The sequence below is a fragment of the Luteibacter flocculans genome (assembly GCF_023612255.1).
Lineage (GTDB): Bacteria > Pseudomonadota > Gammaproteobacteria > Xanthomonadales > Rhodanobacteraceae > Luteibacter > Luteibacter flocculans.
Genome location: NZ_CP063231.1, coordinates 1,200,139 through 1,257,809 on the forward strand (window position 1 = coordinate 1,200,139; position 57,671 = coordinate 1,257,809).

A 57,671-nucleotide genomic window follows, 5' to 3' on the forward strand; every position below is an offset into this window, starting at 1 on the left:
CACCAGGTGACCCACACGGGAAGCGTCGTCGGTTCCACCGATGGACAGGTGACGTTGACGGCGGGTGGTGACCTCCACCTGACGGGCACGGACGTCATCAGCAAGACCGGCACGACGATCGTCGGCAAGAACGTCACGATCGACGCTGGGCTGGACACGCTGGATACGACGCAGTCGCAGAAGCATAGCGAGGGGGGCATCACCGGAGGATTGGGCGGTGGTCTATACGACCTGGCGATGGACGTTCGTAACTCAGCCACCCGCGCAAACGACACCGACGACGACCGTTTGAAAGCGCTGTATGCCGCCAAGGCAGCATACGAAATCAAGGATGGTGTTCAGGCGATTCAGGGTATCAGTGGCGTGACCGATGCCCAGAGTGCGGCGGGCGCGACGGGCATCAACATTCAGGTCGGGATTGGTGGAAGCAGCGCAAGCAGCAAGACAACGACACACGACAGCACCTCCTTCGGCGGTCATATCACCAGTGGCGGGAACGTCACCATTGGCGCAACCGGTGGCGACCTGACCATCATCGGCGGCGAGGTGACCGGCAAGAACGTTGCCCTAGCTGCGACGCACGACATCAACCTGCTCAGCCAGTCCGAGGAACACAGCCTAAAGAACGACTCGAAGAATTCCGCGGGGAGTATTGGCGTCAGCTTCGGCTCCGATGGTTTCGGCATCTATGCATCGGCTAGCGTCGGCAGTGGCAAGGCCCACGGCAACGGCAGCACTCATGCCGAAACCACGATCAACGCCGACGACAAGCTGACCATCGTCAGTGGTAACGACACGACCATCGAAGGCGCCCAGCTGAAGGGCAATCAGGTTGTCGCCGACATCGGCAACAACCTGACCATCCGCAGCGAGCAGGACACCGACGACTACGCCAGCAAGACCATGCAGGCTGGCGACAAGCTCATGGTCGGTATTACCCAGAGTGGATTTGTCAGCGGTAGTGCGTACTACGCCGCAAGCAAGGTCGACAGCCACTACACCAGCGTCAACGAAGTCAGCGGCATCAAGGCCGGCGACGGCGGCTTCCAGATCGACGTTGGCGGCACGACTCATCTGGTGGGTGGGCAGATCGCCAGCTCGACCGATGCCTCCAAGAACGTGCTCATCACGGGCGATCTGGTCTGGGAGGATCTGCACAACGAGTCGAAGTACAACGCCAGCCAGGTGAGCATTAGCGGGGGCAGCACTGTATCGAGCAATGTCGTGGGCGCGATCGGTGCGGCGATTTCCATGGCAATGCCACAGCGTGGAAACAGCAGCAGCGAAACCCGATCAGGGGTGGCTAATGGGACGATCACAATACGCAACGATCCAGCCAAGGATCTGACTGGACTCGACCGAAATCCAACTCTTGACAACGCCTCGCTGAAGAATTCCTTCGACCCCGAGATGATTGCCGACAGGCAAGAGCTTTCCGAGGTCGCGGCGCACGTAGGCTTTCGTGCTGCTGGTGATATCGCCAACAAGATGAAATGGGCCGAAGGAAGCCCGCAACGCGCTGCGCTTCACGGCGCGGTGGCCGCCGCTGTGGCATCTTTGGGTGGCGGGGACGTTGGCAAGGCAGTCACGGGTGCGGTAGCCAACCAGGTCGTCATGACCACGATGTCTGACTACCTTCTAAGTCACGGTTATGAGGCCAAGGATCCCGAATACAGCGCCCTTATGCAGGCAGGGAGCGCTGCGGTTGGTGCAGTTGTGGGTGGAGGTTCTGGCGCGGTGGCAGCTCTGGATGCGACCAAGTACAACCATCTCACACATAAGCAGATTGATGATCTAAACCAAGCGCTGGGGAGCTGTGCGACAGAACAATGTCGCTCGGATGCGATCAGTTCGGCTAAACAGCAATCTCAGTTGAATGACGTGGCCTTGGCCATTGTTTGCAATGCCGGAGCATCAACGGCTTGCTACCAGGGTCTCGGCGCGCTGGAATCGTATTACGACAGCCCCGTCGTGCCGCTCGGCTTGCAGGGCGATCAAGTACGTGATCGGCAGTTGGAGCAATCTCAATACTTTGGAGATATAGGATTCTTCGGTGGCCTTGCTGCATCGTACTACGCCAACACCCCTCAGGAGGGTGAGCTAGGCAGGTTCCTGTCCGGGGCCGGCGCCGCCTACGGGAACAGAATTCTCCCGTTTATCGGTAACGACGAGGGGCAAAATCGCGACAACCCATTTATTCCCGCGCAATCAGGGGGTGCGGCACCGCAATTTACGGATGGAATGTCCGCGAGTGCAGCACAGGGGGTGTGGCTTGGTCGGGTCGCAGGTGATGCCACCTGGGCGCTCGTTGGAAACGAAGGAAATGCCGGTTCAAGTGCTAGACCGTCAAACACCGTTCCAAACACAGAAGTGCCATTTAGCCCCATAGTTGACGGTGGTGGACTGCAAGCTCACGAAGATGCCGGTGGACATCTCTTGAAGAAACACGTTGGGCAGTCGGAGCAGGACCTTGTGGATCGGTTGGCTGCAGAACCAAACATCAGCGGCTCTTCGTCCTTCTATAATCGGGCTGCGGCAGAAAATGCCGTTTCGCAAACCATTGACGCGAACCAGAAGGCAGTGACAAATTGGTTGAATAATGGATCTTCAGGTCGCTTGCGTCTTGACTATTCCTTGTCTGATCCCGTCGGCATTTCCGTCTCTCGCGGTGCAACGAGCGCGCTCGACGTCAATTCCGTTCGTATGATTTTGGTGAGAGATGCATCCATGCCAACCGGGTACAAAATCCTTACTGGGTTTCCGACAAAACCATGACCTACGAAAAACTCGACGCACTAGGACAATTGTTAGGCTGCTATTTTCATCAAGATTGGCCCGACGAGTTTGAGAGTGACGAGGCCGCCTTGCGGGCGATCGTTGAAGCTGAGCCAAAGGAGCAAATTTCCATGGCGGTAAGCGAGATTGATGAAATCTTGGCTAGGCCGCCTTCTGAAAGTGCTTTGAGGGAAATTCTTGTTGATAAGGTTGGATGCTATTTTGATCCAAGCTCGCAGGGATTGAGCTATGAGCGATGGCTGCGACATGTCCGCGATGTGTTTTCTAAGGCATGATTGCTTCTATCGAGAAGCGCCCGACCTGAGCGGGCATTTCTCTTTATGATGGTCATTGCTTATCGACCAGTGGCGGTGTGGCGGTCGTTGATGATCTACGCGTTAGACGGGTCCTGCAGGCCGCCGAGGCGATATCGGGTGATCGCGGTAAAGCGGTTGTCTGGCTGCAGGAGCCGATTGCCACGTTTGGCGGCAAGACTGCACTAGAGCTTGTCGCCGCAGGTGCACCGATGACTTGTTGGGTTACCTTGCCTCGATCGAATCCGGTTACGTCGGTTGATCTGCCGGCCCTCGACGAGCACGTGACATCGGTAGCGCGATGATCCGCTACCGATGTCACGCACGGAGAAGTTGATGAGCTATGGCCACTGACCTGCTCCCACTGAGCCGTACCACATGACGCTGTAAAGTCCGTCAACCACGAGGACGGATATGAAGAAAAGTCGTTTCACCACCGCGCAGATCATTGGCTTCATCAAGCAAGCCGACGCAGGGATGGCGGTTGCGGAGCTAGCCCGGCAACATGGCTTCAGCCCCGCGAGCTTCTACGCCTGGCGGGCCAAGTTCGGTGGCATGGAGGCCAAAGACGCCAAGCTGCTGAAGGACTTGGAGTCCGAGAACAGTCGGCTCAAACGCTTGTTGGCGGAGGCGCATCTGGACATCGAGGCGCTGAAGGTCGGATTCGGGATAAAACGCTAGCCCCGCAACGCAAGCGTGAGGCAATCCGGCGCATGTGCGAACTGACAGTGATCAGTGAGCGCCGGGCTTGCCGCCTTGCGGGGGTATCCCGCGATGCGTTCCGTCATGAACCGGTACCCACGCCTGCCACGCAGGCGCTGTCGCTGCGGCTGGTCGAGTTGGCGCAGGTACGCCACCGCTTCGGTTACCGCCGCCTGCATGACCTGTTGAAGCCGGAATTCCCGGTGGTGAACTACAAGAAAGTCTATCGCCTGTATCGGGAGGCCAAACTGGCCGTGCGTCGCCCGCGCAAGGCGAAGCGCTCGGTCGGCGAGCGTCAAAAGCTGCGGGCGTCGTCCCGACCGAACGATACCTGGAGCATGGACTTTGTTTTCGATGCGCTGGCCAACGGGCGTCGGATCAAATGCTTGACCATGGTCGATGACTTCACGCGCGAGAGAGTGGATATCGCAGTGGATCACGGTATCAGCGGTGCGTACGTCGTGCGGCTTCGCGATCAGGCCGCCTGCTTCCGTGGCTATCCACGCGCCGTCCGCACCGACAATGGGCCCGAGGTCACCAGCCGCGCCTTCATCGCCTGGACGCGGCAGCACGGTGTCGAGCACATCCTGATCGAGCCGGGCTGCCCCACGCAGAACGGTTACATCGAAAGTTTCAACGGCAAGTTCCGCGACGAATGCCTCAACGAGTACTGGTTCACCTCACTGACCCAAGCGCGTGACGTTATCGGAAGCTGGCGTCGTGACTACAACGAGGTTCGACCCCATAGCAGCTGTGGTCGCATCGCACCGTCGCAATTCGCTGCCCACCATCGCGCACAACAGGACAACAACGCAGTAACCTTCAACCCCGGACTTTCGCAGTAATCATCGGTAGGGCAGTTGGGGGCAGGTCAGAACTCTAAAGGCTCAAAAAAATGAAACTAAGTAGACCGGTACGTATTCTAATGGTGGGCGGCTTCTTTGCGATTGTTTTTTTTTATGCTTATCGTAGCCGTCGTATTCGTCCGCTGCCTCATTGCGGGAATTGCTTTCAATTTTGAAGCCATCTGACTTACCGCGTTTAAGAACAGCATTTTTATCGGAATCGTAGCAATACTTCTGACGGCGGTGGGGGGGCTAGGCCACGGCAGAAGCATTGAAATTTTGTTTGCTACATCGACACGTCATCACCACGTGGCGGGTGAGCGGCGAGTGCAACTAGTATGCAGAACGATACGCACAACCTGCATCACGACCCATCTGCCGCCACGTACTAGGAAACGGCACGACACGGCTCCCCGCAAATTGCTCCGCAAGAGCACGACGAAGAAAGCGGATAACGCGATCGCCTCTGCCCGCAAACAGCAAGTCGCAAGCGGTTTGCTCGCCTGTACCGGGTAGCGGTGTGCTCATGAACCACTGCCATGTCGCCGAGGGATCGGGCTCGATGAGGCTCGCCAGGGCGAAGATGCGGCGGGTGACGGTGCTCATGCTCAGAAGCGGTACGAGAGCGCGACGAGGTAGCTGCGGGTGCTGCTGCCCGTCACCATGGGGCTGTCTTTCACGGCGTCGGGAAGGCGGCTGAGGCGTAGCGTGGTGAGCAGGTTCCATCGCGTGCCGAGCTTCGCGTTCGCCGTCACGCCCGCGTACGGCGCGGTGCCGGAGCCCGCCCGGTAGGCTGGCAGGCCGCTTTTGAGCGCCTCTTTGTCGGTAATGCCGTAGTAGTAATCGTTGAGCGCGTCGCTGGTATACGTGGCGCCGACCATCGGTATCAGTACCAGCCCGCCCCCGAACGGCAACGGGTAGCCGTAGTTTGCATCGAAGACATGACCGCCGCCGTGTCCGGTCACTTCCTTCTGCGCCGCGAACTGCACCACGCCCTACGTGCCTCTCGATCGCCATTGCACGCCCAATTGCCCTGAGATATCGCGGTCGGACAGGCGGCGTAGGCGGGTGTCGTCGGTGTCGTCGTGGCGGAATCGGTTGCCGATCGGCGAAACGACCAGCGACAGTTCGTTACCTTCATCGCGCCACAGACGCATGCCCACGCCGACGCCACGGATGAAGAAACGCTCGCCTTCGTAGTTCGCCACGGGCAGTGGCCATGCCTTGTTGTCGTACGAGCGATAAGGGCTGGGGCTCCATGCGAACCCGACGCCGAGGCTGAATTGAGATGTCGATGGGGCTGCCATCGGCACACTGGGTATCAGCAAGGCGCCTGCCAGAGCGAGGCAGGGGAAGGTCATCTTTGCCATCGGGACATCCGTTCAAGATCCGGTCCCGTCATGCTGCGCCAGCGAAGTTGTCTGAACATTGCGCCGCGTGCATCCAGTGCGGCGATCTGTGAGCTTGTTCCGTTAATCGAGCTCCTTCAGCAGATAACCCACGCCGCGGATGACACTGATCTCCACGCCGGCACCGGCTTCATCCAGCGCGCGGCGCAGCTTGGAAATGTGCGCGTCCAGCGCATTCGATTGGATGGCATCGTCGAATCCGTAGACGGCTTCGCGCAGGGCTTCGCGACGCACCGTGCGCCCTTGCCGATAGATCAGGGTTTCCAGGATGAGCAACTGGCGACGCGGCAGCCGCAGCATGCGCCCGCCGACGGCGGCCTCCCGGGCGCCGAAGTCGTACGTCAGCGCGCCCATCGCCGCCTGGGGCAGCGCGATGGTGGCGGGGCGGCGTGCCACGGCACGGATGCGCGCGAGCAACTCGTCCGTGGCGACGGGTTTCACCAGGTAATCGTCGGCCCCTTCGTCCAGGCCCTCGATACGCTCGGGCAGTTCGCCCCGCGCCGTCAGCACGATGATGGGTAAGCCCGGCAGCATCCTGCGTGCCTGTGCGATCAGATCCACGCCATCGCCGTCGGGTAGCGAGCGGTCCAGTACCAGCAGGTCGTGAACACCGGAGCGCAAGGCCGCCGCGGCGACAGACAGCGATCCGGCGATGTCTACCAGGAGACCATGGCGCTGCAGTGCGCTCCGCATCAACAGCGCCAGTGGTTCGTCGTCTTCGACCAGCAATAGGCGCACGTGTGTCGGCTCCGTCCTGCAAAGGGCAGCATGCTAGCCGATCGATCCGGAGTCACCGGCAACGTTCCGGCAATGTTGCCGGTGGGGCCGGGCAGGGTAGACGTCAGGCTGGCTCGGGAGCGGGGAGCTGGGGCTGCGACAGCGCTTCGAACGTGACGGCGAAGCACGCACCGCCTTCCGCCAGGTTCTCCACCGTGATGTGCCCGTTTTGCCTGCGCACCAGTTCCAAGGCGAGATGGAGACCGAGGCCGTGCCCCGGGTCGCCCGTCTGCGCGCGGTAGAACGGCTCGAAGATGCGCTCGCGGTCCTGTTCGGCCACGCCGGGCCCCTGATCGCAGACCCGCAACGTGTTTGGCGCGACCACGCGCAGGCTGATGGTGCCTGCACCGCCGCCATGGACCACCGCGTTCTGCACAAGATTGGTCACCACGCGGCCGAGCGAGAGGGGTTCCGCGGATACCCACACGGGATCGTCCGGCGCATCTACTTCCAGGCAGTAACCCTGCGCGGACGCCAATGGCGCCACGTCAGACGCCACGTCTCTCGCCACTTCACACAGGTTTACCGGCGTCCGTTGGACGCCTTGCGCCTGGATGCGTTGAAGATCGAGCAACTGTTCCGCGAGCGTGGCGAGCCTGCTGACGTCAGCCCGCAGCAGGGCCTTGTCGGGCCCCTTGGGCATGGTGTCGATGCGCGCCATCAGCACGGCGATGGGCAGACGCAGTTCGTGCGCGGCGTCGCGCAGGAACTGGTCGCGGGCCACGTAGGTCGTGCGAAGGCGATCGATCGCTTCGTTGAACGCCGCCACCAGGGGGTGGATCTCGCGTGGCACCGTGTCCAATTCCAGTTGCACGGCCCGGTGCGACAGGTCGATGGCCGCCGCCGACTGTGCGAGCTTGCGCACCCCCGCCATGCTGCGCCAGATCAGCAGGGGCGCAATCACGAGCGTCGAGAGGATCAGCGGCACCGACACGATGGGGCTGACGACACCACTGACCACGGCCACCCAGCGTCCGAGGTCGTCGCGAGACGCGCCGCCGGTCATGATGTGGATGCGCCGGCCATCGACCTTTTTCACGTCGATGCGTACGCCGTAGGGCGCGCGCTCTTCATAGGCGTGGATCTCGGAGGGCCCGATCCAGGCGAGCTGCTGCGACAGCTCCGTGTAATAGGAGGGCGGGTTGCCATAACGCGCGGAGTGCCCATCGGCGTCCGCCACCATGAGCCAGAACGACGGATATTGGCGGCGCAAGTCTTCCAGCCGTTCCGTGTGCTCGATCGAAAGGCCTGCCGGGCTGGTGCGGACTGCCTGCGCGGCCGTCTTGATCACGCCGTCCGAAATATAGGTATTGCGGCCGTCCAGCAGCAGATAGAGCAGGCCGCCGAAGGCGAAGAACAGCACCACGGTCTGCACCACGGAAAGCGACACGAACAACTGCCACAGGAGCGATTTACGTTTCACCGGAGGTCTCGGAGGGCTGCGGACGGCGCGGTACGCTGAACCGAAGCGTGACCAGAGCGACGTCGCTGCACGAAGCGGGTAGGGAGGCTGACCGGCTCGCATGGTGGCACAGCTCGTATCGCCGTCGCCTTCCCTCGGTGGAGCGCCACCTCCCCTAAAGCTTTCCCCGACAGGGCCGATAAGCCCATCGAACGACCCCAAGGCGATGTGCGCCAAGGGTCCCAACGGTACGGACGATGGCGAAGAAATCCTCCAAAGACGCCCCTCGCGCCCCGCTGGCGCTGGATGCCGACCTGCGCATCGGCGCTGCGCCCGCGCTGCGCGAAGCCCTGCTGGGTGCGCTGGCCGCGGGCGAGGCCATTCAGCTGGACGGCAAGGCGGTGACCCAGATCGATACGGCCGGGTTGCAGGTGCTCGCGGCGTTTTCGCGCGATGCCCGTGCCGCCGGTCTGCCGGTCGCCTGGACCGGTGTCAGCGATCCCCTCCGGCGCGGCGTGTCCGTGCTGGGTCTTCATGCTTTGATCGAACTGCCGGCCGAAGCCGGCGTGAACTGAAGGTGCTCCCATGGCAAAGATTCTTGCGGTAGACGATTCGGCTTCCATGCGCAGCATGGTCGCCTTCACCTTGCGTGGCGCGGGCCACGACGTGGAAGAGGCCGAGAACGGCCAGGCCGCGCTCGATACCGCCGGTAACCACAAGTTCGACCTGATCCTCGCCGACGTGAACATGCCGGTGATGGACGGTATCTCGATGGTTCGCGAGATTCGCACGCGTCCGGGTTACAGCGGCGTGCCGATCCTCATGCTGACGACCGAGTCGAACCCCGAGAAGAAGATGGAAGGCAAGGCGGCCGGTGCGACCGGCTGGCTGGTGAAGCCGTTCGATCCCGACCAGCTGCTGGCCACCGTCGCCCGCGTGCTCGGTTAATTCCCTTCGCAAGACGTTCCGGTAATCCAGGGTCCACCATGTCCAAAGTCGATCTGGCGCAATTCCACAAGGCGTTCCATGAAGAGAGCCTCGACGGTCTCGACGCCATGGAGCAGGCCCTCCTCGCGCTGGACGAGGGCTCCGACGATCCGGAACTGATCAACGTCGTGTTCCGCGCTGCCCATTCGATCAAGGGCGGCGCGGCCACGTTCGGTTTCACCGACGTTGCCGCGTTCACCCACGTGGCCGAGAACCTGATGGACGAGGTCCGCAGCGGCCGCCGTCCGATGGAAAAGGCCGTGGTGGAACTGCTGCTCCGCTCGGGCGACACCGTGCGCGACATGCTGTCCCTGTCCATGGCAGGCCAGCCGGCCGCCACGGCAGAGAGCCAGGCCTTGCTCGCCGAACTGTCGGCGATGGTGTCCGGCGGCTCTGCCGCGCCGGTCGCCGCCGCGAAGGCGGCCGCTCCCGCAGAAACCGTCGAGGGCTGGGACATCACGTTCCGTCCGTTCGATTACTTGCTCAAGACGGGCAACGATCCGGCGCGCATGTTCCGCGAGCTTGGTGCCCTCGGCCCGCTGCGTGTCGAATGCGACCCCAGCAAGCTTCCCTCGCTGGCCGACATGGACGCCTCGTCGTCCTACCTCGGCTGGTCGCTTCATCTGGACGCCGGCGCCAAGCGCGCCGCCGTCGAAGGCGTGTTCGACTGGGTGGACGGCGATTGCGAGCTGAATCTCGCTCCTCGTATCGCTGCCCCGGCACCCGCATCGGCCCCTGTCGCCGCGCCCGCGGCACCGGCCGCGCCGCGTGCCGTGCGCGATCCGGCTGCCAACAGCGAGGCCAGTTCGGTCCGCGTCGGCATCGAAAAGATCGACACGCTGATCAACCTCGTGGGCGAGCTGGTCATTACCCAGTCCATGCTCAGCCAGTTCCAGGACGGCGTGGACGAGTCGCAGCTGGAAATGCTGCGCGATGGTCTGGCCCAGCTCGGTCGCCACACGCGCGAGCTGCAGGAAAGCGTGATGAGCATCCGCATGCTGCCCATCAGCACGGTGTTCAACCGCTTCCCGCGCCTCGTGCGCGACCTGGCGCAGAAGCTCGACAAGAAAGTGGTGCTCGACCTGCGCGGCGAGACCACCGAACTCGACAAGACCGTGCTCGAGAAGATCGGCGATCCGCTGGTCCATCTCGTCCGCAACGCCATCGATCATGGCCTGGAAGTACCGGCCAAGCGCCTTGCCGCCGGCAAGGGCGACACCGGCACGCTGCGCATGGAAGCCTTCCATCGTGGCGGTGCCATCGTGGTTGAAGTGGCGGACGACGGCGCTGGCCTGAATCGCGAGGCCATCGTCGCCAAGGCCGTGCAGCGCGGCATCATCGCCTCGGGCGACGGTATGTCCGACGACGCTGTGGCGGAACTGATCTTCGAGGCCGGCTTCTCCACGGCCGCCGCCACCACCGATCTTTCGGGGCGTGGTGTGGGCATGGACGTGGTCCGGCGGAACGTGATGGATCTGGGCGGCACCGTCGCCATCCGCAGCACGCATGGCAGCGGCACCACCTTCACCATCACGCTGCCACTCACTCTCGCCATCATCGACGGCCTTACGGCGGCGGTGGCGGAAGAAACCTACATCGTGCCGCTGGTTTCCATCGTGGAATCGGTGCAGGTGCAGCCCGACAGCGTGCGCAGCGTGGTCGGCGGCGGCGAACTGTTCCGCTTCCGTGACCAGTGGTTGCCGATCGTCCGCCTGTTCGACGTGTTCGGCTGCGAGGGCAAGCGTCCTCCGGTGGACGAGGGCATCGTCATCGTGGTGGAGGGTGAGGGCACGCGCATCGGCCTGTTCGTGGACGAGTTGATCGGCCAGCAGCAGGCGGTGGTGAAGTCCCTGGAGGCCAACTATCGACGTGTGGCGGGCGTGTCCGGGGCGACGATTCTCGCCGACGGCTCCGTGGCGCTCATCGTCGACGTGGCCGGCCTCGTACGCATGCAGGCGCGTCGCAAGGCCGCCTGACGAACGATGTAAGGAAGCGCCGCAAGGCGCTTCATATTCCCCCTCAAGTCCCCACGGCCACGGCCGATACCCCTTGAGAAGGGGTCCCGGACCGCCACTGATCCGACGTGGGAACGACATGAACCAGCCATCCAGCACCAATACCGCCACGCCCGAAGAGGCTGCGCAGTACCTCACCATCAACCTCGGCAACGAGGAATACGGCATCGATATCCTTGCCGTTCGCGAGATCCGTGGTTGGACCGCGGTCACGCGCATCCCGCAGGCGCCGACTTACGTGCTCGGCGTGCTGAATCTCCGCGGCGCCATCGTCCCCGTCCTCGACCTGCGCCTGCGCTTCGGTCTGCCGCGCGAGGAATACACCGTCACCACCGTCTGCGTCATCGTCATGGTCGCCGGCCGCCAGTTCGGCGTGGTGGTCGATGCGGTGTCCGACGTGGTCGATGTCCTGCCTGGCGCGGTGCGTCCGGTGCCCGACATGGGTACCACGGTCGACACCGAGTATCTGAAGGGCCTGACCTCCGTGGGCGAGCGCATGGTGCTGCTCCTCGACGTGGATCGCCTCCTGCAGCCGCAGGACGCTCAGATGCTCGAAGCCGCCCTGGCCTCGTCGGATGTGAAGGCCGTCGCCTGAGCTGTCGAACGCCGATAGCCGCCAAACCCTCACTGGCTTGCCCTTGTCGCCCTTGCCGATTGGAATCGTGATGAAGAAGTTCAAGTTCAAGATCCCCGCCTTGACTGTCCGTGGCCGCCTGTACGGCGTCGTCGGCATGCTCTCCTTGATGCTCATTGGCGGCGCCGCCATCGGCCTGGGCGCGCTGCACTTCCAGAACGAAGGCATGCGCCGTATCTACGAGGAAGAAGTCGTCCCGGCGGAGATGCTCGCACGCATCAATCAGATGTCGCTGATGTCGTTCGTGGTGCTCGGCGAGGCTGCCGCCAAGGTGGGCAGCCCCGACCAGGTGAAGCAGAAGGTCGCCGAATTCCAGAAGTTCCAGGACGAGACGAACAAGGCCAAGGCCGAGTTCGTGAAGGTGCCGATGTCGGCCGACGTGAAGAAGCTCTACGACAAATGGCAGGCCACCAATAGCGACTATGATCAGGCCAAGTCGGACATGGTCGATGCGCTGAACGAGGGCGACCAGGGCGCATCCGACGTGCTCGAACTGCAGGTTCGTCCGTTGTTGATGGACCGCCAGTCTCATCTTGGTGCGTTGATCAAGATGAAGGGCGACGAGGCATCCAGCATCTATGCCGCGGAGTCCTCGCAGTACAAGATGGTCCGCGCGATCTGCGTCGCTGCGTTGTCGATCGGCCTCGCGCTGTCGCTGCTGATCGCGGTGCTGGTCGTTCGCTCGATTCTGCGCACGCTGGCTCAGACCGTCGCCGTCGCCCACCTGATTGCCGAGGGCAAGCTCGGTCACGACATCCAGGTCACGCGCAACGACGAACTCGGCCAGTTGCAGGGGGCGTTCCGCGCGATGGACGAGCGCCTCAGCGCCATCGTGTCCGAAGTGCGCCACGGCGCAGGCTCGGTCAGCACGGCCGCGCAGCAGATTTCCCGCGGTAACGACGATCTGTCGCAGCGTACGCAGGAACAGGCGTCGAGCCTCGAGGAAACGGCCTCGTCGATGGAGGAAATGACCTCCACGGTGAAGCAGAACGCCGAGAATGCCAGCCACGCGAACCAGCTGGCGCGCGGTGCCCGCGAGCAGGCAGAGCAAGGTGGCGCGGTGGTCGCGCAGACGGTCGTCGCCATGCGCGAGATCAACACCTCCAGCAAGAAGATTTCCGACATCGTCAGCCTGATCGACGAGATCGCCTTCCAGACCAATCTGCTGGCGCTGAACGCGGCGGTGGAAGCGGCGCGTGCGGGCGAGCAGGGTCGCGGCTTTGCGGTGGTCGCGACCGAGGTGCGCAACCTCGCGCAGCGTTCGGCGAATGCGGCCAAGGAGATCAAGGGTCTCATCAACGACAGCGCGAGCAAGGTCAAGACGGGCTCGGAGCTGGTCGACCAGTCGGGCAAGGCGCTCGCCGAAATCGTGGAGAGCGTGAAGAAGGTGACCGACATCGTCGCCGAGATCGCTGCTGCCAGTTCGGAACAGTCGGCCGGTATCGATCAGGTCAACCACGCCGTGCTGCAGATGGACGAGATGACACAGCAGAACGCGGCGCTGGTGGAAGAATCCGCCGCCGCGGCGCGCGCCATGCACGAGCAGGCGACCGAGCTGAGCCGTCAGGTCGCGTTCTTCCAGATCTCGGGCCATGCGTCCCAGGCGCCGGCTGCCAAGGCCGCGCGCAAGGATGCCGCCAAGGAAGAAATGGAAACCGTCTTCGCTGCCGTGCGCAGCGCCCCGGCGCCTCGTGCGTCGCGCCAGGCGGAACCGGCCGACGCCGGCGCCTGGAAGGAGTTCTGATCGATGAATGCGCTCGTCAACCACGGCGAAGCCGCCGGAATGGCGGGCGCCGGAGGGCCTAACCTCGGCGAAGCCGAGTTCGCCTTCCTTCGTGAATTCGTACTGCAACACTGCGGCATCGCGCTCGGCGATCACAAGCGGCAATTGGTCCAGGGGCGTCTGCTACGCCGCCTGCGCGCGCTGGGTCTTCCCGGTTTCGGCGCGTACTGCGACCTCCTGCGCCGCGATCCGGCATCGGAGCTGGGCGAGTTGGCGAGCTGCATCAGCACGAACGTCACCTCGTTCTTCCGCGAGATGCATCACTACGACATGCTCGTGGACGAACTGCTGCCGCGTTGGCTCGAAGAGAAGCGCGGCGGTGGCCGGCTGCGCATCTGGTCCGCCGGTTGCTCCACGGGCGAGGAACCGTACGCCATCGCGATGGTGCTCGCCGAAGCGATCGAGCGAACAGGCAGCAGCGTGGATGCGAAGATCCTCGCCACCGATCTGTCGCCGCAGGCACTGGAAGCCGCGCGCAAGGGCGTCTATCCGGTGGATCGCCTCGGCGGTGTGAGCGATGCGCGTCGCAAGCGCTGGTTCCTGCGTGGCGAAGGCTCGTTCGACGGGTATGCGCAGGTGCATCCACGTCTGCGCGAGCTGGTCACCATCCAGCCGCTGAACCTTCTGCACGAGTGGCCGATGCAGGGTCGCTTCGATGCGATCTTCTGCCGCAACGTCGTTATCTATTTCGACAAGCCCACCAAACAGCGTCTGTTCTCGCGCTATGCGGGCATGCTGGAAAGTCGCGGTTACCTGTTCCTCGGGCATTCGGAGTCGATGTACGGCCTGTCCGACGACTTCGACCTCATCGGCCGCACCGTCTACCGGAAACGCACATGAGCGATGCGTACGCGATTCAGCCTCGTACCTTCGCCGGATTCGATCCGAAGAGCGTGCTGCCGGGCTTCGAACACGTGCGCCGTTTCTGGGATCCGGCGCAGGAAGTGGTCACGGTCAAGATCCTGCCGGGCGAGTACTACGTCAGCGTGCAGGAGGAAATGATCTCCACCGTGCTGGGCTCGTGTGTCTCTGCCTGCGTGCGCGATGCGCGCCGCCGCATCGGTGGCATGAATCACTTCATGCTGCCCGAGCCGGCAGGCGAGCGGGACGGCTGGAGTTCCACCGTGGGTCGTGCCGCACGCTACGGCAACGACGCCATGGAGCAATTGATCAACGCGATCCTCAAGGCCGGCGGCAAGCGCGACGACCTCGAGGTAAAGATCTTCGGCGGCGGGCGTGTGCTCGCCACCATGACGGACATCGGCCAGCGCAACATCGCTTTCGTGCAGCGCTACATCGCCACGGAAAAGCTGAAGCTCTGCGCGGCCGACGTGGGCGACATCTACCCGCGCCAGGTCCAGTTTTTTCCGGTGAGCGGCAAGGTGCGCGTGCGCCAGCTTCGCTCCATGCACGACCACAGTCTGGCCGATCGCGAGAAGCGATACCTCAAGCGATTGGCTGACGATCCGATAACGGGAGAGGTGGAACTGTTTTGACGCGTCGCGTCGGCAGACCACCTTGTCATTGTCATCCTGTCGGTTCGCCGACGTGACCGTCCTTCCACCGAGTTGCTAGAACCCATGCAGAAAGTACGCGTTCTCATCGTCGACGATTCGGCCCTGGTGCGTAAGGTGCTGTCGACCATGCTCGAGTCCGATCCGGGCATCGAGGTGGTGGGCACGGCCGCGGACCCGCTGATCGCGCGGGAGAAGATCAAGCAGCTCAATCCCGACGTGCTCACGCTGGACGTCGAGATGCCGCGCATGGACGGTCTCACCTTCCTAGAAAACCTGATGCGCCTGCGCCCGATGCCGGTGGTGATGGTGTCCACGCTCACCGAGCGCGGCGCCGACGTCACGCTGCGCGCGCTGGAACTCGGTGCGGTCGATTTCTTCACCAAGCCGTCGGCCGACCTCGCCAACACGTTCATGGAGCACGCGCCGGAGATCTGCGCGAAGGTGCGCCTGGCCGCCGGTGCGAAGCCGCGCGAGCGCAGCTCCGTTGCCAAGCTGGACGTGGCGCCGCGCCTTTCGGCCGACGCCGTGTTGCCGCGTGCTCAGACCGCAGGCAGTCGCGGTGGTACGCGCATCATCGCGATCGGTGCATCCACCGGCGGTACCGAGGCCATCCGTGTCGTGCTGGAGGCCATGCCGCCGACCGCACCGCCGATCGTCATCACCCAGCACATTCCCGCCGCCTTCAGTGGCCCGTTCGCGGCACGCATGGACACCTGCTCCGCGATGCGCGTCTGCGAAGCACGCGACGGCCAGCCCATTCAGCCCGGCCACGCGTACATCGCCCCCGGCAGCCAGCATCTGCTGGTGATGTGGGACGGTGCGCGTCACGTGTGCCGTCTCCATGACGGCCCGCCCGTGAACCGGCACAAGCCGGCCGTGGACGTGCTGTTCCGCTCCATGGCCGCCAGTGTCGGCGCCGCCACCATCGCCTGCCTGCTGACCGGCATGGGCGACGATGGCGCGCGCGGCCTCGGTGAGCTGAAAGAGATCGGCGCGCCGACCCTCGTCCAGGACGAAGCCAGTTCCGTGGTGTGGGGCATGCCCGGCGCCGCCTGGAAGGCCGGTGCCGCGAGCGAGATGTTGCCGCTGGACGCCATTGCCGCGCGCCTTCTCGCGCTTGCCCAAACCCCCGTGTCCGCCGCCGCCCGCGTCGGCACCTGATCACCGAGACGTCATCATGCAGATACCAAAAAACGAACGAACCATCGGCTTCGCCGCCAGCGCCGTGGCGCTCGTGCTGGTGCTGGTGTTCCACTCGCCCTGGGTTGCCCCGGTCGTGGTGGCCCTGCTGACGGCGACCTGGATCGCGATCAGCCTGATTCCCGCGCCGTTGCCGGCGGTGGAAGTGGTGCTCAATTCCACGTCCAGCGACGAAGCGTCGGTGCGCGAAGCGATGGAAGACGTGCGCAGCGCGATTGTCGATGAACTGGGTCACGCGAGCCGTGAACTCAACCAGGCACTTGATCTGTTGCGCGACGCCGTCGCGGAATTGGGCGGCGGCTTCAACGGCCTGTCGCACAAGACCGGCAAGCAGCAGAAGCTGCTCAGCGAAATCATCGAGGGTGGCGGCAAGGGCATTTCGGTGCAGGACTTCGCCGACCGTACCGCTGGCCTGCTCGAACACTTCGTCGGCCTGATTGTGCAGCTCTCGCGTGAAAGCCTCCGCATTGTCTACCGCATCGATGGCATGGCGAAGGAAATGGACGCCGTGTTCGCGCTGCTGAAGAACGTGAACACCATCGCTGAAGAAACCAACCTCCTGGCGCTGAACGCAGCCATCGAAGCGGCCCGTGCAGGCGAGTCCGGTCGTGGCTTCGCGGTGGTGGCCGGCGAGATCCGCAACCTTGCGCAGCACAGCAACCAGTTCAACGAGAAGATCGGTACCCACGTCGAGCGTTCGCGCACGGCCATGGAGCAACTCCGCGAGCTGGTCGGCAACATGGCGTCGCAGGACATGAACGTGGCGCTGTCGGCCAAGGGCGGCATCGACGAGATGATGGCCACCATCACCGAGTCCAATGCGCGCACCAGCGCGGCGGCGGACGAAGCGGCCTCCATCAACCGCGGTCTGGGCAACGACGTCTCGACCACGATCCGTTCGCTGCAGTTCGAGGACATCCTGAGCCAGTTGCTACATCAAACCCGTTCGCGCCTGGTGGAACTGCAGGAGATCACCGCCGACTGCACGCGCGATATCGAGGAACTGGCTTGCGTGCCCGCCGACGCCGCCGATCTCGGTGCGCGTGCCCAGCGCGTCCGCTCCCGCCTTGCCGAGCAGCGCGAGCGCGCCCGGCTCCGTGCGCGTGGCCCCGCCTTGCAGCAGTCGATGGCTGCTGGCGACATCGACCTGTTCTAAAGGAAAGCTCTCATGGCCATCAACGTCCACCACGATTCCGAACAGGGCTGCCTCACCCTCCACCTGGGCGAGCGTTTCGATTTCTCTATCCACCGCGCTTTCCACGATGCCTGCCTGGGCGACATCGCGCCGGTACGCAGCTATGTGCTCGACCTGGAGCAGGTCACCGGCATGGACAGCTCGGCGCTCGGCATGCTCATGCTGCTCCGCGAACACGCGGGCGGCGACCGCGCCGAGATCCGCATCGTCAACGCGAGCGCGGACCTTCGCAACACGCTGCGCATCGCAGGCTTCGATAAGCTTTTCACCGTGCACTGAAACGGCATTTCGACCGCCAAGGTTTCACGGAAACGCCCCGAGTGATCGGGGCGTTTTTTTGTGGTGGTGGGAGCCACCTGGTGGCGACGGGATCAGCCTCACCGCTACACCGCTTCGTTGGTTTTTCGCCATCAGGATGGCTCCCACCGTTGAGCCCACCTCGCCGCCATGGCGGCGCCTACAACCGCATCGGGCACAGGTTGAATCTTTCATGCGATCTCGCCGTGGGCGTCACATGGCTTCGACAATTGGCCGAAATCACAGGCATCTCATGATTCAACTTGCCGCTTTTGCCTAACACGAAACGGCAGTGTCGCGTCTCATGACACCGTGGATGTGACCGACGTCACATCCAGCCGTTCGGCTCCCTTGGCAGGGGGCTTTGCCCTTCGGGGCATCGTCGGAGGAGTGTTCATCATGAGCGAACAGCAGTTCGGAAGCGTCCTTACTCGTACGTTGCTGGCAACGTGCATCGCTGCGGCGGCCATCTCGGTCACCGCGTGCAGCGGCCACGGGTCAACCCGTTCGGGTGGCAGTTCGGGCGGCACGGTCCAGCCAGGCGGCGCCGGAGACACGGGCGGCGGTGGTGGTAGTGGCGACGGCGGCGGAGGCAGTACGGGTGGGACGGGCACCGGATCGGGTGGCACAGGCGGCTCAGGCACTGGCACAGGCGGCACCGGTGGCGGTACTGGCGGCACCGGTGGCGGTACTGGCGGGACGGGCGGCGGTGGCACGGGCGGCGATGGCGGCACTGGTGGTGGTACCGGTGGCGGTACGGCCGCGCCGAGCAACGCTGTCGGCGCCGTGGCAACAGGCGCCGGGAACATCATCGCCGCTGTCGGCGGTACGGTGTCCGGCGTCGGTGCACAGTTGCCGGCGACCACCGTGCTCGGTGGCACGAGCGGTCTCGCCGAAGGGACGGGCAGCGCGGTCGATGGCCTGGGCAACGCGATCACGACGCTGGGCAACGGCATCAGCGATGGACTCGGGCAGACGGGCAACATCGCCAATCCGGTAGGCACGACCACGGATAGCCTCGGCAACGTCGTAACGCAGGTGGGCGGCGCGGTGAACGATCTTGGCGGCGGCGTCAGTACCGTTGGTGCCGGAACGCCGATCACACCGATCACCGCCGCCGTCGGCACCACGGTAGCGCTTGTCGGAACCGGCGTGGAACAGGTCGGCACGCGCCTGGACGGTGCACTGGAATCGTCGACGGCCCACAGCCTGACCCAAGCCGTCAGTGACGTCGTTTCGCCCTTGGCCGGGGTGCTCGGTGACAGTGCCTCGCCGATCGCGTCCGGCAACCTCGTGGCTGCGGTGGGCAACGCCGCGGGTGGTCTCGTGGGTGGAGGCAGTGGGGCCGTCGCTGGACTGGGTGCAAATATCGCCAACGCGCCGATACCGGGAGCAGGAGGCGACCTGACCGCATCGCTCGGTACCACGGTGCAGAACGCAGGCAATGCGCTTGCGCCGCTGAGCACGGGGTTGCACAGCGGTCTCGGCACGGCTGCCCCGGGTGCGGGAGATACCGTCGGGACCACGCTCTCGGGCGCGACGACCACGGTGTCGGCGCTCGGCAGCACGGTGACGGCGGCGGCTTCAGGCCCGCTGGCCCCGCTCTCGCCGCTGACGTCAGCGGTCGGGAACACGGTTAGCGGTATCGGTAACGGCGCAACAGCGGCCGTCGGCTCGGGCGGTGCACTCTCGGGCGTGACCGGTACGGTAAGCACCGTGGTCAACGGCGTGGCCGGCGCTACCGGGACGGGTGGCACCGGCAGTGGTGCCGGCGCGAGCGTGGGTGGTGTCGTCGCAGGCGTGACCAACACGGTGGGCGGCGTCGTCGGCGGGCTCGTGGGTGGCGTCACGGGCGGTACGGCAGAGGCAGACAACCGGCCGCTCAAGGGGCTGCTAGGTTCGCGCCGCTAAGTCGTGATGGGCGGGGGCGGCGCATGTGCGTCGCCCCCGCGAGATCCGTGCCACCCAAGGAGTGTTCATGAATCGATGGCTCGGTTGCCTCCTGGGCATGACCGTCGTGTGTTCCACCCAGGCGCAGGTTCGCGCGCCAGCTAACCCATTGCAAACCCTCCCACGCACCGAAACGCCTAAGCAGGCACCGTCGGTGAAGGTGAGCGTGCAGGCGCCGAACCCGGCACTGGAAGCCTTGCTTGCCACGCACCTCACGCCATCGCGCTTCGACGTCGTCGGCGTAAAGTCCATCCCCTTTGCGGATGTCGCGGCGATCTTTGCGCCCATGCGCGGAAAGGACTGCACCGTGCGCGATCTCGTGGCGGCGTCCGACCGTGTGACGGCGCTTTACAAGGGGCGCGGTTACGCACTGTCGTTCGCGTTCGTGCCCAACCAGACGCTGGCGGGCGGTGTCGTGACGATCCAGGTGGTGGAAGGCTATGTCGCTGACGTGGCGATCCGCGGCGATGCCGGAAACCTCGAGCCGCGCATCAAGGCGATGGCAGCTCACATCGTTGGCGAACGTCCGTTACGACAGGACACGTTCGAACGCTACACCCAATTGCTGGGGCAACTGCCCGGCCTGAAGGTGGCGGCGAACGTACCTCCGCCCACGACGACGGACGGCGCCACCCGGTTGGAACTCGACGTCTCGCGGCAGCGTTACGACATGAGTTACGGCCTCGATTTCAACCACCCGGGAACGCAGGGCGTGATGTCGCTGATCGAAAACGGCGCCACGCCGTTGGGCGAACAGTTGAGCGTTTCCACGCTGTACCCCAATGGCGGTGGTCAGCGCCTTTACTCCGCGGCGTACGTGCAACCGATCGGGTCGCGGGGTTGGCAGGGCAAGGTGGACGCCAGCCGCTACTGGGGGCGACCGGATACGGACGACCCGTTGCCGTCGTACCTCGATCATCGGCTGACACAGGACCGCCTCGCATTGACCGCGACCTATCCGCTGGTGCTTGCCAACCAACGCCGCGTCAACCTGTCGATGGGCGTCTATGCATCCCGCCAGGACGACCGCTACAGGAACGTCGATACCGGCGCGATGATCGCGTTGCAATCCAGCGTGCGCGTGCTCAACGCCGAGCTCTCGTCGCTGAGCGTGGAGAAGGCGCGCACGCTTCAGTTCGCCTTTGCCGTGGCGCACGGCTTCGATGGCATGGGCGCTTACTCGCGTGCCGTAAGCAATCTCGGGGTACTCGGCATCGCGATGCCGGACGTGGCATTCACACGCTACACCGCGAACGCCATGTGGTCGCAGCAGTGGGCGCACAAGTTCGGAACGGTCATGCGAGCCACTGGCCAATACAGCCACGATGCCTTGCCGTCGACCGAGCAGATCAACTTTGGCGGGCAGAATTTCGCGCTCGCCTATGACCCCGGCGACGCGGCAGGCGACAGTGGCTGGGCGGCGTCGGCGGAACTGAATCGGGCGTTCTCACCGGGGGCTAAATGGATCGCTTCGGTCACGCCTTACGTTGCCTACCAGGCAGCACGCGTCTATCTCAACGGAGCCCGGCCGCTTATCGATCGGCTCGATTCCGCCGCTGTTGGCGTGCGTGCCTCCGACAACAAGCACTATGCGATCGACTTCGCTCTCGCCTGGCCGACGGGCGACAAACCGCCCGAAAGCAAGGATCGAGACATGCGGTGGAATCTCACGTTCAGCTACAAGCTCATGTGACCGGGTCTTCACAAGTTCGGCGGCAAGATCGTGCGTCCGCACGTATCGAGTCTTGTCATGCCCCTGTCGCTGGTTCCCCCACCCATACGCTTCGACCAATCCCTTGAGCGCGTGGAGGCGGACGAAGCCGAGACGGTAGAGCAGTTGATCGAAACGTTGACGCGAATCAACGAGACGACGCTCGCGCACGAGAAGCACGCGCATCGGTCCGTGCATGCAAAGAGCCACGCGTTGCTGACAGGCGAACTCATCGTTCCCGATGATCTTCCACGTGAGCTTGCCCAGGGCATCTTCGGCAGGGCGGGACGCTACCCGCTGGTCATGCGCCTGTCGACCGTGCCGGGTGACCTTTTGGATGACTCTGTGTCCACACCGCGCGGCATGGCGGTCAAGATCATTGGTGTGGAAGGCGAGCGTCTGCCCGGCAGCGAAGGTGACGTGACCCAGGACTTCGTACTGGTGAACGGCCCGGTATTCGCTGCCCCAAATGCGAAACGATTTGCGGCGTCGCTCAAGCTGGTGGCGGCGACGACGGACCGCGCCGAGGGCGCGAAGAAGGCTTTGTCCGCTGTATTGCGTGGTACGGAGCGGGTGATCGAGGCACTCGGTGGAAAGAGCACCACGTTGTTGAGCCTCGGTGGTCAGCCCGAGACGCATCCGCTCGGCGACACGTATTACTCGCAGGTGCCGCTGCGCTTCGGCGATTACGTGGTGAAGTTTTCCATTGCGCCGCATTCGCCGAACCTCACCGCGTTGACGGATGCCGAACTCAACGTCAACGGCAAGCCGAACGGTCTGCGCGAGGCGATGGTCGAGCACTTCGCGATGCAGGGCGGTGAATGGGACGTACGCGTGCAGTTCTGTACCGATCCCGAGAGCATGCCCATCGAGGATGCCTCAGTGGCATGGCCCGAAGAGAAAAGCCCGTACATCGACGTGGCACGCATCGTGGTGCCGCCGCAACCGGCATGGAATGCGACGCGGCGTGAAGCGATCGAGGATGGCCTCGCCTTCAGTCCGTGGCACGGCGTCGCCGCGCATCGCCCGCTAGGTTCGGTGATGCGCGCACGTCGGGTTGTGTACAAGGTGATGGCGAAGTTTCGCGCGCACCACAATGGTGTGGACATCCGCGAGCCGCGGTCGATGTTGGAGCTTGGCCTGTAGCCGGTATCGCTCAGGCGGAGCCGGCTGATTACCAGCCCATGTAGTGGCCGCCATTGATCGCCAGGTTGGAGCCTGTGATCCAGCTGGATTCCTCGGCGGTGAGGAAGGCGACGGCATGGGCGATTTCCTCGGGGCGACCGAGGCGACCGACCGGAATCTGCGCGACGATCTTCGCGCGGACATCTTCGGGCACGGCCATCACCAGATCGGTGCCGACATAGCCGGGCGACACCGTGTTCACGGTGATGCCGAAGCGCGCGTTTTCCTGCGCGAGCGAAATCGTGAAGCCATGGACGCCGGCCTTGCTTGCCGCGTAGTTGGCCTGACCGTACTGGCCCTTCTGCCCGTTGATCGAGCTGATCTGCACGATGCGGCCCCACTGCCGCGAGCGCATGCCTTCGATCACCGGGCGGGTGACATTGAAGCAGGCATTGAGGTTGGTGTTCACCACCTCGATCCACTGCTGGTAGTCCATCTTGTGGAACGTGGTATCGCGGGTGATGCCGGCGTTGTTGATGAGGATCTCGATCGGGCCGGCCAGTTCCTCGACGCTGCGGATCATGGCTTCGGCCGAGACCGGGTCCGCGACGTCGCCGGGGACCATCACGACGTCGATGCCGTCACGGATCATGTCCTCGCGCCAGGCGGCTGCCCGCGCATCGTCGCGGTAATTGGTCGCCACACGGTGACCCTGGCGGGCGAGGTAGCGGACGATCGCCGTACCGATGCCGCCGGTGCCACCGGTCACCAGTGCCGTGCGTTGCGTCATGCCTTGCTTCATCCTCACCAGCTTCCGATAGGGGCCCGGGCGCCGGGCAAACGATTCTTATAACGTCGGGCTGGCGCCAAGACTACTGCGGCGAAGCGCCGCAGGGGCGAATCCCCGCAGCGCCTCATCCAGCAAGGCGGCGGGCGTGCCTCCGCGGGACGGCACAGCGAGCCCCAAGCGGTCGAGTGCAAGGCGCAAGGCGGGCATCGGATCGGCAGCGTCCACGGGCAGGGCGGCGGCGGACTTGGAGAGCTTTCGCCCCTCGGCGTCCAGGACCAGCGGTAGATGCAGATAGCCGGGCGTGGGAAGCCCGAGTAGGTGCTGGAGATGGATTTGCCGGGCCGTGGAATCGAGCAGGTCCGCGCCGCGAACGACGTGGCTGATGCCTTGCTCGGCGTCGTCCACCACGCAGGCCAACTGATACGCCCAGAGGCCTTCGACCCGGCGGATTACGAAATCCCCCGCTACGTCTCGGAGATTCTCGGACTGGGGGCCTTGGAGGTCGTCCTCCCAGCGCACCGTGAGGTCGGGTGTACGCAGGCGCCAGGCGGGCGGACGCGTCGGGTCGGGCGGCGCCACGCAGTGGCCGTCGCGGTGCAGCCCTCCGTGCGCCGCCAGTTCGGTGCGGCTGCACCAGCAGGGGAAGACCTGGTCGGCGTCGCGCAGCTGCGCGAAGGCGGTTTCATACAGGGGCTGACGTGTCGACTGGTAGACCGGCGGTCGATCCGGCGACAGGCCGAAGGCATCGAGCGTGGCGAGGATCGATGCCGCCGAACCGGGAACCTCGCGCGGAGGATCGATGTCTTCGATGCGCACCAGCCACTCCCCACCAGCGTGGCGCGCCGCCAGCCAGCTACCCAGCGCGGCGACCAGCGAGCCGAAGTGCAGGGCACCGGTTGGGGAGGGCGCGAATCGTCCTCGGTAGCGTGGCGTAGAGACCATGAGGCGTGGTTTGAGAGGTTTCTCAATCAGTCTGACGTGTGAGCTTGTCAGTGTAGGCGAAGGCCATGCCAGCAGAGCCGCGCGCGCCAAGCGTTCCGCCCCGGGTGTCGGCGGTTGCCATTGAATCGTTCAGCCTTCGCCCCGAAAACTTGCAGCACGGCGGCACTCCGATGCCGGCCGGTATGACAGAGAGAATCGACCATGTTCAAACGCATTGCCTTGTTCGTTGCCACCAACCTTGCGGTCATCGTCCTGTTGACCTGCGTGTGCCGCGTGCTGGGTATCGACCAGTGGGCAGCGCAACGCGGCATGGGCCTCGGTGGCCTGATCGTCTTCGCCTCCGTGTTCGGCATGGGCGGTGCCTTCATTTCGCTGGCCATTTCCAAGTGGACCGCGAAGATGTCCACCGGTGCCAAGGTCATCACCGAGCCGCGTAACGAGTCCGAGCGCTGGCTGCTCGACACCGTGCGCCGCCATGCGGAAAAGGCCGGTATCGGCATGCCCGAGGTGGCGGTCTACGACGCGCCGGAAATGAATGCCTTCGCCACGGGTATGTCGCGCAACAACGCGCTCGTGGCGGTCAGTACCGGTCTGCTCCAGCAGATGGACCGGGAGCAGGTTTCGGCGGTTCTGGGACATGAAATCGGTCACGTCGCCAATGGCGACATGGTGACCCTCACCCTCATCCAGGGCGTGCTCAATACGCTGGTGATCGTGCTGGCCCGCATCGTGGGTCGGGTGGTGGATAGCTGGATGAGCGGCGGCCGCGAGCGCGACGGGGAAGGCGGCATCGGCTACTTCGTGGTCGTGATGATCCTGCAGGTCGTATTCGGCCTGTTCGCCTCGCTGATCGTGATGTGGTTCTCCCGCTGGCGCGAATTCCGTGCGGACGCGGCGGGCGCCCAGCTTGCCGGCCGGGCCTCGATGATTTCCGCCCTGCAGCGCCTGTCGGCCAACCACGGCGACAACACGCTCCCGCAGACTATCCAGGCGTTCGGTATCTCCGGCCATCTGGCGACCGGCGTGAAGCGCCTGTTCATGAGCCATCCGCCGATCGAAGAGCGCATTGCCGCCCTCCAGGGGGCCCGCTGAAACCGGGGGCGGCGCCTTTTTTCCCCTTGACGCCGCCCCCATAATCCGGTGCCTGTCCCAACCTGAAGGAACGGCACCGTGAGCCAGGAAACCCGAAAGTTCGAAGCCGAGGTCGCCCAGGTCCTGCACCTGGTGACCCATTCCCTCTACTCGCACAAGGAAATCTTCCTCCGCGAGCTCATTTCCAACGCCTCCGACGCCTGCGACAAGCTGCGTTTCGAAGCGCTGGCCGACCCCAGCCTCACCGACGGCGATGCCGATCTGCGCATCCAAGTGAGCTGGGATCCGGAGGCGCGTACGATCAGCGTTCGCGACAACGGCATCGGCATGAGCCGCGACGAGGTCGTGGCCAACATCGGTACCATCGCCAGCTCCGGCACTCGCCGCTATCTGGAAGCGCTTTCGGGCGAACAGAAGGCGGATGCACGCCTGATCGGCCAGTTCGGCGTGGGCTTCTATTCCGCCTTCGTCGTGGCAGACAAGGTCACGGTCATCACCCGCCGCGCCGGCCAGCCCGCCACTGCGGGCGTGCGCTGGGAAAGCGACGGCAAGGGTGAGTACTCCCTCGAAGACACCAACGTCACCGAGCGCGGCACGACCGTGGTGTTGCACCTCAAGGCGGACGAGGACGAGTTCCTCAAGGCGTGGGCGCTGCGCAGCGCCATCACGAAGTACTCCGACCACGTGGCGTTCCCCATCCGCATGCCGGCCGAGAAGGACGGCAAGCCCGATCCGACCGAATGGACCACGATCAACTCCGCTTCGGCGCTGTGGTCGCGGCCGAAGAGCGAGATCACCGACGAGGAATACCAGAACTTCTACAAGGCGCTGGGCCACGACTTCAACGATGCGCTCGCCTGGACGCACAACCGCGTCGAAGGCAGCCAAAGCTTCACGACGCTGCTCTACGTGCCGTCGCAACCGCCGTTCGATCTGATGATGGGCGGCCGCGACGAGCGGAAGGGACTGAAGCTCTACATCAAGCGCGTCTTCATCATGGACGCCGCGGAAGAACTGCTGCCTAACTACCTGCGCTTCGTGCGCGGCGTGGTCGACGCCGACGACCTGCCGCTCAACGTCAGCCGCGAAATTCTGCAGCAGAATCGCCAGCTCGAGCAGATCAAGGCGCGCTGCGTGAAGGGCGTGCTGGATCTGCTGGAACGCGTTGCGCGCGACGAGCCCGAAAAGTTCGCCACCTTCCTGGCGGGTTTCGGCAATACGTTGAAGGAAGGCATCGTCGAAGACACCGCCAACCGCGAGCGCATCGCCAAGCTGCTGCGCTTTGCCTCCACCAAGGGCGATGGCGCCAACAAGACCGTGTCCTTCGACGACTACATCGGCCGTATGGCCGTGGGTCAGGACACGATCTGGTACGTCACCGCGGACAGCTACGCTGCGGCCGCGGGCAGCCCGCAGCTCGAAGCGTTGAAGGCGAAGGACATCGAGGTGCTGCTGATGTCCGACCGCGTCGACGAATGGATGCTCGGCTATCTCACCGAGTACGGTGGCAAGCGCCTGCGTAACGTCGCCAAGGGTGAGTTCCCGCTCGACGAGGCGGACAAGGCGAAGCAGGAAGCCGCGACGGCCGCCGCGGCGCCGCTGCTGGAACGGACCAAGAGCCTGCTCGGCGACCGCGTGAGCGACGTGCGGGTATCGGCGCGACTGACCGATTCCCCGTCGTGCCTTGCGCTGGCGGACTTCGACCTTGCACCGCATCTCGCCCGCCTGCTGCGCGAGGCGGGACAGGACGTGCCGGACAGCAAGCCGGTGCTTGAGTTGAATCCTGAGCACGCGTTGGTCAAGCGGCTGGCCGCCGAGACCGATGACGCGAAGGCGAGCGATCTTGCTGGCCTGCTGCTGGAACAGGCGGAGATCACGGCGGGTGCGCAGTTGCCCGACCCGGCCGCCTTCGTGCAGCGCATGAACCGCGTGCTGCTGGGCTGATCCTCCCGCGCCAAGCCGCGCGCGATGAGTCGGTCATCGCGCGCGGGCTTCTTCGAGGCCTCATGGCGAGGTCATGAGCGCCAGCCACGCTGACGCGGGTACGGGCTCTGCTATCGTTCCGCGTCATGTCCGCACTGCTCATTCTTTTCGTCTGTCTCGCCCTCGGCATCCTTTCCCGTCGCTACGCGTCGCTGCCCGAGGGCATCGTTCCCGGCATCAACTGGTGGGTGCTGAACATCGCGCTTCCCGCGCTGGTGCTGGCACTCGTGCCACACGTGACGGTGGATGCGCGGCTATGGTTTCCCGTCGCGGCGATGCATCTGACGTTCTTCGGCGCCTGGGCTCTGTTCGCCACGCTCGGGCAATGGCTGGGCTGGTCGCGTCATCGAGTGGGCTGCCTCACCCTGGTCTGCGGGCTGGGTAATACCTCGTTCATCGGTTACCCCATGATGGAGGCCTTGCACGGTAAGCCGGGCTTGTCGCTCGCCGTCATCGCCGATCAGTTGGGTTGCTTCCCGCTGCTCGCCGCGGCCGGGATCGTGGTGGCGTCGATGTACTCGGGCAGGAGCGCCAACGCCGCCACCATTGCGCGTCGCGTGCTCACGTTCCCGGCTTTTCTCGCGCTGCTTGCTGGCGCGATGGTCGGACTGTTTGGCGGATGGCCAGAGTCGGTGGAGAAAGTGCTGATGCAGATCGGCCAGACGCTGACGCCACTCGCGTTGTTTTCGGTGGGCCTGCAGTTCCGCCTGCATCTGCGGCGGGAGCAAGTCGGTGCGCTCGCCGCGGGCCTGGGTTGGAAGCTGCTGCTCGCGCCGCTGGCGGTGCTCGGTCTGGGACTGGCGGCGGGCGTGGGCGGTCTGCCGTTGACGGTCGGCGTGCTGCAGGCGGCGATGGCGCCGATGATCTCGGCGGCGATCCTTGCCGATCAGTACGGCCTTGAACCACGCCTGGCAAACACCGTGCTCGGCGCCGGCATCCTGGTCTCGCTCGTGACGATTCCCGTGGGCAACCTGTTCCTGCCGGCGGGCTGACGCTTGGATTCCCGCGACACGGCCACATCCTCCTTCCCATGACCGATCTCACGACTCAGGGCGTGCGCGCCGACGTGTGGCTATGGGCCGCCCGCTTCTTCAAGACCCGCAGCCTGGCGAAGCAGGCGATCGACGGTGGCAAGATCGAACTCAACGATGCCGCGTGCAAACCGGCCAAGGTCGTGCACGTCGGTGACACCTTCAAGGTGACCCGCGGAGAGGAGCGGCTGACGTGCGTGGTGGTGGCCCTTTCCGAGAAACGTGGCCCCGCCTCGGAGGCGCAGAAGCTCTACGCGGAAACGGAGGCGAGTGCCGCTGAGCGCCAACGCCGGATCGAAGATCGTCGCCTTACCGGCGGTGCCTTGCTGCGTCCCGATGCCCGACCCGGCAAGCGCGATCGGCGCCTGATCCAGGACCTCAAGAAGACCCTCTGAACGCGCAAAACCGCCCCCCGAATCCCTGCCCGGGCTGCTGACTCGGGAGGGGTGGGGGACGCCACGGTGCCGGAAGATGGAGAGTCGTAAGACACCGTGGAAAGCATGAGCGGTGTCGGTGTTCACCGCCCATGCGGATGCACTATAGGCAGGCGACTCGCCGCGGTGAATTCGTTTGTTCCAATCGGTCCGATAGCGGCACCCAATCGTTCAGCGCAGCATCTTTTGCAGCTTGTAGAGTTGCTCCAGCGCGTCGCGCGGGCTGAGGTCGTCCGGGTCGATGGCTCGTAATGCTTCTTCGACCGGTGAGGGCAGCGGAGGCGCGAACAGGCCCATCTGCGGGGTTGGCGTGGGTGGCGCTGCCACGGCCGCCGTCACCTCATGGCCTTGCTCCAGCGCCGAGAGATAACGCCGGGCGTCGGCAATCACGCTCTTGGGCAGGCCTGCCAGGGCGGCCACCTGCAAACCGAAGCTGCGGTTGGCCGGGCCATCCTTCACCGTGTGCATGAAGACCAGTTGTTCGCCGTATTCCACCGCATCCAGGTGCACGTTGGCGATGGTCGGATACTCGGCGGCCAGCTCCGTCAGTTCGAAGTAATGCGTGGCGAAGAGGGTGAATGCGCAGCTGGTGGCTGCTAGATGCACCGCGGCGGCGCGTGCCAGCGACAGGCCGTCGTAGGTACTGGTACCGCGACCCACCTCGTCCATCAGCACGAGGCTGGAATCCGTGGCGTTATGCAGGATGTTGGCGGTCTCGCTCATCTCCACCATGAAGGTGGACTGGCCGCGCGACAGATCGTCGCCCGCGCCGATGCGCGTGAAGATGCGATCGATAGGCCCGATCGTCGCCGCCGACGCCGGCACGTAACTGCCGACGTGAGCGAGCAGGACGATGAGCGCGTTCTGGCGCATGTAGGTGGACTTACCGCCCATGTTCGGGCCGGTGATGACCAACATGCGCCGACGCTTGTCGAGCATCAGATCGTTCGGCTCGAACGGCTCGTCGCGCACCTTCTCCACGACCGGATGGCGACCGCGTTCGATGCTGATGCCAGGCACGTCGGTGAGTACCGGTGCCGACCAGTCCAGCGCTTCTGCACGGTCGGCGAGATTCGCCAGCACGTCCAGCTCGGCCATGGCGGCAGCGGCGATCTTCAGCGCCGGCAGATGTTCGATCAGGCGGTCCAGCAACAGTTCGTACAGTGCCCGCTCGCGCATCAGCGAGCGCTCCTTCGCGGAGAGCACCTTGTCCTCGAACTGTTTCAGTTCTTCGGTGATGTAACGCTCGGCGTTCTTCGTGGTCTGCCGGCGCGTGTAATGCTGCGGCGCCTTGTCGGCCTGTGCCTTGGTGATCTCGATGTAGTAGCCGTGGACGCGGTTGTAGCCGACCTTCAGCGTCGGAATGCCGCTGGCAGCTTTCTCGCGTTCCTCCATGTCCACCAGGAACTGGTCCGCGTTGGTGGACAAGCGGCGCAGCTCGTCGAGTTCGTCGTCGTAGCCTTCGGCCAACACGCCGCCGTCGCGTAGTAGAACGGGCGGCTGCGCGATGATGGCGCGGGTGAGCAGGGCGGCGGTGTCGGCGTGATCGCCGATGCGTTCCACCAGGCTGTGCAATAGCGGGCTATCGAGGCCGTCGATGTCGTCGCGCAGGCCTGGGGCTGCAGCAAGACCGTCGCGCAATGTGGAAAGATCGCGCGGACGCGCCGACCGGAGCGCCACGCGAGCCAGGATGCGTTCGAGATCGCCCACGCCGCGCAGACGCTCGCGCAGGGTCAGGTGCCGACGCGAATCGATGAGGCTGCCAATGGCCTGGTGCCGACCGCGCAGGATCTGACGATCTCGCAGCGGGCGGTTCAACCAGCGACGCAGCAGGCGCGCGCCCATCGGCGTCACCGTTTCGTCGAGTACGCCGAGCAAGGTGTTATCGACGTTGCCGCTCTGGTGCGTGTCGATTTCCAGATTGCGCCGCGTCGCCGCGTCCATCGCGATGGTCTCGCCCGCGTTCTCCACCGCAAGCCCGGTTAGATGAGGCAAGGCACTCTTCTGGGTTTCTTCGACGTACCCCAGCAGGCAACCCGCCGCGGCGACGGCCAGCGGCATGCCCTCCACGCCGAAGCCGAGCAGGTCGCGCGTCTTGAAGAAACGGCACAGCTCGCGCGTGGCGGCGTCGACGTCGAAGTGCCAGGGCTGGCGTTTGCGCAAGCCGGGCAGGGCGGACACCAGCTTCGGCCAGGCGACGTCTTCGCTGACCAGGGTCTCGGCGGGTTGCAGGCGCGCCAGTTCGGCGGCGAGCCCTTCGGGCGTCGGTGTCTCGGTCAGCAGGAAGCGCCCGGTGGACAGATCGACCCAGGCGAGACCGTAGCCTTTGGGGCCTGCGGCAATGGAGAGCAACAGGTTGTCGCGGCGTTCTTCCATCAGGGCCGCGTCGGTGACGGTGCCCGGCGTCACGATGCGCACCACTTCGCGCTTTACGGGGCCCTTCGAGGTCGCCGGGTCGCCGATCTGCTCGCACAAGGCCACCGATTCACCGAGCTTGACCAGCCGTGCGAGATAGCCCTCTACCGCGTGATACGGAACGCCAGCCATGGGGATCGGCGCGCCCGCCGACTGACCGCGCTGAGTCAGCGTAATGTCGAGCAGACGGGCCGCCTTGCGCGCATCGTCATAGAACAGCTCGTAGAAGTCGCCCATCCGGAAGAACAACAGGATGTCCGGATGCTCCGCCTTTGCCGCCAGGTACTGGCGCATGAACGGCGTGTGGCCTGTGACATCAGTGGAAGGGGTGGGGGAATGCTGTTCCATCAGTGCCTTACGCAAAATTAGCGAATGTCCGGCGCAGACGCCGGGCGGAAAGGTGCGCTCCGAGTCGAATCCGGATCTCAAGCCCTATATCGTATTCGATGAGCACCAGCACGCGCCTCCCGGATTGGGGGGCGCTTCATCCGCCCGGGAAGAAGGTCGGCGTCGTGCACCGCCTAATTGGGTTCCGGGTGGAAGGTCCGGGGCGTCAAGGTCGGGGGGCAATCCGGGCTTGAACCGAACCGCTCACAGGCTCACTTGGGCCATTCAACGATCATGTCGTTCAGCGGCAGCGAACCGTTCGCCGCGTGGCACGGCGATGGGGTCCAACGGTCGCCTTGCCCGAACAACTGCGCCTCGTGTTCCGTCCCGCACACGTTGAGCCGGTCGAAGACGTACGGCAGTCCTTGGGACCCTTCGAATGTCGCTGCGTTGCTTACCTGGAAATGGAGATGCGGCGCAGCCGAACTTCCCGACTCGCCCAGCTCTCCGATAACCTGGCCGAGCGTCACCTGCTGCCCCTGTGTCACACGAACCGTGCCTTTCCGTAGATGGGCGTAGGCGGCGAAGGAGCCACCGCCCAGGTCGATGACCACATAGTTTCCAAACAATCCAATGAGCGACAACTCGTTCGACGCCGGCGGCGGGGTCAATGGCTCATGGTCCGACTGGCCATCGCGCACCGCGACGACCTTTCCGTTACCGACGGCAAGGACGGGTGTTCCGAAGCCAAACCAGTCGGCGAGCTTGGTCGCATTTGTCGGTTTACTTGGATTGAACGCGCGCCCTTGGGCATCGATGCCAACGAAGTCGATCGCGTAGCGCTGAGGAATGGTCAGACGACCGTTGACCGCAACCAGACTGCCCCAGTGATGCGACCGTGCATTTCCGGGGCCTTCATGCGCAAGCCAGCGTCCGCCTCGTAGCGGCGAACCCAAGCGAAGCGAGGACGGCGGCGAAACGGTCACTGCCAGCCCATCAACGCTGCTCAACCCATGTCGTTCATTGGCAAAGACGATTTTATGGGTGAGCGTCTTCGGTAAAACGTTGGGTGGGAGCGTCACCCAGACAAAAACGGTGCCGGTTTTTCCTGGGGCTATCGTTGCGGAGCCATCATCGGTCGGCGCCGGACGAAATGCATGAGCCAGGTCGCTATGGTCCAGGTGGAGGAGCGGGTGATGGTTCTCATCCATGACCTCCAATTCGGAAACCTTCAGCGCTCCGGAGTCTTCGTAAACATTCGTCATCTGAAGCTCGTACGCCAGATGAGTGGAACCATCGCTACCCAGAAACGGCGCAGGCGGGAAGGGAACGCGCGCTTCGACCGGCGCCGCGGGCTGGGCCATGGCCTCGACGCTCGATGCCAGCCATAGGGCGGCAACGAAATAGGCCCAAAAGTCCTTGGATATTCTCGGCATTCGCGTGCTCCCCCGAGCGTGGTCGCCGACATAACGACACTGCGCATGAAAGGAGTATGGCCTGCGGGTTCCCACATGTCTCCTGCCAGAGTCATGATTTTCCGAGGTTCCATGCAAATCGAGCGGTGGCATGCCCGGTCTGACGAAGTCGGCGTCGTGTTCTTACTCTAGGGCAGGAAGCGGTAGATCCCTATCGACCATCCGCTTGACCTGAGCACCGCTCCCGATGCCAGGTATTTTCCATCGGGTTGGATTTCCAGTCCTCTGACCATGTGGAAGACACCGGGGCCCGAGTCGACTTCGACGATGCCTTTCCGTCCAAAGTCGATGTCGGGAATGCCGTTGGGGTTGAAACGGCGCAAGGTCGCAATGGATGACTCGCCGAAGGTCATGCCAAGCGACAGAATTTTGCCGCTCGCATCGATGGCAACGGCCTCCTCGATGTTTCCCGCACCGCGCCACGGAAGAAGAAAAGGTCGCCCGTCGTTGAAGAAGGAGTCGAACCCTCCACCGTTCAGCTCCACGCCTGCGATGAACGACGTTTGGGGAGCAAAGCCGTAGGAGCCCGCTATGACGATTCTTCCGTCGGATTGAATAGCTGCGGCAGTTATTTGAGCTTGGTCATCCTTGCCCGACATCGAGGTATAGAAATGCCCGTATTTGCCAAATGTCGTATCTGGCCTGCCATTGGCATCGTAACGGGAAAGCAACCCACCGAAGCGGCCGTGCCCGCTTATCAAGAGCATGCCATCCGGTGTGGTTTGCAACCTCCACAGGTAGGCGTCGTAGGGAAACTCATAGGAAAAGCCGTTGCTGCCGAACGTGGTGTCCACCTTGCCGTTGGCATTCAGGCGAAAGATCACGTCATCAATGGCGCCAGGCCCCCAGACCGACTTTGCGAGAGCGACCACCTTGCCATCCGGAAGGGCCGTCACCTGATTGGCTTCATCGGTGGGCGTGTTGGGGAGATTTATCTGCACGAGTCCGGCCAATCCAAAAGAGCCGTCAAGTTGGCCTTCGCGGGTCAGGCGTACATAGCAGAGATAGCTGGCGTCCTGACTGTCCGGCACGTCTCTCATGTCGACATGACCCGCCATCAGTATTTTTCCGTCCGCGGTGATGGTGCTGGACGAAAGAATGAAGTCGCCCGCGATACGCAGCGGCGTCGATACGACGCCTCCTTCTCCGAAATCCTGATCGATGGTCCCATCTGGAAGATGACGGACCAGAACAACGCTTTTCCAGCCACGTATCCTGACGGACACGATCTTCCCGTCAGGCAGTAGATGCGATCGACCCGTGCCGACACCGTCGATCGGAAGATCCACCGGTTGACCGTTATTGAAGTCGGGATCGACATCCCCAGCGTTCCGTTGGCGTCTCATATTGTTCCCCATCCATGAGGCAAAGCAGCCTGACTGCGCTGTGTACCCAGAGGTTTAGCATTCGTGGGGTCCGGTTTATATACCCCTGTCGGCGTAGGGGCTCGTGGATAAGCCGGATCCATTGGGCCGCGGGTTGAAACCGCAGCGTCGCCGCCTCTCCTATTACACCCATGCAGCGCGAACCGTGCACGGATTTCTTCACGTTTGGCCTGTTAAAGTTGCGCAACAGGGGTGCGCACAGTAACCATCAGGAGTTCCAATGCTCGGTGGCAGAAAGGAAATAGTGCGGGCGAATGCCCATTTCCGGTGGCTGGTCATGGCTGCCTTCGTGTTCAGCGGTGCGGCTTTTGCGGCGCCGCAAGACAGCACGTCCAGTAACTACGACACGCAGGACGCCCGCTTGAACGCGGCCTATCGGAAGCTCTCCCAATCGCTGGACGATGCCGGCCGCAAGTCGCTTCGCGACGAAGAACGGCAGTGGATCGCCAGCCGTGACAAGGCCTGCGGTGTCGCCTCAGGCAGCGTCGCCAAGAACGACTGCACCACGGACCAGACCCGTGCCCGTGCCGACGAACTGGAAAAGCGTCTCGCCTCCGCACCGTCGAAGACGTCCGGCGCGAGCAAGGGCGCCGTCGCTGGCGACTGGGGTTACCGCAGCGACTGCAACCTCGGCCACTACGCCGAGCTGGGTGTCGCCAACGCGGGTGCCGCTCCCGAGGGCACCTGGTCCGACGGCACGCGAACCAGCGGCGAGCAGGGCCAGTTCAAGGGCGAGTGGCGCGACGGCAAGCTCTACCTGCGCTTCTGCGCCGAGACGGAGGAGCGCGGCGGCTATCCCGTGTGCCCGGCGTTTGGCGACGTGGACGCTTACGTCGTGCCCGAAGGCAAGCGCCTCGCCTGGTACCGCGTGGATGGGCCGGCCTCGGAAAACCATTTCAAGCATTACGTCACGCTGGATCGCGTGCCGAAAGGCGGCAAGGCGCCGCTGGATACCCAGTGCAAGGACGACTAATACGACGATCATGAGCCAGGAGTTGCAACATGCCAGGATTGACAGATAACGAAGCCCGGGCGTTGTCCTATTTCGCCATCGGCGTCAGCTCGGAGGGTAGCGACGTCGCCTACCGTCTGAGCTTCGCCGGCAATTACCGCACCGATGCCCACGGCAATACCGTGATGGATCCCATCGGCAACAGCGGTTTCTCCATCGGTACCTTGCAGACCGATCTGGGCCAGCACCCCGAAGTAGCCACGCAGCTCACCGACGCCTACCAGACGTGGGCGCGCACGGCGCATCCCGATTGGGTGCTCAACGCCAACCAGCAGGCACAGACGGTTGCCGACCTCGGTCGCACCGGCCGCCAGATTGAGGCGCAGCATGGGCGCCCGCTCGATAGCACGGTCAAGTCGCATCTCGACGCCTTCATGGCCAGCGATGCCGGCGTGGATTTCGTGCATCGCCACGATTCGGCGCAGGTCGAACGCCTTATGACCAATGCCATTGCGCCGCTGCAACAGACGCCGCTGTACCAGCACGCGTCCGAGCAGGACCAGGCGCGTCTGATCACCATGACCGCCAAGCTCTACAACCAGAGCGAGACCTACGGTGGCCGCCTCGTCCAGCAGATCCAGAACGGCCAGCATCACAGCGTGGACGACGTAAAGCACTCCATCGATCGTTACCCCGGTTACGTCACGGAAGGGCGCGATCATGCGCTGGCTGGCGCGGCTCTGTTCAACGATCTTCGCGCGACCGACGCCAACCACCCACTGCGACCGGCATGGAACACGGTGGTGGCGGACCCGCTGGTCAATCCCACCCGCCTTGGCAACGACCCGACGCGGCCGAACCTGCCGCACGAGTACGCCGCCATCCGCGACGCGTTCACCGATCCGGCGCACTCGCGCCCGATGGTACAGGCCCTGGGTGAGGGTGGTTCGTATGCCAAGGGCAGCAATCATCGCGGCTTCTATGCGGAAGGCCGCGACCTGGTGACCTGGGATCGCTCCGGCAACGGCCACGCGCTGGTCAATGGCCAGTGGAGTTCGGTCAACAGCCGCGACGTGTCCACGCACGTCAATGCCGATCGCACGCTCGACGTGAACGTGCATCGCAACGGTACCGACGAGCGCCTGCTCCACATCACCCATCCGGGCAACGTGCGCAGCCAGCCCGCGGGGCGGGCGCCCGCGCATGCGCCGGCTCACGCCAGCGGCGATCACGTGCAGCACGCCGGCACCTTGCGCGAACACGATCATTCGCCGCAGGTCGGCGCCTTGCAGACCCAGCTTGCTCAGCTCGGCTACAAGGGGGCTGACGGCCGTCCGCTGCACCCGGACAACGACTTCGGCGCCAATACGAAGAGCGCCTTGCAGGCCTTCCAGCGCGACCACCGCTTGAATCCGGATGGCATCGCGGGAGCGAAGACGATGGAAGCGATGACCAAGGCGACGCAGCCGGCGCAGTCGACGCTTGCCGACGCCAACCATCCCGGCCACGCGATCTTTCAGCAGGCGCTCAATGGCGTGCATGCCGTGGATGCTCAGCAGGGGCGTACCCCGGACCAAATGAGCACCAACCTGGCCGCGTCCATCGCGGTGGCTGCGCACGCGCAAGGGCTATCGCGCGTCGATCACGTGGTGCTGAGCGATGACGCCAAACGCGCTTATGCCGTGCAGGGCGAACTGAACTCGCCGTTCAAGCAGATCGCGGAAGTGGATGTGAACCAGTCCGTAGGCAAGACGATGGCGCAGAGCAGTGCGGAGTGGCAGCAAGCCCCGACCCAGACCCAGCAGCCCGTGCATACGCAGACGCAACAACAACAACAGCAGCAACAACCTGAGATGCATCGCTGACTGGAATCGTTATCGTCGGCGGGGCCGCGTCCGATGACGCGGCCCCGCCGATTTTCTACATGGTCATAGACGCTTGTTGTTGGCTTTGCTTCTGCGCCTCGGCGTGCTGCTGAACCTGCGCCTGGGATTGGTTTTGAGGCATGGCTTCCGCGCTGCTCTGTGCCAATGGCGTCTGCGTGGCTTGGAGTACATCGACTTCAGCCACCTGCTTGAACGGTGACTTTGTGTCGCCCTGCACGGCGTAGGCTCGGCAGGCATCGCCGCTGAGCGTCACATGGTCGATCCCTTGCATGCCGTTTGTCACGGCGGCCGCGGTGAGTGAGCCTGCGATCATGCTCGTATGCGGTCCGGATTGCCGCCCGTGCTCGGTATCGAGGCGCTGCACGCCGTCCAACGCCTGACGATATATGTCGTGGGACGGGTGGCGAGTGTCTTCAAGCGAGGGTGCGCCGACGTGCTGGCGCTGGGTTTCCAGTGCTTTCAACGTTGCCGGGCCCACTACGCCGTCCGGCTTCAAATGGTGATCTGCCTGGAAACGCTCGATTGCCAGACGCGTTTCCTTGCCGGGATGTCCGTCGACCTTCAACGGCTGGCCTGCCGAGTCGGTGTAGCCATGGGCGTTGAGTAGCGCCTGCACGTGTTTTGCTTTTTCCGTGCTCATGCCATGCGATGCTTTCCCGCCGGGTATCGCCTCAGGGCCTCCGGGCTTGTAGCCCTTCTCAATGGCGCCCTGCCATGCCTCGGCAGCATTCCTTCGTGCATCAAGGCCATTGTGCCCGCCGTTGATGTCCTTGCATGCGGCGTCCACGTTGGTCTGATGCCCATTGGCCTGGACGCGATCCTTCCAATACTGGATGGCGATTTTTGCTGCTACATCCTTGTCTTCGGCAAGCTCGGGGTGATGGACCAGATCCAACCCCAATTCCTTGCCCATCTTCTCGTAGCCGGCGCGGCCGGTGAGCTGGACGTAACCGCGGCCATGGAAGGTCCAGCCGTCGCCCGGCTCGGTATTGCCGAGGTTTTTCTTGCCCCAGGCACCACCATAGATTTCATTGGCGATTGCCTCAGGGCCGCCGGCGGCGATCTTGTTGGCCTCGGCAAGCGTATTCATGCCGTTGCGACCGGGGAACACTTCGAGCAGACGGCTGCCCGAGTAGCCGAGTCCTTCGCTCATGCGAGCAAAGCCACCCGACTCAACCTGCATCTGGCCCATGAAATTGGCCAGCTCCTTGGGATCTGTAATGCCTGCCTTCATGGCGGCTTCCATTAGATAGTCGGCGTTTTCTTTCGCGGACATGGTGTAACTCCTGGCTAATTAAAGAAGGGATCAACGAGCGATCAGCGCGTGGGGATCCCGTTTTTGTCGATCGCAGGGTCGCTCTTCCACTTGAGCGTTGCGTCGATCAGCGCATCGTCATCCGTGTCGGTAACTTTGCCTGACTGGCAGGTACTTTGTTTCACAGGCTTTGCCTGGCCGTCCTTCAAGACCACCAGTCCGCCGTCCTGCAAATTGTTGGAGCCGGAGACGGAATAGATGACGTACTTGAAGCCGGCATTCGTGAAGGCATAAGCGTAGCCTCCGGTATTGCCGGCAAAGGTGAGGTGCGTGCGCGTGAACTCGCCTTCGCTGCCTGCCGCCGGGTAAGTCAATTCGGGTTTCCCTTCTCGGCCATAGGCGTAGTAGAAACGGCCGGCACCGTGGGCAACGTCACCTGCGACGCACATGGAAACGGTCTTCTGGCTTCCTGCGAGCGGGCAGGAGAACACGACCTGGTCGCTCTTTGCGCACATGCTTGCAGGCGTGGTGCTGGCCAAGGCGATTGCCGGCATCAGGGCCGTCGATGCGACGAGTAACAGCGCTTTTGCTGAATGATTCATGGGGCGACTCTGTTCGGGCAAAGGAAAGCTGAAGGGGCTTATCAGATGGAGAGCGGCTCGATCTTCACCTTCTCCATCAATCGCGACGTGAAGTATTTGTCTTGGTAGTAGCGGATCTTTTCGCACATGACCGGGTGAGGAATGCCCTCGTAGAGGAAGACTTCCTTTTCGGTGCCCATGGCCTTCAACTCCTGCGGCAACATGAGTGCGCGCTTTTCTTCCGTGTGGCTCTTCGAGACGTCACCCTTCTTGCTCTTGGTGATGTTCTCGCGGCGCACCGTGGTGTAGCCGAGCATGTCGGAGTAATCGTTCGCGTCCTGCTGTTCGCGAGGGGCGTAGACGATTTGCAGAGCGTGGTTCGTGATGACGGTGCGCGAGACGTCCTTGCCGTAGGTGGCGTCGAGCTGAGCCATGCTCTGGATGATGGGTAAAAGGCGGATGTTGTAACCGGCCATGTACGACACCGCCGAGGCGATGATCTCCACCTTGCCGATCGAGGTGAACTCGTCCATCAGCAGCAGGCACTGGTGCTTGAGCGACGGGTCGTTCTGCGGCAACACCTTGGTGTTGAGGTTGATCAGCTGACTGAAGAACAGATTCACGATCAGCCGGCTCTCCGCCAGCTTGTTCGGCTGGATGCCGATGTAGATCGTCATCTTCTTCTTGCGTACATCCGTGAGCTGGAAGTCGTCATCGCTGGTGGCTGCATCGAGAACGGGATTGATCCAGGCGTTCAAGGGTTCCTTGAACGTACCGAGGATGGATGCGAAGGTTTCGTTCGCCTGCGAAAGCAGGTTGGCAAAAGCCGACTGAGCGTTCGCACTCAGGAAAGATTCCTTCGACAGTCGCGTATACAGTTCGCGCAGATCCGTGCCGTCACCCGACGAAAGGCGATAGATCATGCCGAGCGTCGGCTTGCTTCGGATGATTTCCGGACGCCCCTTCTTTTCGTCGTCCTCCCATTTCTCGCAGAGGTATAGCGAGAAAGCCATGAACGCATTGCGTGCCTGGCTGACCCAGAACTTCTGATCGTCGGAGCCATCGGGATAGAGCATCGAGGCAATGCTCATCAGATCCGACACGCGGAACGCCGGGTCCTTCGACACATAGCTCAGCGGATTCCAGCGATGTGTACGGCGATCCTCCGCGAACGGATTGAACAGGTAGATTTCCTGACCCTGCGACTTGCGCCAGCCGCTGGTCAGATCGAAGTTCTCCTGCTTGATGTCCAGCACCACCACCGATTCCTGGTAGTCGAGCAGGTTCGGGATCACTACGCCCACGCCCTTACCCGAGCGGGTGGGCGCGGCGAGGATCACGAACTGTTGGCCGGGCAGCCGAACGAGATCGCCTTTGAACTTGCCCACCAGGATGCCGTTGGGCGCAGGCGAAAGCATCTTCTGCTTGCGCAGGTCAGCCGCCGTGGCGAAGCGGGCGTCGCCGTGCATCGCCTGCTTCTTGGGTTTCAGGAGGAAGTACAGGGCAATCAGCACGGCAATGAGCGGCAGAACGAAACCGATCAGTCCCGCCGTCTCGATCTTCCAAACATACGGCTGCACCTCGGGGCGTCCTAGCGCCCGTATATAGGTCCAGTAGGTGTTCCAGCGAACGTGCTCATCCTTCAGGCCGAGGAAGAGTAGCGTCAGGTAACCCGACAGAAAGTTTCCGCAGCAAACCGCCGCCGCCATGAGTGCGGCGGCGGCATATCCCCTGTTCTTGCTCATGCAAAAAAACCTTTCAACGCTTAGGTATTAGTGGTAGCTGGGAACGAACTCAGGCTGGCCAGCTGCCGAGTCCCAACCGCCGGGCCTCTGACCCGCCGGACATACGGTCGCGTATTGCTCAAACGATGCGACGTCGTCGGCCGACCATGGCTTGCCGTAGGGGTTCGGTTCGCAGGCAGGATTTACCATGTAGGTGGTACCAAGATACGGCGGCATTGGCCACCAGCACCGACTGGGGTCGTCCCGCCCCTTGGTACAGAACAGGAAGGGGTCGCCTTGACGATAAGTCAGTACCTGCGCCTGCGAGGCGAAGCCGAAAAGCATGAGTGCGATGAATAATCCGATTTTCATAAGCCTTCCTGTCGTGTCCTGTATGTATCCACCGTAGTGAGTCTCTGGGGGCGCGGCCGATTAGGGCGGTGCCAGCGTCGGAGGCTGTGGCGTCTGCTGAGCCTCCTTAGCCTGCATCGCTGCGCGCGTCTGCTGCTCGTTGGCCTGCTGCCAGGCTTGGGTGCTTTGCTCCACAGGCGTGTTGATCGCACGTTGAGTGTTCACCTCGGCGATCTGCTTGAACGGCGATCCGGCGTCGCCCTGGACGGCGTACGTGCGGCTCGCGTCACCATTGAGCGTCACGTGGTCGATCCGTTGCATGCCTTCCTGGCGTGCCGCTGCCGTCAGCGACGCAGCCAGGCGCTTACTGCTCTCGTCGGAACCTCGCTGATGCTCAGCGTCCAGACGCTCGACGCCTGCGCGTGCCTGCTGGAAGAGCGCGTGACCCGGGTGATCCGGGTGATCGACGCGTGCCGGCGGCTCCTTGTCCTGGAACCACGAGCCGGGATGCGTGATGGTGTTCCATGCCCCTGAGGCCTTGTTGCCGATCGCGTGGCCCACCTCGCTTACGTCGTTCGCGATCTCGTGGCCGGCGCGTTTTGCGGCGTCGGCGACCTCATGGGCGGCGTGGCCTACTGCACGTCCTGCCGTTGTAACGCCGTCCACGACCTCGTGGCCGGCACGCTTCGCAGCATCGGCAACCTCATGCGCGGCGTGTCCGACCGCACGCCCGGCGGTAGCGACATCGTCCGCAACCTCGCGGCCGGTACGCTTCGCGGCGTCGGCGACCTCGTGAGCGGCGCGTCCGACGGCGCGTCCTGCGGTAGCGAGGTCGTCCGCCACTTCGTGGCCAAGCGCGGCCGCGCCTTCGACGACTTCCTTTGGCACTTCCCACCTGGCCGACAGAACCTTGCGGACATCCATCACGTCATCGCGATAGCGATCGATCATGCCTTCGTGGGCGCGGTAGCGGGCCTGACTCTCGGGGCTGATGATCGACTGCCCGAGCAGCTTGCTGTCCGGCACGAAGTTGTCGATCGCGTGCGCGTCGAAGTCCGTCGCCTTGATCGGATTTCGCGGCGAGAGGATGCCGCTGTCGTCGCGGTAACCGGCCTTCGACAGGGTATCGATGTCCTGTTGCGCGGCGTAGATCCGTACTTCGCCGAAGTGTGTGCTCGCGGCGCTGACAATGTCACCGGCACGCACGTGGTCGATGACTTGATTGCCGCCAGCGGGTACGCCTTGCAGCAATCCCGCTGCGCCGTAGGCGTTGAAGGTTTCGCCCTTCAACCCGAATTTCGCCGCATTGATTTCGGCAAGCGTACCGCCCAGTGAGTGTCCCGTGACCGTAACCTGCAATGGTCTGTGATGCAGGTTTGCGTCGATTTTGGCGCGCTCTAGCACTCGTTCGGTGAACGCGACCGAATCCGGGGTTTGGGCATTCAACCCAGTCAGCACCATGCCCGCGTCGACCCCACCATCGTGGATGGGCTCGCGATCGAACTCCGTGCCACGGTAGGCGATCACGATCTCGCCGGTGTCCACTCGGCGGTAAGCAGTCGCTTGAAATCCCGTACGCGGATTGTCCGCGACGTCGATGGCTTCATAGGTTGCGCCGCCGAGGATCTTCGGCTTGTTTAGCACAGGATCCTGATAGGAATCCTGTGCGAGTAACGCATAGTCGGTAGAGGAGAGAGTCATTGATGCTTCTCCTCGGAACGGACGGTGATCGAAAAGGTCGCGTTCGCTTCGTCCTGATACTTGGCCCGATCGTCTTCGCCCAAGTCGACGCGATCAAGATGCGTGGTGGCGTAAGAACGGTTCGAGTAATAGCGCGTGGTGGACTTGCCTTTCAACAGGTCGTCATGAAAAAGCGGTGCGCTGAAGTCCACGCTCTTGACGAACAGGTTTGCGCTGGCAGCAACGACGGACCAATGACAGACACCCTTGCCGAAGTAATCTTCGTCCTGAAGAAGATCGGCGAAGACTTCGCCCTTATAGGTGCCATTGCCGGAGGGGGTCAGCGAGATGGGTACTCGCTTTTCGGGCGGTACCGTTGCGCCGGTCACGGGCGTTAGCGGTACACAGGCTTCATTCGCAACGCGATAATCGACCACGCCCTCGATACGATCGAATGGGCCGGGTGCCCCTTTCACCTCGATCGTGATCTCGTAGCGCATGCGCGGATTCGGGTTGAGCTTGACGTCAGGCTGTTTCATGGAGGCACCGTAGGCATGTGTGGACAGGAGCAGGAGGAGGGCGGTGAATACGCCGCGTTGCAGCGCTGTCGTCCTCATGGGCCTGCGCCCGGCAGGGTCGGCGCCGCCTGTTGCTGCTGTTGCGCCTGCTGTTGTTGATGGGCCGTGTTGGGGGCCTGCTGTGCCACCTGTTGCCAGGCGCGGCTGCTTTCCTCGACGGACGTCGCCATGGCCTGCTGGGTGTTCACCTCAGCGACTTGTTTGAAGGGCGATTGCGGGTCGCCTTGCACGGCGTACGTGCGGGTGGCGTCCTCGTTGAGTGCCACGTGGTCGATGCGGTGCAGGCCTTCCTGCTTCGCGGCGACGGTCAGCGATGCGGCAAGCCGTTCGCTGTTATGGTCCGGCGTGCGCTGGTGCTGGGCGTCCAATCGATGGACGCCTTCGCGTGCCTGGCGGTAGATCTCGTGGCCTGGATGCGACGCGTCGTCTAGCCGCGGCGCGCCGTGCGTTTGGGCCTTCTGCAACGCTTCCGTGGTGCGCGGTCCGACGATACCGTCAGCAAAAAGTCCATGCGCGCGCTGGAAGTTTTCCACCGCTTCTTTCGTATGCGCACCGAAACGGCCGTCCGGCGAAAGCGGGCGACCACGCTCGTCGCGAACGCCGAGTGCATTGAGGTTCTCCTGCAACGTCCGCACGCTGGCGCCGTGATCGCCTTCGCGAACGACATGCGGAGCTTCGGCGTGCGTGCGTGCGGTCGTTGGCGGGGCATGGTTGACGTGCCCGACCTCGCGATCGCGCCAGAACGTCTCCGGATTGATCGGACGCCCGTGCGCGTCCTTCATTTGATAGTGGACGTGTTGGGCGTACTGCGTGGCGCCATCGGGGCCACGACCGCCCATGTGGCCGATCGCATCTCCCACCTGCACGTGCTGGCCCACTTTGACCGACTGCGATTGCGTGTGCAGGATCTCGTGACTGTTGCCTTCGGCATCGCGGATCTTGATCGTGCCGTACTGGCCGCCCACGAAGGTGACTTCACCGGCGATCGGCGAATGCAACTCGGGATGGGTCAGGTTGACGCCGGCTTGGCCGCCTTCGTAGTTGAAATCCGAGCCGCCGTGAGGCCCCTTGGCGCGATGTTCGCCGTAGTGACCGGTGATATGTGCCGAGTGGTTACCCTGCTTGGGCAGGATGACATTCATGACGTCTTGATATGGCATGGGTGCATCCTCCGGGTCAGAGCGAATCGTCTTTCACGCGATACAGGTGCCAGCAATCGTCCTTCCGGAAGAAGAACGTCATCTGGTAATCGGTATCCGGTTTGACCAGCTTCACGGCGATATCGGTAGCGCTGGTGTCGGTGCGCTTGGCCGTCAGGCCATCCTTTGCCTGATCGGCCTGGCTCGGCATGATCGGGAAGGTGACCTGGTCCTTGGGCAGCGACTTCGAAACAGGCTTCGGTTCCGGATCGGCGTTGGGATCGACCGAATCGCTCTGCAGGGGATCGGTCACATAGGTCTTCTGCACGCTGACGTCGTTTTCGAAGAGCGGCAGGAACTGGTCGAAGCTCGCCGCCGGGCAGGTCGTCGCGCTCGCTGCTGCGGTGGATGGCGCAGCAGCGGTGCTTACATCGGCGGCGGTGGCTGTCGTTGCCGGGGACGGAGCCTGCGGAGGCGGCGGAGACGACGGGCCGCAAGCCGCCAGAAGCGCGGCAGCCAGGATGCATATTGCGCTTCGCGCAGCAGTACGCAGCGCGCGAGCAGGCGGGAGTCCGTGAAACTCGTGGATGGCGTGAATCATGCGGTTCTCCATCATGGCGCTCCCATTCCCGGATGCGTGGGAGCGTTGGTCTGCTGCTGAGGCGCTGGCGCGGTCGCTTGTTCCGGCCGAGCCTGGGGCAGGGCGGATGCGCTCTGGTCCACGGGCGTGTTGACCGCCTGCGCTGTCTGTACGTCGGCAACGCGCTTGTGCGGCGACTGCGTATCGCCGGCCACGGCGTACACACGGCTGGCGTCGTCGCTCAACACCACGCGGTCGATGGACGTCATGCCTTCCTTCTTGGCCGCCACGGTAAGCGCCGCGGCGAGGTTCTCGCTCTGCTGGTCCGGCGTGCGATGGTGCTCCGCGTCGAGCTTGTGCACGGCGGCCCGTGCCTGCTCGAACAAGGCATGGTCCGGATGCGACGGGTCGTCGAGGCGAACGACAGGCTGCCGGGTCGCCGCGTCGAGTGCGGCACGTGTCTTCGGTCCGGCCACGCCGTCAGCCGCCAGATGATGATCGCGCTGGAATGCTTCGAGCGCAGCCTGAGTGCCGGGACCGAACTTGCCGTCCACCTGCAAAGGCTGGCGATGCGCGTCGGTGTAACCAAGCCCCGCGAGGCTGGCCTGGAGTGTACGTACCTCGTCGCCGTGGGCGCCGGTGCGCAGGGTCGAGCCGTGGTCGGCGTGGTGCGCAGGCGCGGAGTGCGCGGGCAGCGAAGCGGCGCCGTGCTCGAGACGCTGCATCACCTCGGGCGTGAGCCGTCTCTCCCAGTCGTGGAAACGCGTTTGCCGATCTTCCAGGCCGTTGTACTTGCCGTTGACGGCGTGCGTCGCCGCCCGCACGTCTTCGCGCGCCTGCTCCGGCACGCGGTTCTCCCAGTACCACACCGCAATGCGCGAAGCATTCTGCGGGTCCGCTGCGAGTTCCGGGTGCTTGACCAGATCGAGGTCCAGTGCCTCGCCAGCGGCGCGGTAGTTGTCCTTGCCGGTGAGCTGGATGTAGCCACGACCATGGTATCGCCAGCCGTCACCGGGGGCGTCGTTGCCGTTGCGGCCGCCATACATCAGTTCGGCAAGGCGTTCGGGGCGCCCGTGCAAGGCCTGCAGACGGGCGGATTCCAGGGCTTCGGGGCCTTCGCGCCAAGCCGACTGGACGGGAATCTGCGAAATATTCCGCGTGTAGCGGAAGCTTTCCTCCAGCCGGTTCAGGCCGTTGGATTCATGAGTGACCTGGGCCATGAAATTGGCCAGCTCCCTCGGGGACCGGATCCCAGCCGCATAGGCTTCGGTCAGGACCTGCGTTTCACGATCAATCGCCATGTGTAGCTCCTGGTTGACTCACGGAATTGCTCGCTTCCTGCGTGTTTCAAACCAGCCGGTCCTGGCGGTTTCACATCAATGCGTAACGCTCAGGGCAACGTCACCTCCGGCAGGGTGGAAGGATCGAAATCGGAAAAGGTCACGGAGCCGAGTTCCTTCGGGGTCAGCTCGGACGACTTGTACTTCCCGGTGATCGTGTCGTCCACGCGGCGTACCACGCGGGTCACGAACCAGTTCTTCTTTTCCGGCGCATAGGTAAAGGTGTATTCGTCGGACCAGTGCTCCCGGCTGCCGCCACCGTTGACGATGGTGAAGTGCCCCGCGTCGATCTTCGTGAAGCCGTAGGGATCGCCGGCCACGCCGCCGCAGGTTGCGCACGGCACCACGTGCGAATTGGACGCTGCCTTCTGCAGCACGCCCGAGGCGTCGCGCACGAGCAACAGCACGTCGCGTCCTGGCGAATCATCCGTCTTTGCCGTCGCCGAAGAGGGCGGGTCGAGGATAAGAATGACATCGGCTCCACCCTTGTCGGTCAGCGCGCCCTTCACCGAGTCGAGGACCTTCGCCCCACCTGTCGCGAATCGTGTCAGGTCATCCATCTTGCTTCCTTTGGTCGGTGCGGATGCGGATACCGAGTGAGACGTGGGTGCGTACGGGTTGTTCTGCGCGTTGGCCCATGGGCTGAGAAGCAGCAGGGCGCAGGTACTCAGGGAAAGCAGGGTCGGATGTTTTGTCATAGGTCACCATTACTGCGGTGGTTTGTGCTTCGTATCCAGTGTTCAAGCGATGAGCGATACATGCCCGTTCATATGTAGCCGACCGTCTGTTCTAAGATTTCGAGCGCGAAGTCAGATCTAGCGGTTCAAAAGCAAGGTGGCCTTGCCGGCCAGCGCCTGACATGGAGAAACACCGAGCAAGAAGGGCACTGCACAACGTGTTTCGGCGTATCTTCGCCGCCACGTGTCGACGCGGATGATCATGACTGGTCAACGAACCCGCTCAGGCATGCTGCAAGCCGAGTAAACAATCTTGCATCCGGTGCCATTCTTGCGACATGCGCCGAGTGCTCCGTCCTCGGCCATTTGCAGGTTCTTATCGGTGGATGCTCCATATGAATCATCACTCCAAGCAATGGCCGCGCACTGGTTGTAGTAGGTGAGCACAACTTTGCATCCCTGAGCCCCCCGGGCCTTGCAATCAGACATCGCATCATGAACGGCAATCGCCTTCGTGTCCCGGTCAGCAATCGTTCCAGCGTCTCCAGCATCCTTGTCGAGCGCAATCGCTCCCCATTTGTCCTTCCAAACCGGCGCGGGCGCGACTGGTGTCGAAGCATTTGGGGCGTTGTAACCTGGCATGCCTGCAGCGTCTGGCGGAACGCAGTTTCCTCCACCTGTATTGACGCTGGTCGCACACTGGCCCCACGCAGGAGCTGAGATAGCCCCAAGCACAAATAGCCAGGCGAACGCGTGTGCTCTTCTAGGCCGCGTCGCTTGAGCCACATTGGCTTGGTCCTCATCAAGCATGCGTATTATCGAACGCGTTGAGGCTGTACACATGCGGTGTAAACCGTTTTGCATCCCGTTCCGCCGGTCGAGCACGATTCGACGGCAGCCTGGGATGCGCCTTGCAGCGATGGGTCATGAGCGATGCCATATGATTCATCGCCCCACGCAACGGCCGCACATTGATTGTGGTACGTCAGCTTCACCTCACAGTTTCGCGCTCCAGTTGCGCGGCATTCGTCCATGGCGATTCGAATGGCTGCGGCCTTGCTTGTTTGGTCCGTGGCAGTGCCTTTCGCGCCACCCTTCGCGTCCAGCACGATCGCACCCCACATGTCCTGCCACACGGGAGGGGGCGCGGCCGGTGCGTATCCGCCTGGTGGAACATTACCTGGCATACCCTGAGCGTCTGGCGGCACGCAGTTGCCACCTCCCGTGTTCACGCCAGTGGCACACTGGGCGAATACGGCCGAAGTATGAAAGCAAAGCAAGGCTAGAGTGATTGAGGTTTTGCTGAAGATTCTCCTCATGCTTGCTCACTCCTACGGATCTCATCGGGTGTTGCTTTATACCCGGAAGATGAAGTAGCCAACGCACCCGTATGCGCAAACGGGTTCGACGATTGTCCCGTCGAGCCCACCTGTTGCCCTCTGCTCGGATCGCTGGATGGCGGCAGATAGGTCGGCGAACCCGGCGGACCATAGCCGCCACCGCGGCTACCCGGCGGCTCAGGCTTGATATGTCCAAACGGCGAGTACGAGTTGAACTGGCCGAGCGTGCCCTGGAAGAAGGAGGCGGCCATGGGCGGGGCGCTGATGATCATGGTGGTGAGCAGCAGGCCGAGACCACCCTGCTGAAGTGCCATGCTGTTGATACCGTCGGTGCTGCCCGCGCCACCCAATTCCGGCATGGATAGCAGGTACTTCACGGCAAAGGAGGCGGTGACGGCCGCCATCATCTTCATCGCGATGGTCACCATGACGCTCAGTACCGCCAGCGAAAACACCGTGCCGATGCCATAGAGAAGCCACTTGCTGAATAGTTGCTTCGTGGGCTCGAACAGCAAACACATGATGAAGATCGGGCCGAAGCCCACGAAGAGGGCAAGGGCGATCTTATTGAGCAAAAGCATGGAGCCGGCGATGACGCTCGGTCCCGCGATGCCTATACCGGTGAACCAGCGATCGCGGTCCTTCGCATCCTGAGCAGCCTGGTCGCCGCCCGTGTCGATGGCGTCGATGGTGCCCATCGCCACTTCCATGCCCGCGAGATTGTTGTCGATGTGCTGGAAGGGACTGCCGCTCTCTCCCGTGACGTACTGAGCGATCGTCGTCGACATGCCGTCGCTCAACGTCCAGTACACGGAAGACGACGAATAAGCGGCCGTCGTGGCGATGAAGACCACGAGGGTTGCTTTCAGCGAATCGCCGACGAGAACCATCATCGGCTGTCGCGACTGCCCGGTGACGATGCGGAATCCCTGGAACATGATCCACACGGTCAGCACCGAGACGGCGACGAAGCCGATGATCGTTGCCGAGCTCGACAGCAGCTTCCACTGCATGATGTCGATTTCAGTGCGCAGGAAGTCGTTGATCGTCTGAAAGAAGACGAAGTTCGTCGCCGTGTCGAGCGGCCCTGCAAGCATGGCAAGCGCCGAGTGACCAGCGAGCATACCGGTGATGTCAACCATGACGCCGTGTTCCGTTCATGTGGATGTGAAGAAGCGAATCAGAAGCCATTGGAGTCACCGATGCTCAGGGTCTGCATGCCAGAGGGCTTGGCGCTTTGCACGCCATCCAGCGACGCCTTCAGCGCAGCGCCCGTAGCCAGGCCACTGATCGCGCTGCCGATGTTGACGTCTCCGATGCCGGGCAGGGAGATCGAACCCCAATCCGAAGGCTGCTTACCCGTGCTTGCCGCGTTTGCAGCGATGGTCTGCTTGGCGCGCAGGAAGCGCAGGTTGGCCTCGTAGGCGTAGTTCACGGTCTGCATCTGCTGCTGGTCGAGCGCGATCAGGTTGTAGAGCGCGGTGAGCTTGTTGGTGTTGTCTTCGAGCTTGCCGAACTGGTTGGCATCGCTTGCCTGGATGGCTGCCCGCTCCTTGAGCAGCTCGCGCAACATGGCGTCACGCGTTGCGGTGTTCTTGTACATCGTCAGCATGTACTGGTACTGAGCGTTCTCGATGTCGACGATCTGCTGGCACGTCGCCTGCTGCGGTTGAGCGACGGCCTTGCAGCGCGTGCCGTCGTCAAGCTTGGTCGTGTCCTCCGGCAGGGTCTGCGTGGGGTCCTTCACGCGAGCGCCCGGCTGCTTCTCGTCGTACGTTCCGATTTTCAGCTTCTCGTTGATGGCATTGATGTTGCCATTCACCGTGGAACCATCGCCCAGCGTCTTGCCGAGCACCGAGTTGATGTCCGTCGTCTGAGTGACGGTGTCGTTGGTGTGTGTCTCGATCTGCTTAAGCGTGGCGTTGGCGTTGGCGTCATTCACCGCCCACTGCGCATGGGCAGCGGGGGCGGCCAGCGACAGCGCCAAGGCGAAGGCGGCTGCGCCGAGCAGGCGGTGAAGGAGGGCGTTTTGCCGACGGAGGGTCGAGGGAAGGGTCATGGTTGGGTTCTCCAAGGTCAATGCGTGCCTGGGTCAGCGGGCCGCCGAGCGGGCAGGACGCGTCGAGGGGGAGGCGGGCGACGGCTTCTTGCCGCTGCCCTTTCGGTGTTCGTAGAAGGAGGGAAGCCACTGGTCCGGCGTGAGTTCGTCTGCCGGAACGCCCAGGTCCTCCGCTTGTCGCGCAAGGACCTCGTGCATGATCTCGATGTTGTCCGTGGACGCGGAGATCACCGCCAATGCGTCATCCATGCCACGCAGATTCAACTGGCACACTGCAGAGGCGTGCCCCTGTTTGACCAGGAAGCGGCGAGAGCGCTCGTCGAGACTCACCACCACCTGGTACTCCGCGTCGGTCAGCTTGAGGCCGTTGACGTAGTCCTCGCGGCTGGCGTTCGGATTGGGTAGCAGGATCATCGTGGCGGTCTGCTCGATGAGTGCCGCGGAGATGTCGCTGGCCAGCGCATCCTCGGGGCTTTGCGTGGCAAAGATGCCCATGCCGTTCTGCTTACGAATGGTCTTCTGCTTGTTCTTGGCAAATTCCTTGAGACCGCCCTTGCCGTCCAGGATCTTCCAGAACTCGTCCATGACGTAGATGAGGCGGCGGCCATCGATCAGGGCTTCGAGGCGGTGCAGCAGATAGTTGATGACCGGCGCGCGGACTTCAGGGTTGTCGATGATCTCGGTGTAATCGAAGCCGATGATATTGGCGCGGGAGAGGTCGACCGTATCCTTCGGATTGTCGAAGACCCAGCCAAGCGAGTTGCCCGCAGTCCACTTGCGCATGCGAATGAAGAGGCCGTCGTCGCCGAGATTCGGCAAGCTCTTCTGGAAGTTCGTCATGTTCCGAAGATGCATGGGGGTGTCGAGGATCGCCTCGACGGCCCGGTAGATGTCTTCTTCCTCACGGGAGCTGTAGACGCTCTTGCCGGCCAGCACCTTGATGAGATCAGCCAGGAACTGGACGTTCTCCTCCGTGCGCTCGCACTGGAACGGATTGAAGCCGGTGGGCTTGCCGTTTTCCAGGGCGAGATAGTTGCCACCGCAGGCGCGAACGAAGATCTCGGCGCCGCGATCCTTGTCGAAGAAGAAGATCGTGGGCGCCGGGTCGAGCTTCTGCACCTGGCTCAACAGGAAGTTGATGAGTGCCGTCTTACCGGTACCGGATTTGCCGATGACCATGGTATTGGCGATGGCCTTTTCACCGAACGAGTTCTCGGCCGGATGCGTGGCGTGGAAGTTGAAGTAGTACGGCTGGCCGTTGGTCGTCTGCAGTGTCGTGACGCAGTCGCCCCAGGGGTTGTTCTGCTTCTTGCCCGTGGCGAAGTTGTGCAGTGGCGACAGGCCGAGGAAGTTGAGCGAGCTGACATTTGCCAGACGAGTGCGGTATTTCCAGTTGCCTGGGAACTGCGCATAGAAGGCCGAAGTCACCGCCAGGTCTTCCTTCACCGACACGAACCCTGCATTGGACAGCTCGGCACGCGTGGCGGCGATCTGCTGCGACAGAGCTTCCTGTGCGGTCGAGTAAACGGCCATGGTGAAATGGTACTCGCCAAGCACGAAGTTGCCCGACGCGAGCTGGTCCATCGCCTGGTCCATTTCGATGATCTGGCTGACGGCCTTGTCGCCGGAGGAGATCATCATGCCCTTGGTGCGCTCCAGGGCCTTGAGCGCATCCTGGCGGCCCATGGGGCTGAAGGAGTGGGTGATGACGTATTCGAAATCGAGGTACTTGAGCCCGTTGAGGATGCCCGGATAGGTCCCCTCGACGTACTCCTTGATATTCAGGATGGCGCCGAAATGGTTGACGCCGTTAGGGGTCGTCAGCACGAAGTCGCCCGTCTTCGACGAAAACCGTTGCCGGCTGACCGGCAGGTAGTCCTTCACTGGGGCGGAAAGCACCGGCACTGGCTCATCGAGGCGATTCAGGATGTACCCGTAAAGTTCGAGCACTTCGGAGAAAACGACCCCGTTGGGTGCTTCATACATGCCCATGCGCGTGGGCGCATAGTCCTTGAGTACGGCCTCCACGTTGCCGGCCAGTTCCAGGATCGTGGCGATCGCTTGCGCTTGCTCGGCCTGAAGCCGTTCGACGTTCGACGATTTCTCGACGAAACGTTTTCCCGAGACGACAGGGCGATAGATCATCGTCAGGTAAAGCTCGTTCTGCATGAGCTTCTGACTCGAAAGCGAGTCGTAATAACCGTCCGAGAGCGCCTGATTGAAGCTATGTTCGAACTTGCTCTTGTCCTTGATGCTGCGGCGGCGACGGATATCGTGCACCCAGAACGCCACGTTTACGAAGTCGGGCGCTCGCAGCGTCTGCAGCATGCGATTGAACGTGTTATGGCGGTGCTCGATTTCCCACTCCTCCCTGCCTACGAACGGCAGGCCACCGAGGCGCCACACCAGCAGGAAATCGCCCCCCGTCGTCTTGAGGACGGTCGGCGAGACGTGGGTCGAGAATGGAATGAATTCGCCGATCGCTGCATCAGGAATGAACATGGCTCTGCCTACCGTCAAACGCACTGGAAAGGCCCTGGCAGAAATCTGCCAGGGCGGGAGTCGCCTTATCGCTTCGCCTTGCCTGGCTCGCGATAAGTGTTGGGCGTGAAGACCCACATGCCGTCGTGCTCGGCCAGATTCTTCACTCGGGTCCTGAACTGAAGCCGCAAGCCAAGCAGGCGGAAGATCAGCTCATCGCGGCGTGCCATCTGGCGCATCACGAAGATCGAGCAAGGAATCCAGAGGAGCCACCACATGTTGAAGTACATCGCCATCAGCAAACCGCTGCCCGCCCCAAGAAAGAAGGGCACATAGGGCACGCCCATGAACATGGGTGGGCGCGTGCAGCCGCGGAAGAGCGCGTTCTTATGCATGGAAGTGAAGCAGGTGCATAGCCATCTGCACCGAGTCCATGAGGAACGTAGCGGCGCCACCGCTGCTCGACACGCAGGCGGTCGAGTCACCGCTGCCGCCCACAACCATCTTCGCTACCTGCGCGGCTGCACCGATCAGCACGCCGCCTACGAGAGCCGGCGCCACGTCGGCGATACGCTTGTGGGCGAACGCGATCTGGTAGCCGGAGAAGATCACTGCGATGGTAACGACAACGATCGAAGCGGCGTTCAGCAGGGAGTTGATGTTCTGGAAGAATCCACAAACCTTCTTCGAGGTCTCGGCCACGTCCTGGGCAAGGCCGATCGACGGCAGGAGCAGGACGGCGGCGATCATCAGGAAGACGGCCATCTTGTTGAGCGACGTGCGGTCAGCCGGGGTGCTGGGAAGTTTGGACATCTCGTAGTTCCTTCGTGTTACTGGGCTGGGTACGGTTGCGCGAGCACAACCGGGTTGATGACGGCTACGGCTTCCGTAGCCGGTTTCGCAATGACCTGCTTCGTGCAGGGCGAGAGCAGGTCAGAAAACAAAGGCGCCATCGCCTCCTCCCTGGCGCAGATCCGCCGGATCGCCGGCGGGTGTCGAGGGTGGCGTCGGGGCAGCGGCGGCGGCTGGCGCAGGGTCGTTCGGGCCTTGGACCTGCGGCACGAAAACGCCGTTGTCGTTGGCCGGCCCCGTGCCTGTCGCATTGGCCGATATGCCGATCTGCGACATCACGGCGGCGGTTGCCGGATCCGTCGGGATCCTGCCCGATGTCACCGACGGGCCTGTGCCAGGCACCGCACCGGGAAGAGGGAGTGCCGCGTTGCCTTGCAGTATCGGCGCGATCTGATTCTGTGCCGCTTGGGCTGCCTGTAGCGCCTGGGCGATCGATGCGGCGTCCGGCTCCATTCCGGTCATGTTGGTACTGGGAGTAGGCGTCTGCGCTCGGCTTGGTGGCGGGAGCCCTGCGGCCCGAGCAACGGCGGGAGCAACGGCGGCCGCGACGGCGGCATCGGCGACGCTGCGCATGGCCACGCGGTAGGCGGACCCGTCCACAGGAACCACCGGCGTTCCTTTGTTCGCGGCGTTCGTGGAGGTGCTCACCAGCGGGATCGCCAAGGCATTCGCAGCGAGCGCGCTCTGGCGTGCCATCGAATCGAATATTTTCTGGACGTAACCGTCCTGGTAGCCCGTCGTGAAGTTGCCGGAGTAGTAACAGCTGAACGCCTTGCCCCAGTCGCCGCCAGCACTGGTGTAGCACTGGGCGAGGATCTGCGATCCGGCGACGAGATTCGGGCAGACCTCGAACGCCTTCTCGTAGGTATCGAGGCCGTACTTGCCGAGGTTGGCGCGGTTTACCTGCGCCACACCCAACGAATAGTTGTAGCCGTTGGCTTCGAGCATGCGCACGGTCGCCACCGCTTCGCCAAGGTTTGCGGGCTGGCGCACGAGCTGGCCGCCGACGACGCCGATCGCAAACGGGTTGCGAGACGATTCGACGTTGACGACGTGCTGCATCACCTCAGCCGGTACGGCAAGGTTGGGGCAAGCCATCATTTCCATTCCTGGTACCACCGTTACAACTCCTGTCTAATGACCGATGTGTTTCGTGTGTTACCCCCCGTCCGGGGCCAGGCCCCGAGCGGGGTTGAAGTCGATGCCGGTAATGTGGCGGCGCCCGGCATGCGCCTTGATGTGGACAATGATGTCGATGGTGAGCATCAATAGTCGCTTGATCGTCGAGAACTCGAGTCCTGCACCTTCGTTGGATGCCTTCACCATCAGGCCCAACTGGTCCCACGTCTGCTCTACGCTGCCGGCGTGGCAACTGGTGATGGAGCCGGGGTGACCGGACGCGCAGTTTCGAATGAAGTAGAAGGACTCGTCGCCGCGAAGCTCGGCCAGGATGATCCTGTCGGGCTTCATGCGCAGACACGCCTCCATGCAACTCTTTGCGGTGACGTTGGCTGCGCTCTGACCGCCCTTCGAATACAGCAGATGGACGACGTTAGGCTGGTCGATGAACAGCTCTCGCGCATCCTCGATGGTCACCAGCCGTTCGTCTTCCGGAATGTGCCCTACGAGCGACTTCATGAAGGTGGTCTTGCCGCTGCCGGTGGCGCCCGCCACCACGATGTTCTTCTTGTTCAACACCGCGTGACGGAAGAAGTCCGCGTAGCGCCGCTCGGCGCGTAGTTCGAGCAGTTCGCGATCCGCTTCACTGATGGTGTTGGCGCCTTCGAGGACCTGATCGAAGAAACCGTCTTCCTGGTATTGCGCCAGCGTCTTGCTCTGGCGCGAGGGGAGGCGGATGGTGATCGATACACGGCCCGCCTCGCATGCGGGCGGGATAACGAACTGCGCACGCTGCCCGGTGGGGAAGGTCAACGAAACGACCGGATCCACGTCGGTGATGCGCTGCCCCGTATTGCTCTCGTTGACCACGGCGGTGCAGAACTGCCGAGCCCGCTCGTAGGTGAGCGACGGAACGTCCACCCGCTCCCATTTGCCGCGGCGCTCCAGATAGAGCTCGCCGGGCTTGTTGATGCAAATCTCGGTGACGTCGGACGACGACAGGTAATCCCGGATACCCAGTACCTCGTACTGGTAATCCAGAAAGTCGTTACCGACGGCGGCGAGAGCGGGTTCGTTCATCGATCAGTACCGTGCTACCACGCCGCTGAAGTCCACGTCCTTGGCGACGTAGATGGCCAGCACCGTGCCCTGGTTGATCGTGACCGTGGCAGGACGATTGGCGGCGCGCTGCACAGCCTGGTTCGCGAGCTGCTGAACGGTCGCCGCGGTGTTGCTCTCGAACGGGCTCTGCGTCACCACGCCGTTGCTGATCGTGGTCTGGCGCGGGCCATGCTCTGCCGCCTCGTACTTGAAGGCGTCACTGAGCATCGAGATCAGCAGAGCAGCACCGATACGGCTACCCCAGTGGGCGTTGTAATAGCCGGGATGGCCGGCGCCGCCGAGCGTATCGATACCCGGGCTGGCCATGTTTACGTCGATACCGGTAGGCGTGACGATGCGATCCCAGATGACAGCCACACGGGGTCCATTGGGCTCCATCTCGTACTTCCCGAGGACCTTCGAGCCCTTGGGAAGCAACAGCCGCTTGCCGGTGAACGAGTACACCGGTTCGGTGACGATGCAGGACGTGAAGCCGGGGATGTCGGTGATGATCCGTGTCTCAAGCACGCAACGAATGAACGTGCCGCGCAGCATGAGCGTGTCGGGGTGGGTGAGTGGCGAGGCATTTGAAACGTCCGGCAGCGGCTTGGCGCCGTAGGCCGAATTCACGGGGACACCGCCCTGGGGCGAGGGACCGAGCATGCCCGGCATCATGCCGAACGCACCACCGGGACCACCCTGGCCGCCCATACCCATAGGCTCGCCGGCTGCGGCAGCCGCCTGCGCCGCCTGGGCGTCCATCATGCGACGTTCCAGAAGCGTCGGACCGGTGCGCACCGGCGCAGCGGTCGTCGTCCGCTGCGGTAGCGTCGACGGCAGCGGTGGCGGCGGTGCCAGCGCGATCGGTTCGGGCAGCTTGGGAGCCGCTTCCGGTACGGGCGCGACCTTTGGCGCCTCGGGAATGGTCACTGTTTCCTCGGCCTTTGGCTTCTTCGGCGGCGGCGCGGAGTTGCCGGAGCTGAGGAAGAACCAGGCCGCAAACAACAGGAGCGCCACGATGCCGGCCAGGAAGGCCAGCGCGCGACGATTCATCCGACGGACGTCGGCGGCGGCAAGCTGTGGCGCACCAGCATCGAGGTCGGGTGGCGGCGCCTGGCGGCGCTGATTGGCGTACGGATTTCCCGCGAGAGGATCGGCATGCTCGCTGCCCGCTTCCGTGTGCGGCACGCCGTTGTCGCGGTTCTCGTCGTCCGGATGATAGGGATTATTCGGGCTCACTTCTTCGTGTTCCTTCGCAGACCAACGACGTTGTTGTCGTGCCGGATGACCAGGTAGTTATAGGTGCCGTGGACCACGATGGTGTTGCCCTCCACCGTGGTGTTCACCACCGAATCCTCGCCATGTTCCTTTTCGCGCATGTAAACGGTCGGGAAGTTTCCGGTGGGAAACTGCTTAAGGTCAGGCATCTTGATGTACGTGAAACGGCCGTCGTCGTAGACGTTG

The 57,671-nt window shown here is 63.3% G+C and carries 50 protein-coding genes and 1 pseudogene (2 of these 51 only partly in view); 23 read left to right on the top strand and 28 right to left on the bottom strand.

Annotation, left to right across the window (positions count from 1 at the left end; genetic code table 11):
• From IM816_RS18790 to IM816_RS05125, 4 genes are all read left to right on the top strand, one after another.
• Positions 1-2,775, top strand: partial view of a hemagglutinin repeat-containing protein gene (locus IM816_RS18790; RefSeq protein ID WP_250340031.1) — the 3' portion only. 921 nt of this gene lie to the left of the window's left edge; only the last 2,775 of its 3,696 coding nucleotides appear in the window; its start codon lies off the left edge, out of view; the stop codon is at positions 2,773-2,775.
• Positions 2,772-3,071, top strand: a complete 300-nt coding sequence (locus IM816_RS05120; RefSeq protein WP_250340032.1) for a contact-dependent growth inhibition system immunity protein — start codon at positions 2,772-2,774, stop codon at positions 3,069-3,071. The genes IM816_RS18790 and IM816_RS05120 overlap by 4 nt, the downstream gene beginning before the upstream one ends.
• 77 nt (positions 3,072-3,148) lie before the next feature.
• Complete coding sequence (locus tag IM816_RS18825; RefSeq protein ID WP_425602613.1) at positions 3,149-3,394, top strand: antitoxin Xre/MbcA/ParS toxin-binding domain-containing protein; 246 nt, start codon at positions 3,149-3,151, stop codon at positions 3,392-3,394.
• A 109-nt stretch (positions 3,395-3,503) separates the two neighbouring features.
• Positions 3,504-4,636, top strand: a protein-coding gene (locus tag IM816_RS05125; RefSeq protein WP_250340033.1) for an IS3 family transposase whose coding sequence is annotated in 2 segments (ribosomal slippage) — positions 3,504-3,759 and positions 3,759-4,636 — 1,134 coding nt in all. Because the reading frame shifts where the segments join, the coding sequence is not laid out codon by codon here.
• A gap of 608 nt (positions 4,637-5,244) precedes the next feature.
• Here IM816_RS05125 and IM816_RS05130 read toward each other — a convergent pair.
• The 3 genes and pseudogenes from IM816_RS05130 to IM816_RS05140 form a co-directional block, all read right to left on the bottom strand.
• Positions 5,245-6,006, bottom strand: a pseudogene (locus IM816_RS05130) (MipA/OmpV family protein).
• Between the two features lie 102 nt (positions 6,007-6,108).
• On the bottom strand, positions 6,109-6,783 hold the full coding sequence (locus IM816_RS05135; protein WP_072322999.1) for a response regulator: 675 nt from the start codon (positions 6,781-6,783) through the stop codon (positions 6,109-6,111).
• A gap of 103 nt (positions 6,784-6,886) precedes the next feature.
• Entirely contained in the window at positions 6,887-8,245 is a 1,359-nt protein-coding gene (locus IM816_RS05140) for a sensor histidine kinase (RefSeq protein ID WP_250340034.1), read from the bottom strand.
• Positions 8,246-8,481: 236 nt separating this feature from the next.
• Here IM816_RS05140 and IM816_RS05145 point away from each other — a divergent pair, with 236 nt between their 5' ends.
• The 13 genes from IM816_RS05145 to IM816_RS05210 all read left to right on the top strand — a co-directional run bounded on the left by IM816_RS05145 (position 8,482) and on the right by IM816_RS05210 (position 22,659).
• Complete coding sequence (locus tag IM816_RS05145) at positions 8,482-8,799, top strand: STAS domain-containing protein (RefSeq protein WP_250340035.1); 318 nt, start codon at positions 8,482-8,484, stop codon at positions 8,797-8,799.
• A 10-nt stretch (positions 8,800-8,809) separates the two neighbouring features.
• Positions 8,810-9,172 (top strand): response regulator, encoded by a 363-nt coding sequence (locus tag IM816_RS05150; RefSeq protein ID WP_072323002.1) that lies wholly within the window; start codon positions 8,810-8,812, stop codon positions 9,170-9,172.
• A gap of 38 nt (positions 9,173-9,210) precedes the next feature.
• Entirely contained in the window at positions 9,211-11,187 is a 1,977-nt protein-coding gene (locus IM816_RS05155; protein ID WP_250340036.1) for a chemotaxis protein CheA, read from the top strand.
• Positions 11,188-11,305: 118 nt separating this feature from the next.
• A complete protein-coding gene (locus tag IM816_RS05160; protein ID WP_072323004.1) occupies positions 11,306-11,821 on the top strand; it encodes a chemotaxis protein CheW in 516 nt (171 codons plus the stop codon).
• Between the two features lie 70 nt (positions 11,822-11,891).
• Positions 11,892-13,604, top strand: coding sequence for a methyl-accepting chemotaxis protein (locus IM816_RS05165; RefSeq protein WP_250340037.1), 1,713 nt, complete (start codon positions 11,892-11,894; stop codon positions 13,602-13,604).
• Positions 13,605-13,607: 3 nt separating this feature from the next.
• Positions 13,608-14,483 carry a CheR family methyltransferase gene (locus IM816_RS05170; protein ID WP_250340038.1) on the top strand — a complete coding sequence of 292 codons (876 nt, stop codon included), beginning with the start codon at positions 13,608-13,610 and terminating at the stop codon, positions 14,481-14,483.
• Positions 14,480-15,139 (top strand): chemoreceptor glutamine deamidase CheD, encoded by a 660-nt coding sequence (gene cheD / locus IM816_RS05175; RefSeq protein ID WP_072323006.1) that lies wholly within the window; start codon positions 14,480-14,482, stop codon positions 15,137-15,139. Before IM816_RS05170 ends, cheD begins: the two co-directional genes overlap by 4 nt.
• An 84-nt stretch (positions 15,140-15,223) precedes the next feature.
• A complete protein-coding gene (locus tag IM816_RS05180; protein ID WP_072323007.1) occupies positions 15,224-16,321 on the top strand; it encodes a protein-glutamate methylesterase/protein-glutamine glutaminase in 1,098 nt (365 codons plus the stop codon).
• A 16-nt stretch (positions 16,322-16,337) separates the two neighbouring features.
• On the top strand, positions 16,338-17,516 hold the full coding sequence (locus tag IM816_RS05185) for a methyl-accepting chemotaxis protein (RefSeq protein ID WP_072323008.1): 1,179 nt from the start codon (positions 16,338-16,340) through the stop codon (positions 17,514-17,516).
• A gap of 12 nt (positions 17,517-17,528) precedes the next feature.
• Complete coding sequence (locus tag IM816_RS05190) at positions 17,529-17,834, top strand: STAS domain-containing protein (protein WP_177257411.1); 306 nt, start codon at positions 17,529-17,531, stop codon at positions 17,832-17,834.
• A gap of 417 nt (positions 17,835-18,251) precedes the next feature.
• The gene (locus IM816_RS05200) at positions 18,252-19,763 is read left to right on the top strand and encodes a collagen-like triple helix repeat-containing protein (protein ID WP_305884075.1); all 1,512 of its coding nucleotides are present in this window, start codon (positions 18,252-18,254) and stop codon (positions 19,761-19,763) included.
• 67 nt (positions 19,764-19,830) lie between these two features.
• Positions 19,831-21,495, top strand: a complete 1,665-nt coding sequence (locus IM816_RS05205; RefSeq protein ID WP_250340039.1) for a ShlB/FhaC/HecB family hemolysin secretion/activation protein — start codon at positions 19,831-19,833, stop codon at positions 21,493-21,495.
• A 57-nt stretch (positions 21,496-21,552) separates the two neighbouring features.
• Positions 21,553-22,659 carry a catalase family protein gene (locus tag IM816_RS05210; RefSeq protein ID WP_250340040.1) on the top strand — a complete coding sequence of 369 codons (1,107 nt, stop codon included), beginning with the start codon at positions 21,553-21,555 and terminating at the stop codon, positions 22,657-22,659.
• A 28-nt stretch (positions 22,660-22,687) separates the two neighbouring features.
• On the opposite strand, the gene phbB is transcribed toward IM816_RS05210, so the two are convergent.
• Positions 22,688-23,428, bottom strand: a complete 741-nt coding sequence (gene phbB / locus IM816_RS05215) for an acetoacetyl-CoA reductase (protein WP_072323211.1) — start codon at positions 23,426-23,428, stop codon at positions 22,688-22,690.
• Positions 23,429-23,485: 57 nt separating this feature from the next.
• On the bottom strand, positions 23,486-24,370 hold the full coding sequence (gluQRS, locus tag IM816_RS05220) for a tRNA glutamyl-Q(34) synthetase GluQRS (RefSeq protein WP_250340041.1): 885 nt from the start codon (positions 24,368-24,370) through the stop codon (positions 23,486-23,488).
• 201 nt (positions 24,371-24,571) lie between these two features.
• On the opposite strand from gluQRS, the gene htpX reads away from it, so the two are divergent.
• From htpX to IM816_RS05240, 4 genes are all read left to right on the top strand, one after another.
• Positions 24,572-25,462: a protease HtpX gene (gene htpX / locus IM816_RS05225; RefSeq protein ID WP_250340042.1), complete on the top strand. Its 891-nt coding sequence runs from the start codon at positions 24,572-24,574 to the stop codon at positions 25,460-25,462.
• Positions 25,463-25,540: 78 nt separating this feature from the next.
• Positions 25,541-27,406, top strand: coding sequence for a molecular chaperone HtpG (htpG, locus tag IM816_RS05230; protein ID WP_250340043.1), 1,866 nt, complete (start codon positions 25,541-25,543; stop codon positions 27,404-27,406).
• Positions 27,407-27,531: 125 nt separating this feature from the next.
• Complete coding sequence (locus IM816_RS05235; RefSeq protein ID WP_250340044.1) at positions 27,532-28,437, top strand: AEC family transporter; 906 nt, start codon at positions 27,532-27,534, stop codon at positions 28,435-28,437.
• Between the two features lie 38 nt (positions 28,438-28,475).
• Positions 28,476-28,871 carry an RNA-binding S4 domain-containing protein gene (locus tag IM816_RS05240; RefSeq protein ID WP_250340045.1) on the top strand — a complete coding sequence of 132 codons (396 nt, stop codon included), beginning with the start codon at positions 28,476-28,478 and terminating at the stop codon, positions 28,869-28,871.
• 210 nt (positions 28,872-29,081) lie between these two features.
• Here the strand turns inward: IM816_RS05240 and mutS are convergent, their stop codons facing one another.
• From mutS to IM816_RS05255, 3 genes are all read right to left on the bottom strand, one after another.
• A complete protein-coding gene (gene mutS, locus IM816_RS05245) occupies positions 29,082-31,673 on the bottom strand; it encodes a DNA mismatch repair protein MutS (protein ID WP_250340046.1) in 2,592 nt (863 codons plus the stop codon).
• A gap of 251 nt (positions 31,674-31,924) precedes the next feature.
• Positions 31,925-33,088 (bottom strand): M23 family metallopeptidase, encoded by a 1,164-nt coding sequence (locus tag IM816_RS05250; protein ID WP_250340047.1) that lies wholly within the window; start codon positions 33,086-33,088, stop codon positions 31,925-31,927.
• 167 nt (positions 33,089-33,255) lie between these two features.
• Positions 33,256-34,416, bottom strand: a complete 1,161-nt coding sequence (locus tag IM816_RS05255; RefSeq protein WP_250340048.1) for an NHL repeat-containing protein — start codon at positions 34,414-34,416, stop codon at positions 33,256-33,258.
• A 373-nt stretch (positions 34,417-34,789) separates the two neighbouring features.
• Between IM816_RS05255 and IM816_RS05260 the strand changes: the two genes are divergently transcribed.
• Positions 34,790-35,485: a lysozyme inhibitor LprI family protein gene (locus tag IM816_RS05260; protein WP_250340049.1), complete on the top strand. Its 696-nt coding sequence runs from the start codon at positions 34,790-34,792 to the stop codon at positions 35,483-35,485.
• Positions 35,486-35,514: 29 nt separating this feature from the next.
• Positions 35,515-37,329: an XVIPCD domain-containing protein gene (locus tag IM816_RS05265; protein WP_250340050.1), complete on the top strand. Its 1,815-nt coding sequence runs from the start codon at positions 35,515-35,517 to the stop codon at positions 37,327-37,329.
• Positions 37,330-37,384: 55 nt separating this feature from the next.
• Here IM816_RS05265 and IM816_RS05270 read toward each other — a convergent pair whose 3' ends face one another.
• From IM816_RS05270 to IM816_RS05360, 20 genes are all read right to left on the bottom strand, one after another.
• Positions 37,385-38,626 carry an XVIPCD domain-containing protein gene (locus IM816_RS05270; protein ID WP_250340051.1) on the bottom strand — a complete coding sequence of 414 codons (1,242 nt, stop codon included), beginning with the start codon at positions 38,624-38,626 and terminating at the stop codon, positions 37,385-37,387.
• 41 nt (positions 38,627-38,667) lie between these two features.
• A complete protein-coding gene (locus IM816_RS05275) occupies positions 38,668-39,207 on the bottom strand; it encodes a hypothetical protein (protein ID WP_250340052.1) in 540 nt (179 codons plus the stop codon).
• Between the two features lie 41 nt (positions 39,208-39,248).
• On the bottom strand, positions 39,249-40,931 hold the full coding sequence (locus IM816_RS05280; RefSeq protein WP_250340053.1) for a type IV secretory system conjugative DNA transfer family protein: 1,683 nt from the start codon (positions 40,929-40,931) through the stop codon (positions 39,249-39,251).
• 411 nt (positions 40,932-41,342) lie between these two features.
• Positions 41,343-42,962: an XVIPCD domain-containing protein gene (locus IM816_RS05285; protein WP_250340054.1), complete on the bottom strand. Its 1,620-nt coding sequence runs from the start codon at positions 42,960-42,962 to the stop codon at positions 41,343-41,345.
• Positions 42,959-43,441 (bottom strand): hypothetical protein, encoded by a 483-nt coding sequence (locus tag IM816_RS05290; RefSeq protein WP_250340055.1) that lies wholly within the window; start codon positions 43,439-43,441, stop codon positions 42,959-42,961. Before IM816_RS05290 ends, IM816_RS05285 begins: the two co-directional genes overlap by 4 nt.
• A gap of 113 nt (positions 43,442-43,554) precedes the next feature.
• On the bottom strand, positions 43,555-44,679 hold the full coding sequence (locus tag IM816_RS05295; protein ID WP_250340056.1) for an XVIPCD domain-containing protein: 1,125 nt from the start codon (positions 44,677-44,679) through the stop codon (positions 43,555-43,557).
• 16 nt (positions 44,680-44,695) lie between these two features.
• A complete protein-coding gene (locus IM816_RS05300; RefSeq protein ID WP_250340057.1) occupies positions 44,696-45,259 on the bottom strand; it encodes a hypothetical protein in 564 nt (187 codons plus the stop codon).
• Positions 45,260-45,270: 11 nt separating this feature from the next.
• Positions 45,271-46,539, bottom strand: a complete 1,269-nt coding sequence (locus IM816_RS05305) for an XVIPCD domain-containing protein (protein WP_250340058.1) — start codon at positions 46,537-46,539, stop codon at positions 45,271-45,273.
• Positions 46,540-46,628: 89 nt separating this feature from the next.
• Complete coding sequence (locus IM816_RS05310) at positions 46,629-47,138, bottom strand: hypothetical protein (RefSeq protein WP_250340059.1); 510 nt, start codon at positions 47,136-47,138, stop codon at positions 46,629-46,631.
• Positions 47,139-47,525: 387 nt separating this feature from the next.
• Positions 47,526-47,897: a DUF4189 domain-containing protein gene (locus tag IM816_RS05315; RefSeq protein ID WP_250340060.1), complete on the bottom strand. Its 372-nt coding sequence runs from the start codon at positions 47,895-47,897 to the stop codon at positions 47,526-47,528.
• 173 nt (positions 47,898-48,070) lie between these two features.
• Positions 48,071-48,574, bottom strand: a complete 504-nt coding sequence (locus tag IM816_RS18830) for a DUF4189 domain-containing protein (protein ID WP_425602614.1) — start codon at positions 48,572-48,574, stop codon at positions 48,071-48,073.
• Positions 48,571-49,737, bottom strand: a complete 1,167-nt coding sequence (locus tag IM816_RS05320; RefSeq protein WP_425602615.1) for a TrbL/VirB6 family protein — start codon at positions 49,735-49,737, stop codon at positions 48,571-48,573. Before IM816_RS05320 ends, IM816_RS18830 begins: the two co-directional genes overlap by 4 nt.
• 38 nt (positions 49,738-49,775) lie before the next feature.
• Positions 49,776-50,654 (bottom strand): hypothetical protein, encoded by an 879-nt coding sequence (locus tag IM816_RS05325; protein ID WP_250340061.1) that lies wholly within the window; start codon positions 50,652-50,654, stop codon positions 49,776-49,778.
• A 33-nt stretch (positions 50,655-50,687) separates the two neighbouring features.
• Positions 50,688-53,156, bottom strand: coding sequence for a VirB4 family type IV secretion/conjugal transfer ATPase (locus IM816_RS05330; RefSeq protein WP_072323029.1), 2,469 nt, complete (start codon positions 53,154-53,156; stop codon positions 50,688-50,690).
• Between the two features lie 65 nt (positions 53,157-53,221).
• Positions 53,222-53,530, bottom strand: coding sequence for a VirB3 family type IV secretion system protein (locus IM816_RS05335; RefSeq protein ID WP_072323030.1), 309 nt, complete (start codon positions 53,528-53,530; stop codon positions 53,222-53,224).
• Complete coding sequence (locus IM816_RS05340; protein ID WP_250340062.1) at positions 53,523-53,948, bottom strand: TrbC/VirB2 family protein; 426 nt, start codon at positions 53,946-53,948, stop codon at positions 53,523-53,525. Before IM816_RS05340 ends, IM816_RS05335 begins: the two co-directional genes overlap by 8 nt.
• Positions 53,949-54,068: 120 nt before the next feature.
• The gene (locus tag IM816_RS18835) at positions 54,069-55,106 is read right to left on the bottom strand and encodes a lytic transglycosylase domain-containing protein (RefSeq protein ID WP_425602616.1); all 1,038 of its coding nucleotides are present in this window, start codon (positions 55,104-55,106) and stop codon (positions 54,069-54,071) included.
• A gap of 39 nt (positions 55,107-55,145) precedes the next feature.
• Positions 55,146-56,186, bottom strand: a complete 1,041-nt coding sequence (gene virB11 / locus IM816_RS05350; protein WP_250340063.1) for a P-type DNA transfer ATPase VirB11 — start codon at positions 56,184-56,186, stop codon at positions 55,146-55,148.
• A gap of 3 nt (positions 56,187-56,189) precedes the next feature.
• The gene (locus IM816_RS05355) at positions 56,190-57,446 is read right to left on the bottom strand and encodes a TrbI/VirB10 family protein (protein WP_072323033.1); all 1,257 of its coding nucleotides are present in this window, start codon (positions 57,444-57,446) and stop codon (positions 56,190-56,192) included.
• Positions 57,443-57,671: the 3' end of a TrbG/VirB9 family P-type conjugative transfer protein gene (locus IM816_RS05360; RefSeq protein ID WP_425602630.1), read on the bottom strand. Its footprint extends 536 nt past the window's final position; only the last 229 of its 765 coding nucleotides appear in the window; the start codon falls outside the window, past its right edge — the gene reads right to left on this strand; its stop codon occupies positions 57,443-57,445. Before IM816_RS05360 ends, IM816_RS05355 begins: the two co-directional genes overlap by 4 nt.

Coding starts and splice junctions, on each gene's coding strand:
- IM816_RS05120 (WP_250340032.1), top strand. CDS start 2,772: ATGACCTACGAAAAACTCGACGCACTAGGACAATTGTTAGGCTGCTAT.
- IM816_RS05145 (WP_250340035.1), top strand. CDS start 8,482: ATGGCGAAGAAATCCTCCAAAGACGCCCCTCGCGCCCCGCTGGCGCTG.
- IM816_RS05150 (WP_072323002.1), top strand. CDS start 8,810: ATGGCAAAGATTCTTGCGGTAGACGATTCGGCTTCCATGCGCAGCATG.
- IM816_RS05155 (WP_250340036.1), top strand. CDS start 9,211: ATGTCCAAAGTCGATCTGGCGCAATTCCACAAGGCGTTCCATGAAGAG.
- IM816_RS05160 (WP_072323004.1), top strand. CDS start 11,306: ATGAACCAGCCATCCAGCACCAATACCGCCACGCCCGAAGAGGCTGCG.
- IM816_RS05165 (WP_250340037.1), top strand. CDS start 11,892: ATGAAGAAGTTCAAGTTCAAGATCCCCGCCTTGACTGTCCGTGGCCGC.
- IM816_RS05170 (WP_250340038.1), top strand. CDS start 13,608: ATGAATGCGCTCGTCAACCACGGCGAAGCCGCCGGAATGGCGGGCGCC.
- cheD (WP_072323006.1), top strand. CDS start 14,480: ATGAGCGATGCGTACGCGATTCAGCCTCGTACCTTCGCCGGATTCGAT.
- IM816_RS05180 (WP_072323007.1), top strand. CDS start 15,224: ATGCAGAAAGTACGCGTTCTCATCGTCGACGATTCGGCCCTGGTGCGT.
- IM816_RS05185 (WP_072323008.1), top strand. CDS start 16,338: ATGCAGATACCAAAAAACGAACGAACCATCGGCTTCGCCGCCAGCGCC.
- IM816_RS05190 (WP_177257411.1), top strand. CDS start 17,529: ATGGCCATCAACGTCCACCACGATTCCGAACAGGGCTGCCTCACCCTC.
- IM816_RS05200 (WP_305884075.1), top strand. CDS start 18,252: ATGAGCGAACAGCAGTTCGGAAGCGTCCTTACTCGTACGTTGCTGGCA.
- IM816_RS05205 (WP_250340039.1), top strand. CDS start 19,831: ATGAATCGATGGCTCGGTTGCCTCCTGGGCATGACCGTCGTGTGTTCC.
- IM816_RS05210 (WP_250340040.1), top strand. CDS start 21,553: ATGCCCCTGTCGCTGGTTCCCCCACCCATACGCTTCGACCAATCCCTT.
- phbB (WP_072323211.1), bottom strand. CDS start 23,428: ATGACGCAACGCACGGCACTGGTGACCGGTGGCACCGGCGGCATCGGT.
- gluQRS (WP_250340041.1), bottom strand. CDS start 24,370: ATGGTCTCTACGCCACGCTACCGAGGACGATTCGCGCCCTCCCCAACC.
- htpX (WP_250340042.1), top strand. CDS start 24,572: ATGTTCAAACGCATTGCCTTGTTCGTTGCCACCAACCTTGCGGTCATC.
- IM816_RS05235 (WP_250340044.1), top strand. CDS start 27,532: ATGTCCGCACTGCTCATTCTTTTCGTCTGTCTCGCCCTCGGCATCCTT.
- IM816_RS05240 (WP_250340045.1), top strand. CDS start 28,476: ATGACCGATCTCACGACTCAGGGCGTGCGCGCCGACGTGTGGCTATGG.
- mutS (WP_250340046.1), bottom strand. CDS start 31,673: ATGGAACAGCATTCCCCCACCCCTTCCACTGATGTCACAGGCCACACG.
- IM816_RS05250 (WP_250340047.1), bottom strand. CDS start 33,088: ATGCCGAGAATATCCAAGGACTTTTGGGCCTATTTCGTTGCCGCCCTA.
- IM816_RS05260 (WP_250340049.1), top strand. CDS start 34,790: ATGGCTGCCTTCGTGTTCAGCGGTGCGGCTTTTGCGGCGCCGCAAGAC.
- IM816_RS05265 (WP_250340050.1), top strand. CDS start 35,515: ATGCCAGGATTGACAGATAACGAAGCCCGGGCGTTGTCCTATTTCGCC.
- IM816_RS05270 (WP_250340051.1), bottom strand. CDS start 38,626: ATGTCCGCGAAAGAAAACGCCGACTATCTAATGGAAGCCGCCATGAAG.
- IM816_RS05275 (WP_250340052.1), bottom strand. CDS start 39,207: ATGAATCATTCAGCAAAAGCGCTGTTACTCGTCGCATCGACGGCCCTG.
- IM816_RS05280 (WP_250340053.1), bottom strand. CDS start 40,931: ATGAGCAAGAACAGGGGATATGCCGCCGCCGCACTCATGGCGGCGGCG.
- IM816_RS05285 (WP_250340054.1), bottom strand. CDS start 42,962: ATGACTCTCTCCTCTACCGACTATGCGTTACTCGCACAGGATTCCTAT.
- IM816_RS05290 (WP_250340055.1), bottom strand. CDS start 43,441: ATGCGCTACGAGATCACGATCGAGGTGAAAGGGGCACCCGGCCCATTC.
- IM816_RS05295 (WP_250340056.1), bottom strand. CDS start 44,679: ATGCCATATCAAGACGTCATGAATGTCATCCTGCCCAAGCAGGGTAAC.
- IM816_RS05300 (WP_250340057.1), bottom strand. CDS start 45,259: ATGATTCACGCCATCCACGAGTTTCACGGACTCCCGCCTGCTCGCGCG.
- IM816_RS05305 (WP_250340058.1), bottom strand. CDS start 46,539: ATGGCGATTGATCGTGAAACGCAGGTCCTGACCGAAGCCTATGCGGCT.
- IM816_RS05310 (WP_250340059.1), bottom strand. CDS start 47,138: ATGGATGACCTGACACGATTCGCGACAGGTGGGGCGAAGGTCCTCGAC.
- IM816_RS05315 (WP_250340060.1), bottom strand. CDS start 47,897: ATGCCAGGTTACAACGCCCCAAATGCTTCGACACCAGTCGCGCCCGCG.
- IM816_RS18830 (WP_425602614.1), bottom strand. CDS start 48,574: ATGAGGAGAATCTTCAGCAAAACCTCAATCACTCTAGCCTTGCTTTGC.
- IM816_RS05320 (WP_425602615.1), bottom strand. CDS start 49,737: ATGGTTGACATCACCGGTATGCTCGCTGGTCACTCGGCGCTTGCCATG.
- IM816_RS05325 (WP_250340061.1), bottom strand. CDS start 50,654: ATGACCCTTCCCTCGACCCTCCGTCGGCAAAACGCCCTCCTTCACCGC.
- IM816_RS05330 (WP_072323029.1), bottom strand. CDS start 53,156: ATGTTCATTCCTGATGCAGCGATCGGCGAATTCATTCCATTCTCGACC.
- IM816_RS05335 (WP_072323030.1), bottom strand. CDS start 53,530: ATGCATAAGAACGCGCTCTTCCGCGGCTGCACGCGCCCACCCATGTTC.
- IM816_RS05340 (WP_250340062.1), bottom strand. CDS start 53,948: ATGTCCAAACTTCCCAGCACCCCGGCTGACCGCACGTCGCTCAACAAG.
- virB11 (WP_250340063.1), bottom strand. CDS start 56,186: ATGAACGAACCCGCTCTCGCCGCCGTCGGTAACGACTTTCTGGATTAC.